Here is a 57671-nt window from a genome sequence, read left to right on the forward strand (position 1 = left end):
CTGAATAGCTTTTATCTATCGATGTAGTAGGCATGACTACAATCCCTATAACGTCTACCTATTAAAACATAATTTAAGATGACTTCAAGAAATAATACAACCCTTAATTTTCCCCTCAACTATCGTCGTATACTGTACATAGCCATTACAATCTATAAATGCAGTAATTAAATTTTTAACATTTAGCACACTTATAAAATTATTATGTGTCTACTCATTTCTATCCTAAAACGCAAAAAAGCACTTGTTGCCTTTAATTGACGATCAAGCGCTTTAAGTTCATATGTTTTTAACTATCGTTAATTTTGTTAGTTTTGTAGTAACAGTTTGACACCTTTTATATATCGTGACAAACAATACGTTAAAACTTACGAGTTTGTACGAGTTCGTTAGTTTTATGTCCATTCCATGTGTTTATATTCATCATCCAGTAAAATGTTATCTCGCCTAAGCTCGTACTTCTTTTTCTATTCTATCATTGCACACAGTACTCCATGATGGTACAACCATCATGGAGTATATATTTTCAAACACCCTTTTATTTTTTCTATCTACTTCACATATACTTTATTTTTTATTCATATATACTTGTGCGTATTTAAATTTAGCACCACGAACTTTATCATATCCGTACATAAAATATAATTTAGTATAGTAAGCTTTATAAAATCACTATAACCAAACTCATTTATTTACTGTAATGAGTTTTTAATGTTTATTTATATTTTAGGAATATCAATTATATTTCCTGGTGACTCATTAATTAGAATATCTGAAATACTTGGGTTGCTTTTTTTTAACTTGAATATTTGAATTTTTGTTAATTCAGGGCTAAATGATATATTTTGTGTTTTAAACTCCAAATTCATAATTTTATTTTGAAGTTTTAATATAAAAATCTTCCATTCTTGTAATGGAGAATTCGAAACTTCCTCCGGACTTTCTAATAGTCGATATCCATCCGCATAATGAAACATTAGTAATCCCGTTCCTAGGTCACAATCTTTATTTTCAAGAATTGCATTTGGTATATCAAATCCACTCTTCCAATTATAATTTGCTGCAAAACAATGAAGGATTATTGGATTATCTATATTCTTTATCCGGCTAATTGTATCCTCTTTATTTGTATTATAAAGTAATTCTTCAAGCAAACTAATATCTTTATTTTCCATTACACCTTACCACCTTACTGATATTTACTTATTTTATATTTCCAATTGTTTTAACTTTCTTTCCCAAAGTTCCACTGTTGCACCTTGGCTTGGGTACAATGGTAAACCATTCCCCTTTAATTTTCTTAGATTTTTTTGCAAATCATATACCTGCTTTTGTAAACTATCAATACTTTGGTTAATATCCATTTTATTTAATGCTCTTGCAACTACTTCATTGTAAACAGAATGATATCCTCTGTGTCTAGCCATTGTACTTATATTATCATCTGGTACTCTTAGAAAAATACCATTTGATGAGTCATCAAAGTTCATACCTATCTTTTTAATTACAGGATTATCTGCCATTTCAGAAGGAATAATATGCTGTGCTTAATATCCACTCCAGTTAGTTGAACGTTTAAGCCCCATTTCTGTCATCATATTTTTTCCTAATTTAGTAGAATTTCCTCCTGTTACAATACCCGGAGTGCCAGGAATAATCCTACTACCTTTACCCGTACCCTTAACACCCTTGCTTGTCATATACTGATAAGCATCTTTCAGAGAATGCTGTCCTCTCTCTGATACCATTCCTACTCTAGGCATGACGTAGGCTTTTCCCAAACCCGGAATCCATTTGTACTCCAGTAATGTTTTTACTGCGTGCTGGATTTGTTGATTTCCTTGTAGGAAGGTTGTTTTTACGGTTGTGGCACCTTTGTTCCATAGGCTTCCGATTTTGTCGGCAAAGCCTTTTTCTGTGGAGGCTACAAAGTTTACACCCTCTTTTACTTTGTGGGTGGCTGTTTTTTATGCCATCGACAGCTGCTTTTTAGTGGATACTTTTTATTTTCTCAATCTAACAAAATATTAACTTTTTTATTATATCTTATTTCTATACTGAGGCGAAAAAAGCACTTGTTGCCTTTCATAGACAATCAAGTGCTTTAAGTTCATATGTTTTTAAGTAGCATGTATTTGTAAGTTTTGTAGTAACAGTATGACCCCTTTTGTATATCACGACAACTACTACGTTAAAACTTACGAATTTGTACGAGTTCGTTAGTTTAGCATACATTCCATGCGTTTATATTCATCGCCCGGTAAAATGTCATCTCGCCTAAGCTCATACCTCGTTTTCTGTTCTATCATTGAGTATGTACTTTTAAACAACCTATTCTTTTTCTTTCCACTTCAAAAATAAGTTCTTTTTTGTTCATTTGTCTTATATGCCTGTTTATATTTATTTTAACACCACGAGCTTTTTCATTCTTTTGTGTAAAATATAAATTAAAAACTTAATTACATTAAACCCATCTATACTTACAATTCTATATTATTCATCATCGTCTTCATATAAATTATCCAAGAATTCATCAATATCATTTGCTAGAAAATACATATTACTCATATCATCAGGATCTTCTGGCTCTTGCTCATGATCCCAAAAATAAATTTTTTCATAATAGGACTCTTCAGTACCTAAGCATATAACATTACCTGCTGAATCATCTGCTATTGGAATAAAGCCCTTAGCAAGCCTAAACTCATATATATCTATAACTTTTTCTAAATTATCATACATATCACCAATTCCATTAAATACATTCAAAACACTTTTCCCAAATTCATCAGAAATATTAAATATACTACGTTCTGGGTATCCGCCATTCCATTGAAGTAAAAACCCCTTATATTTTTCCGTTAATTTCACTCCATTTTCTATTTCAAACTTCTCAATCTCTTCTATAGAAAGTTTCTTATGTGAGCTTTCGATTTTCACCATATTAATATCCTCCCCTTAATTTATTTTCCATTAACAGTTGATACTCCGCCGGCATGAGTAAATTCCCTATGAATATCTTTATCCACAAGAATCATTGTTTTTCCATCTTGATGGTGATGCCATATATATCCTACAGGTGGCTTATCTAGTGCTGGTACCGATGGATCAGAATTTTTATTCAAACCCGCCTCTATATTAGCATTTTTATAATCCGATGGACGATTCGTTGGGCTTGCAATTTCAATTTCTACCTGCTTAACAGTTGGATGCGCATATTCAGTGAAATCCGGATAACCATCAGGATACCTTACAGTCTGTCCTTTTTTATTTGTATATACCCAAGTTCCATCCTCATCTACTTTCACAGTCCCACCTTTTTTCATCCACTTATCTGGAACAGGTGAATATGATGGTTTAGTAGCAAGCTGTTCCTTTGTGAACTTCACTTCTAGAGTATCCTTACCCGTACCCTTAACACCCTTGCTTGTCATATACTGATAAGCATCTTTCAGAGAATGCTGTCCTCTCTCTGATACCATTCCTACTTCAGGCATGACGTAGGCTTTTCCCACACCCGGAATCCATTTGTACTCCAGTAATGTTTTTACTGCGTGCTGGATTTGTTGATTTCCTTGTAGAAAGGTTGTTTTTACGGTTGTAGCACCTTTGTTCCATAAGCTTCCGATTTTGTCGGCAAAGCCTTTTTCTGTGGAGGCTACAAAGTTTACGCCCTCTTTTACTTTGTGGGTGGCTGTTTTTTAGTCCCTATTTTTTACTTTTTATGATCTCAATCTAACAAAATATTTACTTTTTCTTTATTATATCTCATTTCTATACTGAGACGAAAAAAGCACTTGTTGCCTTTTAGTCGGCAAGCAAGTGCTTTAAGTTCATTTGTTTTTAAGTAACATAAATTTGTAAGTTTTATTGTGACAGTATGACACCTTTTGTACATCATGACAAATACTATGTTAAAACTTACGAGTTTGTACGAGTTCGTTAGTTTAATATACATTCCATGTGTTTATATTTATCGCCCGGTAAAATGTCATCTCGCCTAAGCTCGTACTTTGTTTTCTATTCTATCATTGCACATTGTACTCCATGATGGTATAACCATCATGGAGTACTTACTTTCTAACAGCCTATTCTTTTTCTTTTCACTGTAAATATACTATATCCGCATTAATCTATATATTCTACCGTACCAATAAAGTCCAACTTGTAGGTAGTCTTATCTACGAAGTTTACAATTTTACCTTCTTTATTATAATCATAATTATAAATTAAAATGATGGTATTGTATTTAGACTTTAACTTAATGTTATTGTACTGTTGTATTAATTGATTATCATATGAAAAATCTACTAAAAGCTTTTCTATTTCACCTTCAGCATCAGGAATCCAATCTTTTTCAACTAAGTCCCTATCATAATAACCTAATTTAAAATCTTTCCCAAAAATAGAGGGAATACTATCTCCATCTTCATTATATTTTATTTCAGTGTACGTTTCGAGTTCATTAAAATCACTAAAGCATCCTAACCATAAAGAAACATCGTTTTTCATTTTTTACCTCCTCAAACCTTCTGGTAAATCCATAATGCCATTTTTCATTCTATTTTCAGCCCACTCATTAAGCCCTTTAACAAAACTTTCATAGTCAGAAGCAGAATCAATAATCTTTAACATTTCATTATGTGCTTTTGTCGAACCTCTTCTTCCATGACGACCAGGTGGATTTACAAATTCAACATCTTTAGTCAGAGACCTCATTTCTTTAATATCATCCATACTAATTCCCCACTGCTTAAATTTAGGAGTTCTTGCTACAAGATGCCACTCATGGTATCCTCCTGGGCGTCTAATCCTATCTTCTATTTTACTTCTCAACTGAGGATTACTCCACATTTCCTCAAATTCTTTTGCTGATAGATTATCAAACCATTTATTAAACTCATTGTTTCTTACTGATGGAATTTTCACATCACTTAAATGCTTAATATTCCCACTAGTACTCTTACTACCTTCTCCCGTACCCTTAACACCCTTCTCTCCAACACTTTTCATATACTGATAAGCATCTTTCAGAGAATGCTGTCCCATCTCTCGGACCATTCCTACTCCAGGCATGACGTATGCTTTTCCCACACCCGGAATCCATTTGTACTCCAGTAATGTTTTTACTGCGTGCTGGATTTGTTGATTTCCTTGTAGGAAGGTTGTTTTTACGGTTGTGGCACCTTTGTTCCATAAGCTCCCGATTTTGTCGGCAAATCCTTTTGCTGTGGAGGCTACAAAATTTACACTCTCTTTTACTTTGTGGCTGGCTGTTTTTATGCCATCCACAGCTGCTTTTTAGTGGATACTTTTTATTTTCTCAATCTAACAAAATATTAACTTTTTTATTATATCTTATTTCTATACTGAGACGAAAAAAGCACTTGTTGCCTTTCATAGACAATCAAGTGCTTTAAGTTCATATGTTTTTAAGTAGCATGTATTTGTAAGTTTTGTAGTAACAGTATGACACCTTTTGTATATCACGACAACTACTACGTTAAAACTTACGAGTTTGTTAGTTTTATGTCTATTTCATGTGTTTATATTAATGACTCAGTAAAATGTCATCTCGCCTAAGCTCGTACTTCGTTTTCTGTTCTATCATTGCACATAACACTCTATGATGGTACAACTATCATGGGGTATATGCTTTTTAACAGCCTATTCTTTTTCTGTCCACTTCAAAAATAAGTGCTTTTTCGTTTGCTTGTCTTATGTGCCAGTGTATATTTAACTTTAATAACATCACGAGCTTTGTCATTCTCGTGTGTAAAGTATACATTGAGTAGTAAGGTGACTATAATACTTATAAAGTGACTATAACCAATCTCGTTTGTTTACTTATTACTGAAGACTTTTAATCTATACTAGAATATTAATCAACCATATCCACAAAATATTCAGCATCCTGATTAATTTTTCGTATAAATTCCTCCAATGAATCAGCTATTTGGGTCTCAAAAAAATATACAGGAGTTTGTTGAGGAGTATTCAAATCAAGTGTTAAATATACACCCTCGTTTACTTCATAAAAAACCAATTTATCTTCTTCCTCGTATATTCCCTCTAAATCTGGATCAAACTCGTAAATACCTTCTCTCAATGTAATATCTGCTATAGTATCTGGATCCATTATTCTATTTATTGCATCCACATTATTTCCTTTTATAAAACCATAGCCAACTTCTAAGTAAAAATTTCTAAGTTCATTAGGAAATGCAAATCCAAGTCTCTCTTCTGCCACTATAAGTTCATTTTCTTGTAATTTAAAAAACTTATGATGACTATTTTTTATAAAATCAAATGTAGCCATTAAAACTACCTCCTTGGAAATAATTTATTTGATGGTGACCCTTTACCATGAATTCCTGCCTGATGTTCATCAGGAAATTTAGCTGGATGTATATTCCACCATTCATGAGGCCCACCAAAATTATTCTCTATAATATGATGCGCATCATAGGGTTGCCCAATATCCCTTGCTACTCTACCTTTTTTATCATAAACTTCCTCAGTATATCTTGGCCATGTTTGCCCTGTTTTTTCTTCCCATTCACTTATCAATTTGTTTTTCACACTGTTAAATTTATTTCTGTGTTTTAACGTTTCCAATGGCGTCATTTTTTCATACTTATGTTCCCTTAGAGCAGCCTTTAATTGTTCTATTTGGTTTTTATGAAGCTTCAATCCTGTTCTTGACTCTACATCTCTAATATAAACTTTAGCTAAATCGTAATCAATTTTAACTGTACCCTTAACACCCCTATTTGTCATATACTGATAAGCATCTTTCAGAGAATGCTGTCCCGTTTCTCGGACCATTCCTACTCCAGGCATGACGTAGGCTTTTCCCACACCCGGAATCCATTTGTACTCCAGTAATGTTTTTACTGCGTGCTGGATTTGTTGATTTCCTTGTAGGAAGGTTGTTTTTACGGTTGTAGCACCTTTGTTCCATAAGCTTCCGATTTTGTCGGCAAAGCCTTTTGCTGTGGAGGCTACAAAGTTTACACCCTCTTTTACTTTGTGGGTGGCTGTTTTTATGCCATCGACAGCTGCTTTTCCAGCTTTTCCAGCCACCATTGTTATGCCTTCGCCTAGTCCTTTTCCTGCTTTTACAATTGTCTTCCCGAAGCTAGAGGCGACATACTTTATTCCTTTTCCAGCAAGACTCGCGACTTTTCCGATAGGAACAAAGTTTAGGAGTGTCCATCCTGCAGCAATGAGTCTTTCTTTTGTTGATAATTCTTTTCCTGTAATAGGGTCTTTACCGGTAACTGCACGAATTGCATCATTCACTCCGATGAATTCAGCTGCTCCTTCTATTCCTTTTTCCCACCATGATTTTTCATGTTTCTTTTCTTTTGTATGGGTTTCTTTCAATTTTTCGGTTTGTTTCTTTTGATATTCTTCATCTGCTTGGCGAAACTTTTGAGCAATACGCCGTAATTCTTTTTCTGTAACTTGTAAGTTACGTATGTAAGATTCCATGAGTCTCATTGATCTCATATATTCCCCGTAAAAATGTTGACTCGTCGCTCCTTGCCATTGCATTTGAATACTAAACATAGATTGATTGAGATTTTGTTGTATATTCTGGCTGTGTGTTTGCATCTCTGATATGTTTTTGGCAATTTGTTCGAGCTGTTCAGGTTTGACCTTGATCTCCAAACCTTCTCCCACCTTCCTCTATTTTATACCAAAAAGAAATAGAACTGCATCAATTTTTACTTATTCTTTTTAGTGAAAACATCAAAAATACTGTTATCACAAATCGCTTCAATTTCTTCCTTTACAAATAATTTTTGAAATTTTGTTCCTGGGTTCAATATGACATTTGCCTCTAAATCTATCGTTTTTAATAATTCAACTGCATTCATAGAAACATACGGACATTCTTCTGGAATAACCATTTCTAAATGTTTCAAATCAGAATACAGTGGTAACATTAATCCTTCTTCCATTTCAAAATAATGAATTTGTAATTGTGTATTATTAGCTGAAATCAAATTCCCTTCTTCATCTACATTTGTATCTCCCTCGACAGAAGCTACAACGTATAAATTTGATTTCTGTAACATCTCATAAAAACGAACTCTTTTTTCTTCATTCTGTAAAGCTTCCACTAATGCCTCATCTAATGGGCAAATTTCTAGTAAACTCATTAAACTTCACTCCTTATTTGGAATAATTTCGCCATCTTACTAAAAGTAAGATGGCGAAATTTAAATCTAATTATTTTTGAACGTTCATAGCTTTAATTTTTTCTACATTCTCTTTTGCTTGTTTAGTTATTTCCCCATTAATAGCATTTGCATATTTTTCACGAGTTAAAAATTCAAAACATTTATATGCATTATTTGTATCATTTGAAGACATGTATCCTGCACCTTTATTAAACATTTTTACAGCTACCGTATTCATCCATTCTTTTGCATCTGCTTCTGGATATCCTAGTTCCATAGAATGATAAGTTAATTCAATTGCTGAAGCTAAATCTTCAATCGTATCTTTATTCCCGCTTACCTTTGCAGCTTCAAATGTACTCAAATACTCAATTGCCGCTTTTATCCCATCTTTAATTCCCAATTCTTCAATTCCTGGTGTTTTATATAAAATTTGATAGTTGTTTAAAGCTGATTTATATTGCGTTTTTTCTAACTGTTTTGCTTCTGTAATTACAAGACCAGCAACCTTAGAAAATCCTGTTTTTTCAACAACACCACGTGAAGCTGCTTGACCATAATAATGTAAAGCATTATAACGGCTCGTTTGTCCTTCTTTATTTGCTTCATCACCTGCTAATTGTACAAGTTGAATTCCCTCCATTTTTCTTGATGCATTATCAATCATATTCATACCACTAATTTGGCCAATTGTTTTATCAATATCTTTTAACTGTGCAAGTAATGTATATGATGGTAATAAGGTTTTACCTACTTCACTTTGCCATCCTGTCGTTCCATTCATTTTATCCCATTCATTTTCTGTATCTGCCCATAATTTGTTCGCATAGTTAACCATTTCTTCTCTTGAACGTTCCAATGGGTGTTTTGTACGAATTGCATTTGCAATATTTAATACCGCTGTATAGTATTCTCCATTATTTGCAGCTTCGTTTGCTTTTCTTTCAAACATTAGCGCCATTAATAACTTATGAGATTCATCTTTAACAGATTTTTCTACCCTTTCCGTATTTGCTAATAAATTCGCTTTCTTTATAGCATCTTCCGCTGTAAAATTAGGATCTTTTATTTGTCCACGAAGTCCCTCTACAGCCGCACCAAATTGCTTTTCTAATTTTTCTTTTTGTTCTCCAGTTGCTCCGTCAATATACTGATTCGCTAATAGTAAAGCATTTTCATAATGTGGATTCGCTGGATTTAAATACGTTTCTATTTGATCAATCTCCTGATTAAATGGTTCAGATTTTACTTGTGCTTTTTGAGTACTTAAATCTATATTATTTGTTTTATCGTTATTTTTGACATCTTCAGTAATCGAATCTTTTAGATTTTCCTCACTTGATGTACCTGTTGCCTCATTTCCATTTACCTTTCCTTCTGTAACTGCTTTCCCTTCATTACTGCCATTATCTTCTTTTACTTGGCTTGCTTTTTCTTTTGTTTCAGTTGTAGACATCACTACTGATGTTTGGATATTAAGGTTCTTTAATTCTTCTTGTAATAGCTCGTTGAAAATATCTTCTACATGTTGATTCGCTTTTTCTACTAATGTAGGATCTACACTTTCAAATACTGATGTAACTAAATAAAATTTACTTAATGCTTGTTCTAAAGATGCTACATCCCCTGTATTTGACCACTCTCTTTTTTCTTCTATTGCTGTTTGATAAACTTTTTCTGCTACAGATTTAATGTAATCTTTTTTATTTTCACTTAAATACTTTTGTAACTCTTCTTGTGTGGTAACCGATTCATTTAGCACATTGATTTGATTACGTAAATAGAATAATGCTCTCTCATTTGAATATTCACCACTTGTAAGAATTTGTTCTAAATTATCTAATGCTAACTTATGTTCAGCTATCGATTTCGATTTTGATGGTGTATTCAATTGGCTAACAAGCGACCAATCTTCCTTTTTGCTATAGTAATTTGTTAAATTATTTAATGCATTTTGATCCAGTTCTTTTTGACTCGTATAAAAATCATTAAAGAAAACAGATGAGTAGTATTTTCCATTTCCAGCGTACCACTCAACTAAAATATCACCCGTTTTTGGTGATACTGTAATTGTGGGTTGTGTTGGTTCTGGTGGCTTTGGATCCACTACTGGTGGCTTTGGATCTAACACTGGTGGCTTTGGATCCACCACTGGTGGCTTTGGATCCACCACTGGTGGCTTTGGATCCACTGGTGTATTTGGATCTACTGGTGGCTTTGGATTCACTGGTGTATTTGGATCTACTGGTGACTTTGGATCCACTGGTGTATTTGGATCTACTGGTGGCTTAGGACCCACTGGCGTATTCAAATCTACTGACGGCTTAGCATTCGGATCTACTTGTAACTTAGGATCCACTGGTGTATTCGAATCCGCTGGTGACTTTGGATTATCCACCACAGGTCCTCCCATATTAGTTGGCAACTCTAGCTTTTGTGGAGTTGGTGCATCTGATAATTTGATTTGTGGATCTTTCTTTTCTACCGACACCTCATCTGGTTTATACGTTACTGGCGTAATTGGTGATTTATTATTTCCAATTAAGTCTGCTAAATTAATAGTTGGCTTTTCGCCAGATTTTTCATCTTTTTTTGCAGGATCAGCAACTAAATTTGGGAACATAGACTGTAAATTCCCCCCTGTAATACGGTCATCTTTTTTCTCTTCTGTATTACTTGCTAATTTCACTTGTTCTTTTCCTACTGTATTAAAGCCTTTATCGTAGACAAGATACCCTGACGTTCCAAATAAAGCCACTGACATTACAGATATAGCAACTTTTTTTCCTAGATTATTATTGTTTTCTTCCATGTTCTTTTCCCCTTTTTCTATCTTTATTGAATCCAGCCGTTTGTTTTCATTTCTGTTAGTTTTTCTTGCGCCGCTCTTACTTCAGATTCATTTTCATTTGCTTGTACCGTTTTTCTTAAGAAGCGGCTCGCCTCTTCATATTTTTTCTGTTTGATTTTAAACATTCCAAATGCAAAATTCACATGCGCATTTTCATCATTTTGTGAATATGCTTCTGTGAAAAATTTCTCTGCTTCATTTCCTTGTCCCACTTTATCGTATAAAATCCCTATATTCACAAGCGTATTTATGTCGCGTGTCCCACTGCTGACAACTCTATTGTAAGCTTCTAACGCTTGTTGATATGCAGCATTACTCTTTGCACCATCTCGCGTTTCGTAAAATTGACCCGCTTCATAATACACAATTCCTAGCTGATTTAATAACTCTATATTTTTCATATCTTTTTGAATCGCTGCTTGTAATATGTGAGATGCTTGTTGATAATTCATTTCTTTTTTCGCACTATCAATTAGGTTTGTTTTATTCCAAAGCACATATAAATTCGAAAGTTCAATTGTATATATAGCATTCTTTGAATCTTGCATAATAGCTTCTTTAAAGAAAGATTCTGCTTTGTCTAACTGCACAGTTGCGGTTGATAGTTGACCTTTTAAATACGAAACAATTGCCTTATCCTCATTTGTTTTCGTGCTCATTTTGAGAATAACATCTTCTGCCTTTTCAAATTCTTTCATTTTCATATGACTTACAGCTAAATCTCGCATCGCATCTTTTTTGTATAGTTCAATGCCTTTTGCATTATTAGCTAGCGCTTGTTCAAAATTTTGCACTGCTTCTTGATATTTTCCGATACGGAAATTCGCTGAAGCTAATAGATAAGCAGCTTCATTATTTTCTTTATCTATTTCCCTATCTTTTATTAGTTTTGTAATATAATCGATTGCAATTTTATTTTTCCCTTCAGCAACGTAAATCGTTGCTAATTGGAGATATGCCTCGTCTTTGCCCTTCACAGCAATTGCATGACCAACAGCTTCTTCTGCTTTTGTATATTTTTTATCATCATAAGCTTGTCGTGCTTGTTCCATAAACTTTTGATATTTAGCGTTTGTTGTGTAGAAATAAAATAACGTTGAACCACCTATAACAACAACTACAGTTGAGCCAATAATCAAAATCCGTTTTTTATTCTTTTTCCACCATTTAGAAAAAGAAGACGGTTCACTTTGTTCATGAGTTAATGTAAGTGGTTGATTCGATGCTTTTGCATTTAAAATCTCATCATCTATATCATATTCCACTTGTTTTTTCGTTTGTTTCCGGCTCTGTAGAATGCTATTTGGAACTGTAATTGTAGCTGCTACTTCTTGCTGTGACTGTGTTCCTTGCTCTTCTTTTATCTCTTCAATAATGCTTTCAATTTCCTGTTTTAACGCCTGATCAATGTTTGGAAATTGTACGATTCGTGAATAGACGAAACAAGCAAATGCTGCATTGTTTTCTCGTTCCAATTCAGTAGCTAATTCCAAATAATTTTGTAGGACCATTTTTTTATTTATTTCAGGCTCTCGACTCTCCATAGTTTGAATGATGTATGCGAGTTCTTTTTGCAGAGCTGTTGATGGATTGAGTGAATTGAAAATTATTTTATATTCATATAATGCCGCTTGTTTAAAGCCTCTCTCTTCTAACAATCTTGCAATTTCCAAACATTTTGATACAAAAAGAGAGTGTTCTTCTGCTGACTGCCTTTCCGCATCAATTTTTATTATTTCTCTTGCGCTATTAAATGCATCGTACCACTGTGCAAAGCTTGGACATTCTGCGAAAGAGTTACTACTCCATGCCTGCTTAAATAGGTTTGCAATTTCCCCATTCCATTGATTATGTAATACTTGCTGAAGTAACGTATATCTTTCACATTCGGTCTGCATTTCTTCCGTTTTAAAGTAACTTGCATCCGTCCATTTTTTATTCCGAGCTTCTTCACTACACCAACTTAATATTTCTCCTAATAAAATGGCGCCTGCAAATCGATCGACTTCTTTTTGCCATACCCCGCTTTTTAAATACATTGGTGCGTAGCCCGCTGAACCAGCTGGCAATAACGAAGGTCTTTTCGTTTTTGGGCCATACATTTGCTCAACATCAACAAGTTCGATATAGTGTTGTCCTTCAATTGGATTCTCACTCAAGAAAGGTATGAGTACGTTGCTAGACGATAAATCATTATGAGCAACTTCATTTTCCTCCATCATTTTAAGTGTTGTAAGAAATGCTTCTGCAATAAAGAAACATTGTTCTTTTGATAACACTCGTTGTTCTTGTAAAATATCAGCCCAAGTTGGACCTTCAATCCAAGGCATTACAATACTATTAGCAAGATCTTCTGATTTTTCGATAGCAGATGTATGTTCTTCTGTAGTAACGATATAACGTGAACATACTTTAAGACCCGCTAAAGAAGAAAGTGGTTTCAGAAATGCTAGTTGATGTTTTTCCTCACGATAGCGTTCCTTAAAAACCTTTAATGCAATTCGGTCCACACCATTTTCTTGTTGTAATTGATATACTGTTCCTTGTCTTCCTTCTTGACCATAGGGCATTTCAATACCAATTACAGCTGGGTGTTTCTCAAAACGATACACATCTTTATTAAGGTTAATTTTTTCTCCTACTTCTGGTCGGAATCCCATTTTATCCCCTTACTCTCGTATAGCAATTTTTCAAAAAAAGACCAGGAACAATAGCTCCCGGTCTTTTGCGATTGTTCTATTCTTAGTATGCGTTATCTGTGTTACGGAATTTATCAGCAATACGTTTTAAATCTGTAGAAATCCCCTCTAAAATTGGAATATATTGTTGCATTGCTTGTTTAGATTGAATAAATTCTCCACGGAATTTCGCTTGTGTTGCCCCAGCCCATTGACCTTCTAAACTATTAATGTCGCCCTCAAGTCTATTAATTTGGCTTTGAGCTTCTCCTGCTGCGTTTTTAAAATTTCCTGAGATTCTTTCAAGTTCTTCTGGTGTGATTTTAATTTCTGCCATCGTAATAATTTCCCCTTTCAAATCATAAATGATACAACAATTAGATTATAAACTATATTCATACAATTTTTAAAGGGTTAAATTACAAAAATATTCTATTTTCTAGTAATTTAACCCTATTTTAATATTATTTCACTTTTAATTCTGACCATTTTACACTAATTTTATCTGTCATGGTGCGAAGTAAATGTAATGGTGTATATGCACATTTTATTTTTATTGGCTTTCTACGTATGCAATATCCATCCCCACTTAATAATTCTTGATCCATTTCAGTATGAGGCAGTTTCATATTAAAGAAATACACATCGTTATTTTGTGTCGTCCCCAATAAATAACCAATACTTCTCTTTCTAATTTCTGCAAACCATTTTTCATGAGAATAGCTATTTAGACTAGACGTTGTAGCGGCTGTCATAAAGTGAATCCCTTTATTTTTACAGTTTTGGACTATTAGTTCCATTTTATTTTTTGCCTCATAATCAGTAGATAATATAGTTAACAATTGATCGATATCATCAATTGCAATGATTATTCTCTTATATGGAAACTCCACTGTTGTGTTTGGATCTATTGAAGGCATTACTGGTTCTCTATTATTTATTAGCTCTAACAATTCATCTAACATTTCTTTTAATTGCATACCATCTGTAACTTTCTTTTTCACATGAGGTAAGTCTCCAAGAGCTAATATACCTGTTGGTCTTTCACCAAGGTCTACTAAGTATAGTTCAACCTTTTCTGGAGAGTATTGATAAGTAGTGGTGAACAGAATCGTTTGTAATAGCGATGTTTTCCCGCCTTCTATTCTTCCACCGACAAATATATGGCTCATTTCGTCTAATGAGAAACTTTGCAAACGAATATCCTCTGTTTCGATACCTGCCGAAATTTGGGCAGTTTCTAATTGCTCAACCATATGCTCTACAAATATCTCTTTAGGTACCATTGGAATATCTTTTGCTTTTTCACCATTCCATTCCCTATTCATTTTTTGAATAATCGTTTTTAATTGCTGGGAGTACTCTAGTTCACTTTCACCAATAAACGGCAGTGCTGCTTGGAACAATTCCGGTGGTTGGCCTTTCATTAATCCGCGGCCAATAGGAACTTCAAGTAATGGGAAATTAGGTCTGCCAACTAAGTTATGATATTCAGTTCTATCTTGCAATTCAAATGTAATTGCCATCGGTATATTATTACGAATACGATCGAACATATCAATTGTTTGATTAAGGGAGAAGTAGAAATATACTCCGTATGTACTTGATTCACGCAATAATAATTCTAATACTTCATTTTCTTTCTCAAATTCATTTTTGAATCTTATATAACCATCTACCATTATAACTATAGCTGGTATTTTCTTTTCTACCATTCGATTATACATAGAGAATGACTTTGCACCGATATTAGAAAAACTCTCTTTTCTATCCGTGATTTCCTTCTTCAAAAATCCGAATAGACGTTTCATTTTTTCATTTTCGCCTTCTTGCACAATCCCACCTATATGAGGTAAATCTCTAAAATCTAAGAACATACGGCCAAAATCAATAACATAAAAATTCACTTCTTCTGGTGTATGAGATACCGATAGGGACATAATAATGGTTTGCAACATCGTCGTTTTCCCTGTACCTGGCATACCATAAATATTTAAATGTCCATCTTGTAAATTTAACGCTAGGGGAAATTGTGCTTGATTTGCAACATCATCAATTAATCCTACTGTTACTTGTAAGTTTTCTTTCTGTTTATTCCACTCGTCAATTGTCCAATCTTCCATTGCATAAAATTCTTTTAACAATAACTTTTCTGGTAAAGGATCCAGCCAAGGTCCTGGTAATGCTTTAATATTTTCTTTTTCTGATACGCTCTGTACATATTGAATAAAAGCTTGTAATTGCTTTGGACTATTTGTCATTGGTTTTGGACGCTTCTTCACTTTTATTCTTTCACCTGAAAGCTTAACTTCTGTAAAGTCAACAACATCAAGAACTTTTTCTTCATCTGGATTATAAGGTGCTCCGCTCCATGCAGATTGAAATAACTCCAATACTTCATTGCTGCCAACTTGTAGATATCCTCGTCCCGGTACATTGATTTTAGATGCATCTGGAATCTTTAGCATTTCACGACTATCCGCATCATCTTGTACACGTAAACAAATTCGAAAACGCGAGTTACTCCAAATCTTGTCATTTACAACCCCTGAAGGTTTTTGAGTTGCTAATAATAAGTGAACTCCTAATGTCCTTCCTATTGCAGCGACACTAATTAGCTCGTCCATAAATTCTGGCTGTTCCTTTTTCATTTGAGCAAACTCATCAATGACAATAAACAAATGCGGTAAAGGTTCTTTTTCACGCCAGCTTGTTTCATAATATTCATCTAAATGTTGGACATTTCCAGCCTGAATAAATAATTTTTGTCTCCGCTCTAATTCTGCCTTTAATGAAATTCTGGCACGCTCAATTAAGTTTGGATCTTCTAAGTTTGTAATAGATGCAATAATATGCGGTAAACCAGCAAAGGTGTTTGACATTCCGCCACCCTTATAATCGATAAGCATAAATGCCATCTCATGAGGATGATAGGTTGCTGCTAACGCTGCAATTATAGACTGAATGACTTCACTTTTTCCTGATCCTGTTGTACCAGCCATTAAGCCATGCGGACCATGCCCTTTTTTCTCTATTTTATCGTGAATATTTAGAAAAACAGGCTTACTTCCTTCTCTTACACCAATTGGAACCGGTAATGAAGTCGGATATCGATTTTCTTTCCATCTCTCTTGCACCTGTAACTCTTCCATTTTCTTAGCTTGAAACAAGTCTAAAAATGTTAATACTTTTGGAATGTTGGCTGCTGTAGAACTTTTCATCCTAATCGGTGCAATGCTTCGCGCTCCTAATTCACATCGTTCGAATGAAAGTCGATCTACTTTAAAACTAGCACGGGTTGTCCCACTGTTTTCAGCTGAATTTGAAAACGTTTCTACTAACTCACCTTTTTCCCCATTTAAGCTAATAACAAGATCACATTCCATAGGTAAGCGTTCCCTTTGTTCTGCAAAAATAAATGTAGAAGCTCCGACACTTTCCCCTTCTCTAAGTAACATTGGAGTTAACGGATCATCCTCTAAAAATTCTCTCGCTGATAAGAAAAAGACATACATTGGAATTAAAGGAACTTTCGCATCCGCTTGTGCAGAGGAATTATAGATTCTACGCATATTAAGTGGTGTAAACAGCACTTCAGCTAATTTCTGTGCATCTTGTTGATTTTCAGATAGAAAACGCATACTTCTCTGTTCATCCCATACGTGAGGAAGCCATCTCATCCAATCCCACTGTTTTTTCTCCTTCTCATGATAAAAGGCTGCTATTTTCACTTCATTTGGAGCATGATGTGTCATAATTTGCGTCGTTACAATTCGAATAAAGTTTAATCTATCTTCTTTATTCCCAACTACACCAATTACATCGTTTTTTTTCAAAGAAATTGAAATATGTCCATTAGGTATCGTATTAAAATCCCTTTTCACATTTTGTGCTTCTGTAACTAATGGATTTTCTTCATAACCTTTCTGCTCAGGCACCTTCAACTCTACAAGGAAGGGTCTTTCTCCTGTTCCGATACGGATATCCAAGAAATCTGGGCTTTCAGGTGTTCGCTCCCATAAATTACTTTCTTGATTTTCAATTCTTTGTACGCTTTTTAATGGACTTGGATTTTGTGTAATTAAATATTTTGCTTGTTCAACCTTTAACGTATCTAATTCCACTCGATGCTTTTGAATTTGCTCTAAGTATCTTGTTTGTAATTGTTCAACCATTTGACGATGTTCTTTCTTTTTACGGAAATGCCCCATCGTTGTAATTACATATGATCCTAACATTGGAATACTTGAAACCATCATTAATGGCATATAACTTGAATTCATCTTCATAAATTTCATCATTACAAAATATAATATCAATGTTAAAATCGTCATCATTGCTGGCAGTAACATTGTTTCGATTGAAAACTTCGGCTCCTCCGGTATATTCGGTGGATCATGAATAATAACATCCCCTGTTGGTATATCTACTTTCACACGCGGAGAGCGTTGAAAATATGGTGATTTTTGCACAAAACATTTCTCCTTCCCCACTTAAAAACTATTACTCAATGATTTTCCATACATAATCTTCTTCATTAGAAGGTATATCTGATTTAATAGGTTCGGTATGAGTTTCTTCTGCAGGTAGCATTTCAAAAGAAGAAATAAGCGCTCCTTTTTTATGCAACATTACATATTGCCCATCCCAAACATCACTATCTCTCAAAGTTTCATCATCCCGAATAGATTGCCATTCTTCTTTATCTTTTGTCACTCTAATTTCATAGATATCGCTTAACGCTTCATCTATTTTTTCATGATGTAAAATCGCTTCAATAATTTGTACTACTTTTACATCATTAGGAATCGCAATATCTATTTCTTCATTTGATTGCTTTATGTAAGTCACAATAATCTCTTCCACGTTTATTCACCTTTTTCCATCGTGTTGTTACCAAGAAATATCTAAGAATGAAATATCATCGCTTGTCGGTGAGCACTGCGCCCTTTCAATTTCTTTTAGGACTTCCTCAAAGTTATACTGCATAAGTGACATTAGTCCGTCTGAATGAATAACAATCCGATTTACTTCTTCTCTGGATAATGTCTTCGAAAAAACCTCCAATTCGCCACCAATAATGCCACCCTGTGTAGACCATCTTTTCTCTATATTTCTCTCAAACTTCATTACATTCAAACAATCCTTCTTCTCTTGAAACAATTGTACAAATGAATCACCATGTGTAACCATCGTTACTTGTACTTTGTCTTGATTTGGAATGAGCTCTATTTTCCCACCAATAAACATAGCTTCACTACCTTGTTTTCTCTTTTCTTCCAATACATCGCGAAGTAGCCACGGTGTTTCTTCTGGCAATTGAAATGCACTCACTTCCACTGAAGCTTCTTCTGTCCAATTTTTTAACTTTTTATTTAATAAGGTAGAAATATCCTGTCCCTTTTCCTGACATGTTTCAAATAAGTTTAATAATTTCATACCAAGAAATTCCGCAGCGATTTCACCATGAAAAGACATTCCTACACCATCACATAATACAAATATGAAACTAGTTCCATTATCTTGAAATACCAGAAAGTCTTGCCCACTCTCATTTAATTCCTGTGTTTCTTTAGCTCTTACGTAACTATATCGATAAGTAAAATGTTTACTATTCTTTTCTTGTAATACCGTTTCTTTCTCTTGCGACAGGATATATTTCACCATACTTATCCCTCCTATCGAACTGGCGTTGCAGCAGACATTTGAAATCCAAGTGATACTAAATCCGCATTTGTACCAGGAAACATCATCACCGCACCATCTGCAATATGAAAACCATGTTCAGTCATCATCTCACGATAGCTTTGAGGGATAGGCGATGAAAGTCTTTGCAACTTTGCACCATACTCATCTGTAATTTCTGTATTTGGCATAATCCCTTGCCACTTCTTTATGCTAGTAATTTGGTCTTGCATAATTTCATCTGAAATAAAAATGTTTTCAATTAGTACATTTCCATCAGGTACGGACATATCCATAATTCTTCGCACAATTAATTCTGGATCTTCACCAGTTGAAGCCCCGTCTGTCATATGACAGACAACAGGAGCTGGTCCATCATGTAAATTTGGTAATTCCTTTTGTAATAACTTCTCCACTACAGAGAAAGCTTTTGCTGTATCAGTTAAGCGATGCGTTTGGATTTTTTCTAGCGGACGCAGTCTTGCTACTTCGTCGATTGTTTTCACCCCACCCAATAAATCAAAAACATGATCACTATAGGCTAAAATAGACAATTTATACCTCGGGAGCAAACGACTACCTTTCGTTGAACGGAATACCATTTGGCGAATTGCTAAAGAAAGAGCATCCGTTACAATATCAATTCTTCTTTTTTCTTCTCCCCCTGCATCCATCATTTGATTCATTGATGCGCTTACATCAAGAAGATAAATTATATACGCTGGTGTTTGTTGTGTTGCTTGTGTTTGATATAGCATGTTTCATACCCTTCCATACATTATTATATGAACTATTTTTATATTCATATTTTATTATAACTTATGAATTTTCTTTTTCTCAATTCATTATAAAATTTTCTTGATATAATTTACATATTTTCACAAAAAACCATTGTTATTCCCTTTAACATATGTTGAAATGCACAAAACCCTTCTATATTATAGAAGGGTTTTAATGTTATGGTATAAGACGTGTACAATCTCTCGGAAAAGCACTCGCCTCTCGTACATTTGTTAATTCTAATAGTTTGTATACAACTCTCTCTAATCCAATTCCAAAACCACCATGCGGGGGACAACCGTATCGGAATGTATTTAAATAAGATTGAAATGTATCTGGATGTAATCCTTTTTCTTTAAAAGATGCGAGTAACATTTCATGATTATGAATACGCTGTGCACCTGACGTTATTTCTAATCCTTTATATAATAGGTCAAATGAATCCGTTTCGGCTTCGTTCTCCTTATTCGGCATTGTATACATCGGTCGCGCTTCTTTCGGATAATGTGTAATAAAGACAAATTCACTATTATATGTTTCCTTCACATATTTACCTAATAGCTTTTCACCTTCTGTATCTAAATCCCCAATCGGCGATTCTTTCCGGTATTTATTTTTCAAAATATCTTGTGCTTCTAACAATGTGATTTTAGGTATTTCTGTAATAACAGGTACTTCTATTTGTAATAGTTGTAGTTCTTTTTCACAGATTTTTGCTACTTGTTGAAACATATATCGTAAAACATCCGTTTCTAATTGCATCACTTCATAAAAATCATGAATAAATCCAAGTTCTACGTCTAACGATATATATTCATTCAAATGACGGGAAGAATTATGGTGTTCCGCTCTGTAAACAGGTGCAACTTCAAAAACACGTTCTAACCCTCCAGCTACCATCATTTGTTTATAAAACTGTGGTGATTGCGCTAAATATGCTTCTTTTTGGAAGTATGGAAGCTTAAAAACATTCGCTCCTCCTTCTGCCCCTTGCGAAACAATTTTTGGAGTAAATATACGTGTGAAATCGTTCTCTATAAGAAATTCACTAAAGCTCTGAACAAGTGTAGATTTCACTTTAAATATCGCCGCGATTCGCTCATGTCTTAATGATAATACCCGCTCATTCAGTAGTTGATCTAAGCCAACTTGTAACTTCTTTTTATTTATTTCAAATGGAAGTGGTTCTGCGCCATTTAATATTTTCACTTCGTGTGCAAGCACTTCAACCCCTAATTCTGTTTTCGAAGTCTCTACTATTTGACCAACTATTTGAACGACACTTTCCACATCTACTTTATATCCAGCTAACCCGTTTTCTAATACACATTGAATAACTCCCGTTCGGTCCCGTAATAATAAAAAACTAACATTACCTAGATGACGAACCTTTTTTACCCATCCTTGAAGTAATACAACCTTTCCGCTTTGTTCCTTACATTCTTTTGTGAGTGAACGCTTCATTATTGCATCCATTACATTTCCCTCCATTAATTTTATTTTTATTTACGTTATTGTTGTTGTCATCGTCATCATCCACGGTCACTCACCTCCTTTCAAAGAATACAAAAATCCGCCCCTATAAATAGGGACGGATTTTTCCGCGGTACCACCCAAATTGTCATAATGACCATCTTAGCCCTGATAACGGTAGGTACCGTTTGCTTTTACTAATTATCACGTTCAAAGCAACACTCACAGGTGTCTTTCCATCATGCGGTATCGCAATCTTCTCAGCAACCGATTGCTCTCTGTAGACCTTTGCACCATGTACTTTTCCTAATCATCACTTTTTATATTTACAGAGTATTCTATCTCTTTACTTTATAAAACGCAAGCCCTTTTAGAAAAATATTGCAATTTCTCACTAAACAAACCCCTTCTAAAGATATGTAATATGAACATTGAACTCTATACAATTATCATTTGACAGCTTAGAAATATGTCACTTTACCTATAAGTTAGCCGCAGTTCGAAGCATAACTTGGTCAAATTGATACTAATAACCTTAATAAAAGAGAAAGTGGAACTGACGCTTCCGTTAGTTAATAGGTCACTGTGCTCTCTTGATATGCTTTCTTTACCCGTTCAATTTGAGCGAGGTGTCCTTGTATATGTTGAAGATCTTTCAAATGAAAATAACCTTAATCTCGGATACATAAATTATTTATTAACAAAGGTGTTCTTTGGAAGGTTTTTCCAAATATATATATAGAAATGTGAAAAAGTAAATTTTAATCTGACCAAAGGAGATGAAGAAATTGTTTAAAAAATTCGGTATAGGAGTATTTTCTACAGCAATTGTATTAAGTGCCAGTATAGGTTTTTCAGGTATTGTATCAGCAAATAGTCCATCTGCAAATGAACAAGTTAGGAATGGAGATTTTGAGGATGGGCTAAATAACTGGATTTTATCTAATCCTAATTCTTCTACCGAGAATATCGGCACTTCTGAACCAGGCAATCATTATCTCAAATTAATCCATGCAGACACAGCCTATCAGCTTGTTACTGTAAAGCCGAATACAGAATACACATTAACATTTGATATAGCGGGAAGTATAGTTTCTCCATCAGAAGTAACAGTAGGTAATCTAAATGCCAATCAAGAAATCGTTCCATTAACAAAGAAGCAGTATACAGGATTTAAGCCGGAACATCATGAAATAAAGTTTAAAACAGGGAAAGATGTGTTAAACTTTGCAGTCAAACTTGCTTCTACAGAAAATGGGAGGGTTAAGTTTGATAATGTACAATTGAAGGAAAAGGAGAAATCTTATATTTTAAATGTTGATTTTGACCACAATTCAAGTTTAGAACCTCTTAAATCATTTGGCGATACAAAATCCACTATTGAAGAGCATGTAGGAGTAAATAACTCTAAAGGACTTCATTTAAAGGGATTATACGGTGGGCTTAGGGGACACGTAGCTTTGAAGCCTAATACTACATACATACTTTCCGTATCTGGAAAAGTAACTTATCCTGATGAAAGTATACACGTATATATAGATGGTAAAGTAATAGGTCAACGGTTTTTGGAACTTAGGTCCTCACAGTATGAACAAAAATCGTTCGAATTTACTACTCTAAATGATAGTTCTCCAATTGAATTGATAATTAATCTTCCTGCCGTATTACCAAGAATTGATGTCTCTCTTGATGACAATATTGACACTATTAATGCCTATCTTGATGATATCGTACTAGTTGAAAAGTAGCCATATGCCTATCGACTTGAGACTTTGAAATGTATCCAAAACGAAGTTTGTTCTTGCTACATTTATTTATGGGAATTCAGCTCGTTTTTTCATTTTGAGGAACAATTAATTTCTTAAATTGATGGCAATGTGATGCTATCCCTAAAAGTCGCGACTTTATTTAAAGGCGACATTAAAAATATTCTTCAAATCATGGAAGCATAAGTTGGCCAAAACGTTAACTATACTAAAATGATAATAGGATAGGATGTTCAATATAGAACATCCTATCCTATTTTTTATACAAAACAGACGGAATAATCAGATATTCAAAATATTGTCTACTATGTATATAATGTCATTAATGAAATGTGTTTTTATTAGTTAGGGGACAAAGCCCACAGCGGGAGGCGTAGCGTGGTCGATAGACCGAGTGTAAATAGGATTTAGGAGGTAAAGGTCTATGCGTGTACAAGAGGTGATCCTAGAGAATGGAAAGAGATACATATTAGTAGATAATGAAGGCATTCCTGTGATTCCTGTGCTCAAGTACCTCAAGTATTTGGATGTTACAGGAAAAAGCAACAATACACAGAAGACGTATTGTTATGCACTAAAACAGTATTTCCTGTACTTACAAGAAACAGAGAAAGATTACAAGGGTATAAGATTAGAGGATTTGGTGGAGTTTGTGGGGTGGCTTCGGAATCCGTATGAGAGCACCAAAGTAACGTCCCTCCGACCTGTGCAGGCAAAGAAAACAGAGAGAACGGTAAATCTTACGATCACCGCTGTCACAAACTTCTATGACTATTTGTACCGAAATGAAGGGTTACCGCGTGATATGGAAGAGAAATTGATGCGTCAGGTCTTTACAGGCGGGAGGACACGGTATAAGAGTTTCCTTCATCACGTCAATAAGGACAAGCCATCTATGCAAAATGTGTTGAAGATAAAAGAACCTCGCAAGAGGGTACAAACGCTCACAAAGGAACAGGTGCATCAGGTCTTGGCGGCTACCACAAATATACGGGACACCTTCCTGGTTCAACTCCTGTTCGAGACGGGATTGCGGATCGGAGAGGCTCTTTCTTTATTCTTGGAAGATTTCCAATTCGATCACGGAAAAGGTCATCGCATTCGTCTAACAGACCGTGGGGAATTGGAGAACGGTGCAAAACTGAAAACAGGCGAACGAGAGATTTTTGTGTCGCAAGCTCTCATGGATTTGTACGATGACTACCTGTATGAAGTGATCGATGAATTGGACGTCGAAACCAACTTTGTGTTCATCAAGCTGCGCGGTGGGAGCGCGGGTAAACCCATGACATACAGCAATGTGGAAGCCTTGTTCAAGCGGTTGCGGCAGAAAACAGGGATAGAGGTTCATCCTCATCTGTTTCGTCATACACACGCGACCATGTACTACCAGGAGACAAAGGACATCAAACAGGTGCAGGAACGCTTGGGTCATTCCCAAATCCAAACGACGATGAACCTTTACCTTCATCCTTCGGACGAAGAGATCCGTAAGGATTGGGAAAAGGCGCAGGGTGCATTCCAGATACGAAAATAGTACTGAAAGGTGGGAGAGAATGAAACAGAAACAACAAGTGTATACAGAAGAATTAGGGTTTCACGAACAATTGCAGCGCGAGCTGTTGAGTTATCCTGTGAAGAACATACATGAAGACGGCGTTGTTACCATCCAGCATATGAAGGACTCCTACTTCTTGGTCAACGACATTTGGAATGTTGACTTTTTCGAGGACATTCCGCAATTTAGGGAAATGGTGGAGAATTACACAGGCACTAATCGGAATGTGTATTTTCAAATCAACAGCCCGACTGTCAACCTGGAAGTGAAATATGTGTGGTATCAGAAACTGTTCAACGACGAATGGGCGCTGAGCAGCGCTTTTGTTCCAAAGATAACACACTTGCGCAGGTTGACAACTTTCCTTAACGAAAAACACCCTGCCCTCTCCACTCTCCTTGAACTAGACATCGAGAAGGCGGAACAGGAATGGTTGTTTTGGTTACAGCAGCAAGGAATTTCCACACAGCGAACAACGCAGCACATAATGTACGGCGAACACAAGTTTAAAACGAACACAGCAACCTTTCTACGGCACATCCATTCCAATCTCTTTGCGTTGACAGATACTCGCGAAGAATGGGACAAAGATCGATGGGATATACGGATACTGCATGAACAATATGGGATTGATTATGTTAAGAGCATTACCAATTATTACCTCGATTTCACCAAAATTGAACAGGTAAAGATGCGTCAGCACATCAAAAAATATATCAAACAACGCTTATTTAGTAAGAACCAATTCTCGTGGAGTTCAGCGAAACTATATTTAGCGCATTTGCCCAAGTTTCTGTCTTTTGTGTTTTCACAGGAACCAACCTGGAATGATTTGAAAGGTTTGAAACGTCACCATATAGAACGGTACATCCAATGGCTGCATGAGTACACCAAAAGCAACTTAAAACGTAAAGACGCACATCCTGAAAATTATATCTTTAAAGCGCTAAAAATCACGGGGAAATTTTTGGAAGACATCCAGCGATATGAATATGACATTGCACCTAAAACCCCTGTGCGATTACTACTCTTTCCCGAAGATAAACCGAAACTAAGAAAGAAGTCCATTGACCAAATTGACTATATTCCTGACTGTGTGTTAGAGCAACTCTTCACGCACATCAATGATTTACACAAAGATATCATTCCTGTCGTGTGGACCGCCTTTAAAACAGGGCTGCGGATTTCAAGCGTTTTAGGATTGACCTCTGATTGCTTGGAGCGGTTAAACGGCAAATACTCCATTGTCACAGATATTGAGAAAACGTACGTCAAAGGACATCGAATCCCAATTGATGACGAACTGGCAAATATCTTGGCGGTTCTCATTCAACAATCCCAAGAGAACAGCAATCGAGATAATAACCCGGAAGGGTTCATCTTCGTTCGTTATCGCGGGTCCCGGAAAGGAAAGCCTTATGATCGAGGTTGGATTCAGCAACAACTGAATATCTTAGCGAAGAGGAAAAACATTGTAGATGAGAGCGGAAAACTCTTTTATTTTAAAACTCATCAATTCCGACACACCTATGCCATCAAAATGTTGAACGGAGGTGCGGACATTCTGACTGTACAGGAATTGTTAGCCCATGCTTCCCCAGAGATGACCTTGCGGTATGCCAAACTATTGGATGACACAAAGCGAAAGGCGTTTGAATCGGTCATCAGCCAAGGAGTGTTCAGTTTTTCTTGGAACGGCGAGGTGCAAGAAATCAAGGTAGGCGAAGACATTCCGCAGGACATTCTGCAAGCTCTCTGGCAGGATCATAAACTGAATGCGATGGAAAACAACTATGGAACGTGTCACGCTCGTTTAAACGGCAGTTGTCCTTATATGGAGGAAGCACCTTGTTTAACGTGTAACGGAGGCAGTCCCTGTAAGGATTTAGCCATCGGATTTTCCGATTTCGATATAGGGAAATATGAAGATCACATCAAAAGAACCTCCAGAAATATGGAATTGGCAACACAGTATGGACGTGAAGACATTGTGGAAAAGGGTTCTAGAAATTTGAAGCGTTATGAAGAGATTTTAAACAAGCTACAGGAAGGGAACGTTATCTTCGGCAGAATGGAACGAATGAAGCGAAAGCAAGGTGTAGAAAATGGCTAACTATGATCGTAAAGAACATTTAAAAGCAATTCATGCATCGCGGAAGGCTGCCACTTATCAAAAGGTGGATAAAGCCATCCAAAGGCTCGTGCGAGCCAATGAGAACATCAATTTTAACAGCGTAGCGAACGAGGCTGGCGTGGCAAAAGCGACGCTATACAACAACCATGAACTGCGTGATCGGATTGAATCATTACGCCAGAAACAAGCTCAAGGTCCCACTCCAAAACAGGTGAAGCGGGAGATAGATGGACACAATAAAGATGCAATTATAGCATCTTTAAAACGGAAAATTAAAAAATTGGATGAAGAAAATAAAGGACTACGTGAGCAGCTAAAATTTGCATATGCAGAGGTTTATAAAAAAATCTAATAGCACTCCGTTCCCTGCATGTTCAACAATCGGTCCATATTCTGGAATATGTGATTGTATAAATAATTAAATTTTGAGATAATTATTTTAAAGGGAAAGGGAGTTAAATGGAATAAGATCGCTCAATAAAAGAAGTGATAAAAATATGACTTACAAGGGGAAGAGTTATGAAGCATAAAACATCAGAAAGATTATTTAAAATAGATTGCGGAGATATCTATCTTCAAGAGTTTTCCATTAAAGATGCAGATAGTATATACAGAATTTCAAATCAACCCGAAATATTTAATTTCTTGCCAGACTGGAAATCAACAAAAGAACAAAGGGTAGATTGGGTTACCAATTATGAAATACCAGCAAATAAAGCATTTCTTGATGCCGCTATAAATACATCAAACATAGATGATCATTTTTTAAAACTAGGGGTATTTATTAAGGAAACGGATGAATTTATTGGTTGGTGCTGTACAGGTATTAAAGATGAGCTACCTTCACCTAATAGAGAAATTATGTATGCCATTTCAAGTGAATATCAAAAGAAAGGATACGCTACTAAAGCGTCTACAGGATTGATTAACTATTTGTTTACAAATACAAATTTAGATGTCATTAACGCAGTAGCTTTAATTAACAACGTTTCATCAAATAAAGTGATTGAAAAATGTGGATTTACTTATCTGAGTCAACAGACAATAGAAAATGAATTATATAATCACTATGTACTGAATAAAACAGAGTGGATGAAAAATCATTAATAGAAAATGTTGTTGTTCCAGAAAAGGGCGCTTTAATGGAATGAAAGGAGAGAATATATTAGTCATGTCTAATATGTGCTCTCCTTTATTTTTAGGGATTTTTATAATTTAGGTCTTGATAACGTTCTGGCCAGCTTATGCTTCTTTTTACAAAATATTTTATCTTTCTCAAATCCATTCAATTGCACTTTTTTCCATTTTATTACATAAAATCCACATTTCCCACGCATATTATTATTAAAGTTTTATCGGAGGTGTACATATGAAAAAAACAATTAGTTTCTTTCTCCTATTATTATGCTTAGTTGTAGTTAATGAAACATACGCCTATTCACCAAAATCTTTACCAATCTCTCAAAACTCTGATCAATGGCAAGTGAATATTGATGAACCGAAAAAAACAAGTAAAAATATGCTTCAAGCTAAAAAAGATAAATTTCAAACATATCAATTTTCAGTAAAGAATGTTGGAGAAAACGAAGTATATAACGTACAAGTTGAAGTCTTCCGTAATGAACCAAATATGAAAACAAAATACGAACTCTTTTCCCTAAAAGAAGGTCGTCTAGCAAGTGGAAAAACTGGATTTAGACATGCTAACTTCCCTGTTTCTACAGAATCAGATGCGGTTGACGTTATAATCACTTGGCAAGAACACCCTTTCCGATCTATGCGAAACGGCCAAAAAGTTGAGTCTAGAAAATTTAAAGAGCATTTTGTTTTTAAAGAAGCAGTAAAATAAACTTATTGGTATATGTACATTATTACCGATACCAATAAGTTTTCCAGTACCAGTTCTTAAGCAAATTAAAAAGTCGTGGCTTATAAACGCCACGACTTTTTATATTAATTCGTGCTAATTCCTCTCGCTGCCCAAATGCGATCAATTTCAGCCGCATGTTGTCCGCCATATAAAAGAGCATCCGCTTGCTTAATTGCTTTTGCCCCGTCACGGAATTTAGCATTTGGCGTTAATGACCAATGTGATTGTAAAATAATTTTTGTTGCTACATCACGTCCAAAAGATTGCGCCATTTCGTATTGACCTTGAGCCCAAATTTCCCCATCATTATGAACTTCATTCGTTATATCTTTCGGATATACTTTATTCGTATCTAATCGGCGTAAGCACGTCGGATCTGAGCTAGAATAAGCAGTCGCATCCCATTCTCCAATACATGCTTTTCCATAACCTGTTGTCGATACTGCATCTTCATACGTAGCACCTAAGAAGTCTCCAAATCCTTCTCCCATCGCTCCACCTTCTGGTGAACTTCCGAAGCCTGGTACTTGATTATCTTGAATAGAATGACCATATTCATGCGCGATAATGCCCGCATCTTCTGCGTCATCTACACCGCCAGTACCAAAAGTTAAAGCTTTCGTTGATGGAGAATAGAATGAATTATCGTCAGTCGTACCATTTACATTTACTTTAATCGAACGATTATTAATATTTTTAAAGCCTAAACCTTGAATGTAACGTTGCAATGTGTCGATATGATAATACGACATCACATCTTCAAAGCTATCATTTGCACGTGTAAAGTTAAATTGTAAGTTTGTAGATTTTGTTTTTGCTTTTGAAGAAATCGTTACATACTCTCCAATTAAAAATCCTGTTCCATCTAAACCTTTTAACGTAACAGTCTTCAATTGGTTCGTTAGCGCTGTTGAATCTGCATCGTTATTATCTTTTAACCCTACTAAACTTCCACTAGATACGACAGGATTAGGTAAAAATACTTTCCCTGTTCCCTCTGCTTTTCGGTTTATATCAACCTTTTTAATTAACTTTCCATTTTCTGCATCAATAAATGTTTCCCATGCACCAAATGGATTATTAGAATGGACTACAACTTTGTATACTGGACGAGCAATTCCCTCTTCAACAATATATCCGAATTCTTTCTCTGTAGGAGCCCATAAGTTTTGCTCACTTGCTTCTCCAACATACGCCATTGATTTTTGTATTGCATCTTTTTCACTAATTTTTGTCGTTACTTCCTTCACACCTTTGACAGATTGATAATCAGAAACAGCAAGTACTCCCTTTCCCTCTCCGTTAAGAGTAACTGTAATTTGTTTTGAAAATACAGGTGCACCATTAACAACTTGTTGGAACCTAACATATGAAGCTACTGATGTTTCTGTTGTAGAAATATATTGCAAGTCTGAAAGGTCTGGCTTTAATCCATACTGATCAGCATTCCCTTTTAAATATTCAATTGCTTTTTTCTGTGGTGAATAAGCTTCTAGCTTTACTTGCTGCTGTTTTTCCAATGCCGAAACAGTAGAAATCGTCCCCATTACTAATGGCACAGTCATTGCCATTGCCACCATTTTTTTGTTTAACATAAAACCACTCCCCCTAATAAATTGAAACCTTTACCCCATTCCCAGTGGGCTATTACTGTCCACAAGTAGCCGGATAAAAATTGAATCTACGAGTAATTCTATACAAACAATTCTATTACCTTTACATTTTGGGTAAGTGAAATTTTCTCAATATTTATGTGTAAAACGAGAAAAATACTGTAGAAATATATTTCTTTATTCATTTCCTAAACCCTATACTTTTTAATAGAACATCAAACACTATTATTTGTTTTACTATTTGCTACTGGATTTTTCATTTTCAGTGTATTTATTTAGCGTTTTATGGAGAAAGAAATTTTCTAGAGGCCCTATCGAATGGAATATGAGGAAATTGGCCGGATAAAGTAAAGCTTTAATCAGTGGGGGATTGTCCATCCCCCGCTGATTATTAGCCCTCCCCAATCGGGCTTTTACGGGAAGCCCGGCTCCCACAAATAGCGGGATAATTTCCCAATCATACAAAAAGGAAGTTGGAATCATTCCAACTTCCTTTTTTCTTTAATGAGCCGCGCTTAATTTAATTCGAACTTTCGCTTCACCTAAAAATAGTTCATCATCTTCATTCGTTAAGTGATCAAATGTAAATTGCTTAACGAGTAAGTTTTCTTCCAACAACTCTTTATGGTTCGTTAATGTTCGCTTTAGTTCTTCCTCTGTATCAAGAATAACATCGACTCGTAAATTAACCGGTAAATTCAACTGCTTACGATATTCTTGAACCGCTCGAATGAATTCGCGCGCTACTCCTTCTTGTAACAATTCTTCCGTTACATTCGTATCTAACATAACTGTATATTGTCCGTTAGTCGTATTAGAGAATCCTGATTTTGCAACTTTCTCTACTAATACATCTTCAGCTGTTACCACTACTTCTTCTCCTGGTGCTACTTCGTAAACTGCTCTTTCTGTAGATACAAAGTGTTGTACTTCGTCTTTTGATAATTGTTTTAGCCAGCCATTTACTGCATTCACACTTTTACCAAACTTCGGCCCAGCTGTTTTAAAATTCAGCTTTAATTGATAGGACGTGTATTTCGTTTCATCGAGTTCAACATGGAACGCTTTTACATTTAGCTCATCCATTACAATATCACGATAAGATTCCCAATCCATATCATTTTCATTATGCGCTAGTAATACAAGTTCTGCTAACGGCTGTTTTACTTTTAATGAATGCTGATTACGATTACTTCTTCCAAGTTCAACAACTTGTAAAACAGCATCCATTTCCGCTTCTAATTTCGGCTGAAGTAGTGATTCATTTACAACTGGATAATCCTCTAAATGAACGCTACTTCCAGTTAAATTCAAATGAATATCTTCAGCGACAAACGGTGTAAATGGTGCAATTAATTTACTAATTGTCACAAGTACTTCATGAAGTGTCTCATACGCAGCTGCTTTTTCAGCATTCATACCAGACTCCCAGAAACGATTACGTGATCGTCTTACGTACCAGTTACTTACTTCATCTACAAGCGCCGCGATTTCACGAGCTGCATTCGTAAATTGATAATCATCAAGTGCTGTTCTTACTTTTTTCGTTGTGCTATGCAATCTTGATAATACCCATTCATCCAATTTCGTTCGCTTTACATCATACGTTTCATTCGGATTATACTCATCTAAATTTGCATATAAAACATAGAAGCTATACACATTGACTAACGTATCCACAAATTTAGATTTCGCTTCTTGTACTGTTCTTTCAGAAAATCGTTTCGCATTCCATGGGGCACTGTCAACGAGTAGAGCCCATCTTAGAGCGTCGGCACCAAACTGATTTACTAAATCGACTGGATCTAGTGCATTTCCTTTACTTTTAGACATTTTCTGTCCTTCCTCGTCTAGAACATGCCCTAGTGATAACACTCGTTTATAAGGTACTTTTCCTGTATATAGTGCTGATACTGCTAATAAACTATAAAACCATCCGCGTGTTTGATCAATGCCTTCTGCAATAACATCTGCTGGAAACTGTTCTTCAAATAACTCTTTATTTTCAAACGGGTAATGATATTGTGCAAACGGCATGGAGCCACTATCAAACCAAACATCGATTACTTCTGGTGTACGATTCATTGTACTTCCGCATTTTTCGCAGCAAACTTGCACTTCATCTACATACGGCTTATGCAATTCTAAATCTTCAGGTGTTTCTTCCGTACTATGCTTTCTTAATTCGGCAATGCTTTTCGGTGCGAATTGATGATCGCAGCTTTCACATTCCCATACGTTTAAAGGTGTTCCCCAATATCTATTCCGGCTAATATTCCAGTCCACCATGTTTTCTAAAAACTTACCAAACCGGCCATGTTTCATATGGTCTGGATACCACGTAACAGAATCATTATTTCGTAAAAATGTTTCTTTAATCTCAGTTGTTCGGATTAACCAGCTTTCTCCTGCATAATAAAGTAATGGTGAATCACAGCGCCAGCAATGCGGATAGCTATGTTCATATTTTTCTTTATGATATAGTAACCCTTCTTTCGCTAAATAACGAACGATATCCACGTCACAATCTTTTACAAACTTACCTTTAAGAAATGGTACTGCATCCGTATATTCACCTTTCTCATCTACAACATGCAAGAATGACAATCCTTCACTTTGAACGACTCTATAATCGTCCTCCCCATATGCTGGAGCGATATGAACAAGTCCTGTACCACTATCTGCCGTGACAAAATCTGCTGCGATAACGTGGTAGCCATTTGTAACTTCTTTCATTGGAAACGGTGCTGTATAAGATGTGTTAACTAATTCTTCGCCTTTATGAACAGATAATACTTCATAGTTTTCTTTTAATACATCTTGTACACGTTCTTTCGCAACAATGTATACATGACCTTCTTGTTTCGCTTTCACGTATTCCATATTTGGATGTACAGCGAGCGCAACATTTGCTGGAAGTGTCCAAGGTGTCGTTGTCCAACCTAGGAAATACTCATTTTCACTATCTTTCACTTTAAACTTAACTGTTGCACTTAAATCTTTTACTGTTTTATACCCTTGTGCAACCTCATGTGAACTTAATGACGTTTGACAGCTTGGGCAGTATGGTGAAACTCTATGCCCCTTATACAATAATCCTTTTTCATGAATCGTTCCTAAAATATGCCATACACTTTCGATATATGGATTCTCTAACGTAACGTATGGATCATCCATATCTACCCAATAACCGATGCTTTCAGTGAATTCACGCCACTGCTTCTCATATGTGAATACACTTTCTTTACACTTCTTAATAAATGGCTCAATTCCATACTCTTCGATTTCATGTTTACCAGAAATACCGAGTTGCTTCTCAACACCTAATTCTACAGGTAAACCGTGTGTATCCCATCCCGCTTTTCGTAACACTTTATATCCAGCCATCGTTTTATATCTTGCTACTACATCTTTAATTGTCCGTCCAAGCGCATGACCTACATGCGGTAATCCATTCGCCGTTGGTGGTCCTTCATAAAATACAAAAGACTGTGCGCCTTCTCGATTCTGAATTGATTGCTCGAAAATACTTTGCTCGTTCCACTGCTTACGAATACGTGTTTCTCTCCCTACAGCTGACTCTTTTACATCTACTTTCTTCATCTACAATCACTCCTTTGAATGTTTTAAAGCACACAAAAAACCCGTCCCTATGAAGTAGGGACGGGTTTAACCGCGTTACCACCCTAATTCTATTAGCTCTTCGCTAATAGCACTTAGCAACGTACTAACATACGCGTTCTTTGTAACGGTAGACATCCGTCCGAGCTTACTTTATTCAGCCACGGCTCCTCGGAGATGATTTTCAAATAACGTCTGCACACCGGCTTTCAGCAATACACCGGCTCTCTGGAGAACAGCTCACTATTATACTCTTTCTCGTCTTCAGATTTGTATACTTTATTAAAAGTTATTTTATGCCATTGGGCAATTAATTGTCAACTAATTCAAAATATATTTTTATTTATATCCTTTTTATCTATTTCTATACAATTAATTTTCAAATTCTCGTAATCCCGCTAAATCTTCATCTTCCTCTGCAAGTTCAGCAAAGAATCCCGTCTCATCTTCACGAAGCACAATTTCAAGTTCTTCTTTCGCCTCTTCATTTCTGTTTAATAACGCTAAGTAGCAAGCGTGGTCGTATCTTGCTAACAAGTGTGTAGCATCAATTTCTAATATATCATTTGTTATTTTTTCTGCTTTGACAGTTCGCCCAGCTCTATGATACGAAGATGCTAAAGCAATAAGAATTGCCGTTTCATTTGGATGATCTACAGCAGCATCTTCTAATAAATGAATCGCATCCTCAAACCTCTCTTGACTTTGGTATATTTCTGCTAAAGTAAGGAATCCTCTACTTACAAACGGTGTTTTTCCCGTTAATTGTAAACATATTTTTTCTGCTTTTCTTTCTTCCCCAGCTTTCAAGAATACTTGTGCTTGCAAAAGAAGCGTATCATAATCATCCGGTAGTTCTCGAACCATTTGCTTCGTTAATTCCAAAGCATCTCGTAACATGCCTTCTTCTTCACACTCAATGAAAAGATTTACAAGTTGCTTCGCTACATCATAATCCCATTTATTTTCTAGCGATGTTTGCAATACTTCTATTGCTTCTTTATTCATTGCCGCATTCTCGTAAAATAGTGCAAATCGCTGCGCTGCCATACTATTTTTCGGATTTAATTTTAACGAGATTTCATATAAATCAATGATTGTAGTAATCATTGAAATTTCTTTCGCGCGATTTTTCATACGATAAAAAGCTCTCGTAAATATAGATTTTTTCGGCTGTTCATTTTGTTGACGTTCAATCCATCTTTCTGTAACCGCAGCCGCTGTATACATAAATGCCATACTTCTTTCTGCTTTTTTCACCTTTAACGTATGAAGTGCTTCTCGTATTTGAGATATTTTTTTATGTTGTTCTACTGCTTTTACATATACATCAAATATACGTTCATTATTTAATTCTTTATGCATTACTTTCATTGCAACTTCAATTGCACTCGCATCTCTTTTTTTCACTAATACTTTCGCATAATGATATAGAACTTCTGTATGTCCCTCATCTAATTGTAGCGCTTCTTCAATTCGCGCCTGTTCTTTATCTATTTCATTCATCGCACCATATACATATGCAATAGCATCTAAACGCCATATTTCGGGTACTTCTCCTGCTAATTGTTCTAGTTCAGTCAGCAAATCTTCATGAAGATTCAAATCTACTGAAAGCTGTGCCAAATATTCCATATTAATATGCAAAGGCTCTTCTTTCATCCCCTGGACCATATGACTTTGTTCTTTAGAACGATTTTCTTCTTTTTCGTATATTTCTGCTAGTTGCAAATGTACACCTGCGAAGTTTTCATCCAGCTCTAAACATATTTCATACGCTTGCTTTGCTTCTGTCAATTGTCCTAATGCCATATATGTTTCGCCGATTCGATAATATGGCAAAGCAATTCTCTTTTGTTCGATTGCCTTATTGTATCTCTTCATTGCCTGATCATACTGTCCAATAGATTCATATAAAATACCAGCATAACAACCGTATTCAATTACTTCCGTTTTTTCTTTTTGTAACGTTCTTAAAAATGCTATACCTCGTTGCACGAAAGCTGTTCCTTTTATTCTATTTACATACTCTTCTAACACGTTCTCTATATTACTGTATAACTTTCGTATACCGTCCTCTAATTTAGAAAGTGCCGTTTTCAACTCAGCTTCATTCCCGCCTAACGCAATTTCAGCATCCCACAGCACCATACCAGCATTCATAAGGAAATCTTGATTGTCCTCAAATTGCTTATTGATACTAACAATATAATTTTTTGCATCTTCATATTGTTCCTTTGCCATGTATACTTGAATTAAACCAAAATGAGAATATACATCTTCATTATTTTCTTCTAAAGAGCGCTTATATATAGTTTCCGCTTCTTCAAGTTCATCATTTTGAAAATAAAAATCTCCTAAACGAACATATAAAGACGCCTGATCTTCACAATTTCGAATTCCTTGTAATAAAATTTCCTTCGTACTTTTCTCATCATCCAAATCTGATTCATAGATTTCCGAAAGCTTCGTATATAAATAGGCTGCTGTTTTATCTAATTGAATTGCTACTTTAAGGCCTTTTACCGCCAAATACACTTTTCCTAAATGTTGAGCACATCTTGCACGTTCATACCAAATGTGCGCTTCATACTTATATTCTTTTAATAAATCATTAAAGAATCCATATGCTTCTTCATATCGTTCTAAATCTATTAAAATTAATCCGTGATTTACAAGTGTAAACCTTTCTGGGCTACGTTCTATAGCTGTTAGAGAATACTCTATCCCCTTTTCGGATTGATCCATATACATGTAAGATAATGCTAAGAAACTCCACGCGACTGGTTGGTCTGCATCCAGTTGTAATGATGAACGAAAACTAGAAATCGCTTCTGCATAATTATCTTGCTCAAAAGAATACCGCCCATTTATAAAATGATATAACGCTTGATTGCTTTTCTTCTCCACACTTTGAAGCATATGTCCTGCTTTCTCCATATCTTGCAGACGAATAAAACACTGTGCACTATGCAATTTCACAAAGTCAGAGCTCGGAAACTTTTCCATTAATTTTTCTATACAAAACTGAATAAACTCTTTATCTACTTCCGCATCTAAATGTTTAATCGTATATAACCAAGTGTTTGGATTTTCACTTGTTTCTTTTAAAAATAGTACTAACTTTTCAATTCCCCCTTTATCTTGCTCAGCTAAATGATCAGTAAGAGAAAAAATTGATTTATAATAATTATGTTCTTCCTCATCTAAAAATGAAAGTTGTTCTATTCTATCTTTTGGTGTAAACGTAATAGCTAAACAATCTGTATAACGATATTTTTCTTGCAACTTATCATATTCCACAAGAATCGGTTCTAAGAAATTCGGATCTTGAATATAAAAAGCTTGCAGCACGTCGTCATAACCAGAAAGTACTTGTACATGGGAAGCGTGCTCAATATCTATACTTAATAAAACGGGAATACCTTGATCAAGTAATCTCTTATAATTTTCCACATTCCCTTGAAAATAACGATATTCGTAACCTTGCTCCTCTATATATGTAACTGTATCTGAAAACTTAGAACCTGTTACATCAAAAATATGTTGTGCTATTTCATCTTGCGTACGTTTTTCTCCCCATACCCCTAACATCATTTCTAAACTTGTCGGAACGCAATAGTTATCCTTTTGTACAACCGGAACTATTGGTAAACGAATCTTTTTTCCATCAGGATTTTTTTCTATATGATGATATAGAGAATTTTTCAAACTCTTTTCACTTTTCAATAGTGCTTGCAAATCATGAATATTATTTATTTTATAAAATGCTTCTGCACGTAAATGTATAAAATAAGTTGTATATGCATGATGCGGGAGCATGTAATTAATTTTATCTATTACCGCTAACATTTCTTCATAGCGCTCTAAATCTAATAAATATTTTACTTTTTCAAAATAGAAATATGGTACTTGAGGGAACTTTGCAATCGCATCATTTATGAGTTGTAATGCTCGCTGCTGTTCACCTTTATATGCATATAATTGTGCCAATAGGTACGTAGCTAACTCTTCACCATCTTTATGCTGCTGACCGGCTAAAAGTTGTTCCTCTGCCTTTTCCCACTCACCAGTCTGTATATATAAGTAACCCCATTTATCAAAAACTGCACGTGTACTATACTTTTCCGCCTTTTGCATATAGGCATAGGCCTCTTCATTCCGCTTCATATCTAACAAACATCTAACTAACGTAAAATATGCTTTCGTTAAAACGTCCGCATCAGATTCCTCTTCATTTACCTCTTCCAAAGAATCTTTTAATAATTGTTCTGCATCAAGGATTTTACGCTCATCAATTAACTCATCACAATATAAAGAGAGCGTTCTCATATTTGGGAATTTTTTATAAGTATAACGAATTAAAAAGGAGCTATATTGATGCATCAAACCTTCATCAGCAAGGCGAATTAATGTATCAAACTCCGCAAATGATGAAACGTTAGAAAGCCAGTTCTTCACGTATGATAACTTATTCGTTTCTTTTATATGTGCAATTTCATTATTTATCTCATGTAATCCATCTACAAATCTCTTTTCTTTCAAACAAACTTCTAATTGCTTAAAATCTAGCATGTATTCACCTCAAATAATTATTTATACTGCCATTTGCAAGCAGTATTCTAACCTACTTGCTTAGATTTTACACATCATATAGTATGCATTCAACTAAAACCTCATATAATGAACGATATTATTTAATATTATTCAAGTTTTTAACTAAATATCTTAAAAACGATACTTTTTCTCGTTATTTTGTTTAATTTGATGAAATAACATGTATTATTCGAAGATGAGTTTTATCTTCTTTTTTGAGGCTTCATTGAGTGGATGAAATTATATTAACGATTTCCTGAATATATCTATCGTAACTTACAATAGATCAACGATTTGATAAGATATATCGATTTACCGACAAGCCTTGATAATAATGGTAACCTATCCATATTAGAAATGTAGCAATTCTCCTTCTCCCTTACTGTTCTAATATGATATTTACTTCTTTATTTCACCAAATGTAATTTTCATATTCGGAGCATACACTAAAGATGCATGTATATGAAACACTTCAAAAAATCGTAGTTCTGCTTCATATTGAGCGAGCGCTTCAGCAAATGTTAAGCCCCGACTCATTAAACGGTCTATAAATTGTTGTTTTTCACCTGGATTACTAGCAATCCCCTCTTCTGTTAGAGAATTATATAATCCTTGCTTATCATTTTGATTTAAATTAGAGTCTAAAAAATTCACTTTATCACTTACTCTACATTCAATATTTTTAACACCTAATTCACTTAAATACATAGGTATTTTCATGCCGATATTTCCATCTTTACCGTTTCTCTGTGTATCTCTTTCAAATAATCTCTGCAAAACACCTAGCTGGATAATTTCCGATTGATTCTCTCCATCTAATACGTATGAAGACATATTTGACATCCAATGTGGTTCAAAACAGATTATTTTACCACCTTGTCTAATTGAATGTATCATCTTCTCTAGCATCGTTTTTGGGGAACTCATATGTAATAAGAAAGCCTGACAGATTGCTATATCATATTTATTTTCCAATTCAATTTCTGTAGCATCTCCTACAATAAATTCTGATTCATATGGAAGCGAACGAAACAACTCTCTCGCTTCAGCTATTAATGCTTCCCCGCTATCAATACCTGTATACTTTGATCCATTTGGAAGTAACGGCAACAAAACTAAACCTAAATAACCATATCCACAACCATAATCAACAATATGTACCGGTTCAGTAATCTTCCAAACTGTATTCACTAAAAAACTTAAATAATCATCGTTATAATATAAATCTCTCGTATTTCTTAAATACGCTAGCTTACTATTCCAATCATATTTTTCCAAAACCCACGCCTCCTTTTATATACAAAACTATAGTTCTCCATTTAATAAATGTATTCCTATGTTTCTAAAAATTTTAGAGATGTTTAATTTTAATTAAAACGTTAAATTGTACATGTTCTTTACTCTCCACCTATTTGACAAACTAATTTTTAAAAAAATAAAAAGGATTACATACCTGAAACGATATATAATCCTTTTCATAATAATATTAAAATAAACAGAAGTTTAGTTAGTACAATCACAATCTGAGCAATCGGTACAATCTATTACGTCACAATCTAAATTTCTCTTTTCTTTGCTTCTTTTTAAATAAAAATATAGTAGCACCATAAATAATACGCAAATAACAAAAGCTATTGTTGCTTCTAAATATTTTTCATGAATGATAAAACCAATTCCACTTCCACCTGATATAAAAATTAGAATTATGTAAATCCAAAACATGTAAGTAGCTACCTCCGTTGATATGTGGTTTAAGATGTAATCCATATAATACTAGATGCAATAAATAGTCCCATACCATTACCGCTTAATAAGCCGGTAGTTACTCTTAGCAAATTTGTGCTGCTTCGCCATTTCCATTTTTGGGTGAATCCATCAATTAATAATGGAATTTGAGCAAAAAAGGATAGCATTAATGAGAGACTAAACGAAGGTGTTATTAAAAAGTAAATTGGAAACATACAGAAACCAATTAACATACCTGTGCATCGCGCACATAAAGGCATGTATTTTTGTAGTTTAAGAAAACTCCTTTCCGGTAGTCTATGACAAGGAATATGTAAAATGAAACCTCGAATCAATACGGACCATCCTCTCTACAAATATTTTAATTGATTTCGCAACAAGATTATAGAGTTCTTACACTTCGCAGCATATAACTCTTTATAAATAAGAGTTTATTTAAGAAAATACAAAAAGACAAAACAGGCTAATAATCGCCTGTTTTGTCTTTTTGTTACTCTATATTACACTTTAATTTGATTTGCAGTTTATTAGTAAAGTAATATGAATATTTCTCACGGCGCATAAGCACTAAATTATGATTTTACATCTCCTCAGGTGCCCCTACCCCAAGTAAACGTAATCCCTCTTTTAATACAACCGTCACAGCGTAAGCTAATGCGAGTCTACTCTCTTTCTCTTCGCTCTCTTCCAATATACGAACATTTCCATAATATTTATTGAACGATTGTGCTACATCTAATACGTATTTCGAAATGATTGATGGCTCATTTTTGTTGAAGGCTGCTTCAATTACTTGTGGGAATTTATTAAGTAATTTTACGACACTCCAGCTATAATCATCTTTTAATGCAAACGTACACGTTTCAAATTCTACACTTTCTTTTCTTAAAATAGAGCAAGCACGCGCATGTGTGTATTGTACATACGGTCCTGTTTCCCCTTCAAATTTCAACATATTTTCTAATGAGAATTCAATATTATGCATACGCTCATTTTTCAAATCGTGGAAGATAACTGCTCCAACACCTACTTGCTTTGCCACTTCTTCTTTTTGTTTTAAATTCGGATTTTTCTCTTCAATATTTTGTTCCGCAAGTGCAACAGCTTCTTCTAGCACTTCTTCTAATAAAATAATTCTGCCCTTACGTGTCGACATTTTCTTACCGTCTTTTAATATGAATCCAAACGGTACATGTTCCATTCCATCAACCCAAGTATAGCCTAGCTTTTTTAATACAGTGAAAAATTGATTAAAATGTAAACTTTGTTCTGGTCCAACTACATAAAGTGCTTTATCAAATCCATATGTGTTTTGACGATATAAAGCCGCCGTTAAATCACGTGTTGCATAAATAGTCGCACCATCTGATTTTCTAATTAAGCATGGCGGCATACCTTCTTCTTCTAAATTAACGACTAATGCACCTTCTGATTCTTCAAGCAAATCATGTTCTTCTAAAATTCCAATAAAATCTTCCATTAAATTATTATAGAAAGCTTCTCCTTGAAAATTTGTAAATTCCACACCGAGAAGTTCATAAATACGTGAAAATTCTTTTAAAGATTCGTAACGGAACCAGTTCCAGAGCTCGACTGCTTCTTCATCACCTTCTTCTAATTTTTTAAACCAAGCGCGTCCCTCTTCTTCTAGTTCTTCGTCTTCTTTTACTTCTTCATGGAATTGAACATATAACTTAAATAACTCACGTATCGGATCCTCTTTAACTACTGCTTCATTTCCCCATTTTTTATATGCGGTAATTAATTTTCCAAACTGTGTTCCCCAATCGCCAATATAATTAATTCCTACAACTTCATAGCCACATTTTTCGGCGATATGTTTCAACGAATTACCAATCATTGTAGAACGTAAATGCCCCATTGAAAAGGGTTTTGCAATATTTGGAGATGAGTAATCAATAACTACCGTTTTTTCACACCCCAAGTGGTTTTGACCGTACTCTTCTTTCTTAGCTAAAATCGTTTTTAATACTGCATCACTTACAGTTTCACGATCGAAAAATACATTTACATAAGGACCAACGGCCTCTACTTTCGTAAAGAACGGATCATTTAATTTCTCTGCAACTTCCTTTGCAATAATAGCTGGTGATTTTTTATATTGTTTCGCTAGTGAAAAGCATGGGAACGCTGCATCTCCGAATTCATCTTGTTTTGGTGTTTCAATTAAATCTAAAATTTGATTTTGCGTTAATCCATTCGTAAAAATATTCGATAAACTTTTTGCAAACTGCGTTTTATAATCCATAATACAACCTCCTTATTTTTTGAATACAAAAAACTCGTCTCTAAAAAAAGAGACGAGTTTTAACCCGTGGTACCACCCTTGTTGTTCATTACGAACCACTTTCCCGTTTATAACGAGGACAGGGGGCCTCGGCTTACTCTACTATTCGTTCAAGAAGCATCTCCGAAGTGCGCTTCATCTTTCTCTTCCGCACTAGGCTCACACCATCCCTAGTTCGCTTTCCTTCTGAAAAAGACTACTCTCTTCATCACCGACAGTATATTTAATTAATTATTGCTTATTATACATCTTTTCAAACAATTAGCAAGGGTCAATTACACCAAAGTGAAACTTAGCACTTTTTCTTTTGTATACATGAAAATTATGTTTTTCAAATCTAGAACTACGAAAATGATCTTTCAGAACGACACGTTTTCTCGCCACACGCTTCGCTTCCGCAATTGTTTCGTCAGTAATATCATGATACAAAGCGAAGTGTTTTAATCCTTTTATTCCATCTGATTCTATGACAGTTTCTTCAAACATCGGATCAAGGTAAACAACATCGTAACTATTGTCTTCACATTGCGTTAAAAATGCGAAATGCTCTGTTTGCTTTACATCGATTCTTTGCATTGCCTCATCGATTTCAGAAACGGATGAAGACCACGTTTGCAAGCCTTTTCCCATGATATAAGCCATATATTCATTTCCTTCAAGTCCTGTTACTCTTCCGCCTTCACCAACAATATAACTAGCTACAATACTATCTGATGCCATACCGAGCGTACAATCTAATACTGTCATTCCGCGCTCTAATTTAGCAGCTTGTACAAACGGATCGTGCTCTCCGCGCATTAACCTTTTCACACGAAACATCGCTGAGTTTGGATGAAAGAAAAACGACTCTTCCGTACCTTTCGGATAAATAGCTAATCGATTTTTCCCTACAACAAGCACATCTTGTTCATGCTGTTCATGCAATTTATGTACAGGTATATCATTACGTATAACGAAAGAACTATTTAATTCTGCTGCTACCTTATTTGCATAAGCTGTCATTTCTTTATTTGTTCTTCCTGCTGTTGTTACTATCATTTTTTCACCTCTATATAAAGAAAAGAGGGAGATTCACTCTCCCCCTACTTTAGCAATTCTTTTCGAAAGCTTGTTCTAAGTTCGTAATAATTTCGTCCATAGTTGCACCTTCAATTTCATGACGATGAATGAAATGAACAACTTCTTTTCCTTTTAGTAATGCCATAGATGGTGAAGATGGAGGAATTTCTCCGAAGTATTCACGCATTTTTGCAGTAGCATCTTTATCTTGACCTGCAAATACAGTTACAAGATGGTCAGGTTGTTTTTCAGCACGTACAACCGCTTGACCTGCTGATGGGCGTGCTAATCCAGCTGCACAGCCACAAACAGAGTTTACAACTACTAAAGTTGTACCTGATGCATTCTCCATAAATTCTGTTACAGCTTCTTCTGTAGTTAACTCTTCAAATCCAGAACGCACTAACTCTTGACGCATTGGAATTACCATTTGACGCATGTATTCTTCATAAGCATTTGACATCTTGTAATCTCTCCTTCAACTTTCATTCCAAATTCATCATATCACGCTCTATTAATAGGTGCAAAAGAAAGATAACGATGATTTCATTTTTTTATAGGGATTTCACAAACCCCTTCACGACAGTGTCCAACTGGGACAAGTTTTCTATTGTTAGCGATATAATCGTATACTTTACTTCCAAATCCAAGTACGATAGATAACTTTATAAAAGGTACTGCAAACCAATAAGATGGAACGGCCTTTGCTAATACGTTAATGCTATGAATTCCGTCATACCACTTATTATTTTTTAAAATATACAATCTTTGTTCCATCTTACTTTGTAATTCTTGAGAAAGTTCATACTTCTCAGCTACATCTTTATCTCGAAATGAAACAAATTTCATCTTACCCTTTTTATCTAATCTTTTCGTACGCTCTGCAACTGCTGTACACATCAGACACCAACTATCATAGAAAACAATCATAAACTATTCCCCTTTACGAGACTCCGTCATTTGCTTCCATACTGATCCTTTTGCTTCTTCGCCGCCTTCAATACGTTCTAAAGCTAAACGCGCTTGCATCGCCACTTCAAACTCCGGATCATCTTCTGCTACTTTTAGTGCCGGAATTGCACTTTCATCACCAAGTTCAAATAAGAACATTGCTGCACGCCAGCGTACTAATTTACTTGAATCTTTCAGAGATTTAATCATAACGAACATCGCTGCTGGATCACCCACGTCTGATAAGCAATCTCCTGCTGTACGACGAACACTTACAGAACGATCTAATAACGCTTTATATAATAACGGCAATACTCCATCACCTTTTACCATACCTAAATAAGCTGTTGCTAAACGGCGGATAGATACTTTCTCATCATCTAATGCCATTTTCAATACCGGCATATCTTCTTCAGTAGGATCCATTTGTTCTAAAGCCGCAAAACGGTTTTTCCAATCAGAATCTTTCATCATCTCTTCTGTTACTTTATATGGCTCACGCTTTTGAATCGTTACTTCAACAGCACCCGCTTGATTCAATAGTTCTTTAACCGTTTCATTTACACGTTCTTCTGAATAAGCAGCAACAATTTCTTCTACTACTTCTTTCCCGATTTCTTCAAAATTACCGTAACGTGTACTTTGCTCTACCCATTTGCGCTCTTTCACAACGTTAGGTGCAGACATTTGCACTTTCATAATAGATTCTTTAAAACGATCAGGTAAGCCCACACGCTCTTCCGATGTTCCATCTGTTAACTTCACTTGCATTGGAATTGTAAAGAACATTTGAACAAACACTTTCACTTCCCCAAAATGAGTAAGTTGTTGTTCTTCGCTCTCTTCCACTACTTCTTCGCCGAAAACAGCACGAACTTGTTGTAATAAAACTTTCCAGTCATACTTTGCATTTCGCTCCACTGCTAAAAAGTCGGCTACATGATATACACCTTTAATGCCTTCAATTTTCAAAATCTCTTGCACTTGTACCGGTGCTTGTTCTTTATTTTCATTTGTATAATTATTACGCGCTCCTGAAGGTAATACTTCATTCAAAATAACTTTCATTGTATTTGGACTTGGCGTCGGTTCAATTGCTTTAATCTTCACGTAAAAAACTCTCCTTTATTGCGTGTTCTTAGCTGTATTGTAACATGTTACCCCTTTATACTCCTACTCGGATGCTTAATTTTGCTGATTTCTTCCCATCATCATAATTTTTCATTCTTTCTCTTTCCACCTAATTAATCCGAAACTTCAGTTAAAAGTCTAATATTATTGCGATGTACTCTCCTGCCTTCTCTCTAAAAATGTAATGCTCTCAATCACAACTTCAGTTCTATATATTCTCTTTCCTTGTTCATCATCATAATTACTCGTATGAATACGCCCTGTAATCCCAACAAGTGAGCCCTTCGTACAATATTCTGTTACATTTTCAGCCGACCTTCTCCATATGACACAATTAATAAAATCTACTTGTTGTTCACCTAGACTATTTCGAAAACCTCTATTCACCGCAACACATACTCGTGCATAAGCGACACCTTGTTTTGTGTAGTATAATTCTGGCTCCTTTGTCAATCTACCGATTAATACAACTCGATTCATCATAAGTTATACCACCTCACATATTTTTCTTCATTGTAAAGAAAAATGTTGGAAGGGTAAAAAACGCAAAATGATATATTTGTAAGTAAAAATTATTACTTTATATATTACAAATCAAAAAAAGAAACCCTACATAGTTTAAACATGTAAGGTTTCCAAAAATATTATACTTCACTGCAAGATATGTAATATCCTCGGCGAGCCATCTTTATTTCAGCGCGGTACATTACATTTTCTAAGTAAAAAGTAATCGGTTTAACTTTACTCTCAAATTTCAATTGTTCATTACATTCTGTCGCATATCCTTCAATAGCTGAACGAATGACTTCTGCTGACGGATATGTTAAAGCGTTATCTAGTTCTATGAAAAAACTTTTAGAAAATAGTTTTTTCATAATCCCTTTTTTCTCTTTCATCATATTCCATCCCCTTCAATTCAAGTCACAAACATCCATATTATACCATATATGCGATTTATCTTTAAAAATAAAAAATCCTGCACATTTCGTGCAGGATTTTTTATTAGTCATTTTTCGTAAAGTAAGAAACAAAACGAAGAATTTCTAAGTATAACCATACTAGAGTCATCATTAGACCCATTGCACTGTACCATTCCATATATTTTGGAGCTTGGCTACGTGCACCGCTTTCGATTAAATCGAAATCTAGTAATAAATTTAATGCAGCAACTACAATAACAACCGCACTAATGATAATACCTATAGTTCCACCTTGGTGAATATATGGAACAGTTACACCGAACATATTTAATAAGAATACGATTAAATACATAACCATAATTCCCATTGTAGCCGCAATTACACCCGTACGGAATTTATCAGTTACTTTTACAATACGTGTTGCATATAAAACTAACATTGCAAATAGAATTGAAATTGTAAGTAATACAGCGTTTAAAACGATAGAATCGCCAAATTTCATTGTATAAACTGCTGAAATACTTCCTAATACAACTCCCTCTACCGCCGCATAAATTGGCGCCCCAATTGGTGCCATTCGCGGGAAGAAGATAGATGCAAATGCGATGATTGCCGCAATTACTAATGCACCAATTAACACTGGCATTTTCATCGTACCCTGCATCATCTGTATGTATGAATAGACAGACGTTGCAAGTAGCAAGATAAGCATTATAAACGCTTTGCCTACTGTTCCGCCAATAGTCATCGCAGAAGCGCTTGCTCCCTCTTTACGAAATGCCTCTTTTTTCAACATTGGATTAGATGTTCTCATTTTTTCCCTCCTAAAATAGGTTCTACCAATAGTGTAAAGTTTTTCTCTTTACTTTTCAATATATGCAGCTTGTTTTTATTTTAATCCTTCAACGATGTCTGATAGTTCACTCCATCTTTCCATCGTTTTTTCTAGCTCTTCTTCTGTTTTCTGCTGTGCTTCAGATAATTCTTGTGCCTTTGTGAAGTCAGATCCAACTTTCGCAAGTTCTTCTCCAATTGACTCAATTTTCTCTTCTAGTTCGGCAATTGTGTCTTCAATTGTTTCCCATTCACGCTGCTCATTGTATGAAAGTTTACGTTTACGTTGTTGTTTTGGAGCTTCTTCTACTACTTTTTTCTCTTTTTGAACTTCCGCTTTCTCAATAAGTTCTTTCGTTTTTTCCATTTCTAAATAATCTGTATAACTACCTAGGAATTCACGCACTTCGCCCTCGCCACTAAAGATGAACAGTTCATCTACTACTTTATCTAAGAAGTAACGGTCATGCGATACAGTTAAAACGACACCTGGGAAATCTTCTAAATAATCTTCTAGTACTGTTAATGTTTGTGTATCTAGATCATTCGTGGGCTCATCAAGTAATAGTACATTTGGTTCTCCCATTAAAATACGTAATAAATATAAACGTCTTCTTTCACCACCAGATAATTTACCAAGCGGTGTACCATGTGAATGCGTCGGGAATAAGAAACGTTCTAACATTTGGGATGCACCAATGACTTTTCCATCTGTTGTATGAATAACTTCTGCAATTTCTTTAATGTATTCAATCATACGCTGATTTAAATTCATCTCTTCATTTTCTTGCGTATAATAAGCAACTTTTACAGTTTGTCCTACTTCAACTTCACCACTATCAGGAGATAACTTGCCTGCAAGCATATTTAATAGAGAAGATTTCCCGCTTCCATTCGCCCCAATAATTCCGATACGATCGCCTGGTTTCACAATATGATTAAAATTATGTAATACCGTCTTATCACCAAATTTTTTCGTTACATCTTTTAACTCAAGTACTTTCTTTCCTAGACGACTTCCACTTAGTGCAATATCAACTGACTGTTTTGCAGCTGGTCCTTCTTGCCCCTTTAGCTCATCAAAACGCTGAATACGTGCCTTTTGTTTCGTAGAACGGGCTTTTGCACCACGACGAATCCATGCTAATTCACGACGATATAAATTTTGGCGTTTTGATTCTTGTGCCGATTCTTGCTCTTCACGAAGTGCTTTCGCTTCTAAAAATGTACTATAGTTTCCTTCGTAGCTATATAGTTTACCATTATCTAATTCAAAAATACGGTTTGTCACACGATCTAAGAAATAACGATCATGGGTTACAAGTAATACCGCACCTGTATATCTTGCTAAATATTCTTCTAACCATTCAACTGTCTCATGGTCAAGATGATTCGTAGGCTCGTCTAAAATTAATAGATCAGGTGTTTCAATAAAACATTGCGCCATTGCAATACGCTTTTTTTGTCCACCAGATAGGTTTCCAACAGTTGCTGTAAAATCAGTAATTCCTAATTTCGTTAATAACGATTTCGCATTTGCATTTGCTTCCCATGCACTCATTGCATCCATACGTTGCTGCACTGCAAATAATTGTTCCTGTACTTTTTCATTACTTGGATCTTTTTCGATATTTAATAGTGCTTTTTCATAATCACGAAGAAGACGAATTAAAGGTGTATCACCATGGAACACTTGCTCTAATACTGTTAGTTTTTCATCAAACTCTGGTTGCTGTGATAAATAACTAATTGTATACCCACGTGAATGCGTCATATCACCTGTATCAGGAGTTTCTAACCCTGCAATAATTTTTAATAATGTCGATTTACCAGTACCGTTTACACCAATAATTCCGACACGTTGTCCTTCTGTAATACTACATGATAATCCATCAAATAACGGTTTTTCTCCGTATGATTTCGATAAGTTCTCCACAGTTAACATTTTCATATTTGTGCATTCCACTCTTTCATAAATTGTTCAATAAACTGTTCCATATAACGATGACGAACTTCAGCCTCTTGTTTTGCCACGTTCGTATTCATTAAGTCTTTTAATTTTAAAAGTTTTTCATAAAAATGGTTTAAAGATGGATCGTTATTTTTTCTATACTCTTCTTTCGTCATTACTTCACGCGGCGGAATAGTAGGATCATACATTAATCTCCCTTTTGCTCCGCCATATGCAAATGTACGAGCTATTCCAATTGCACCAAGAGCATCTAAGCGATCCGCATCTTGAACAATTTTTCCTTCAAGTGACTCAACTGTGCCACCGTGACCACCCTTATAAGACATATTGGCGATAATATGAAGAACATGCTTACTTTCCTCTTCTTCAACATGTAAACCTTCTAACCAATCAGAAACTTTTTTCATTCCTGCTTCTTCACTTTCATTTAACTTCTCATCTGCCACATCGTGAAGTAATGCTGCCATTTCAATTATAAAACGATTTCCTCCTTCTTGCTCGGATAAAGAAATCGCCAATTTATGTACGCGTTCAATATGATACCAATCATGCCCACTCGCATCTTTTTCTAAAATATGCTTTACGAAAGTTATTGTCTTTTTTATTTTTTCTTGTTTTATCATTTTATCTTCACCCAGTTACTTATTGTAACACGCCTACATTTTTTCATCACATATTTTCTTGTCCGCCCATACACTAGGTGGTAGGCATCATTATGAAGGAGGAATCAAAATGTTCTATAATAATCAACCACCTTATCCACAACAACCATTTTACCCTCAACAACAGGAACAAAGACACACAGAACAATATGAGGAACAAGAGCTTCAACAGCAAGAACAACAATACGAACAAAATCCATACGCAACACCGCAAAATCAAGAACAACAATATCAGCGAAATCCATATGCAGCACCGCAAAATCAAGAACAACAATATCCTCAAAATCCATATACAGCACCGCAAAATCAAGAACAACAATATCAGCGAAATCCATATACAGAACCGCAAAATCAAGAACAACAATATCAGCGAAATCCATATACAGAACCGCAAAATCAAGAACAACAATATCAGCGAAATCCATATACAGAACCGCAAAATCAAGAACAACAAAATCCATATCCAACTCAGCCACAACAACCACAATACCAACAACAAATGTATCAACCCAACTACGACGCACGTGTCTCACCACCAAAACCACCAACAATTGATCCGGCACAACCACAAATCTTACCTCCTGGACCGACACTCGATATTACACAGCCTCAAATTTTGCCACCTGGACCCATTACAGAACCAACGCAACAACAAATCCAACAAGTTGTCGGTACACAGTTTTTACCTTTAAAGAAACCTGTACTAGATTTCGTAAAACCTTGGGTAGATTACGGTTTAAATGAAGCAAAATATACATCACATCAACACGCTTTAACTGAGGTTGCTGCGATTATGTTCTTAGTTGGTAAAGGATTCAACCCAACGATTGCTCATTATATTGTAGAATCTTGGGAGAAGAATGAGCAGTTTTAGAATTGTTTATTTATTAATATATTAAAACTAAGAAAGTGCCACAAACGCCTGTTTCACAAGCATTTTCGGCACTTTCATTTGTTATATTATATTCTATCTCAAAAGGAAATTTCATATTTTTTCACGTGTTTTTATATTATTTGTGAGCAAATAATATCCTTAAGTAAATTTTAAATACTATAATTTAAAAAGTCTGACTCAAAATGAACTACTCCCAAACTACTAAACTAGCCCTAACAATTAGAGAGTAGCTCAATAAAGAAACGGCATTTTCAATTACTCCATAATATACATAGATAGGCTTCCCTTTTATAGTATGATGTACTTCATTTTTCTCTGCTTTATGTATTTACATTTTTTCTTCTTTCCTCATAATTTTAATCGGGAGAGTGAGGAAGAAAATGGTTCAAATAAAAATTACGCCTGAAGAACTAGAACAAGTTGCAAAGCGGGCTAATGATACAAAGCATGCGCTAGAATCCATACATAATAATTTATGCAATCAAATTGATTACATGTGTTTCCAATGGACTGGTGCATCGAATCAAAATTTCGTTCAAATGTTTAACAATGCAAGACCATCTGCATTCACAGCTATTAATGCACTTTTGCATGTTGAAGAAGAATTAAAGAGAATTGCTGAGAAATTCCGCGTTACAGATAGTCAAGATGTAACGGCTCAAAAAAGTACTACACATAGTAAAGCACCTGAAAAATCTATCCTTGAAAAAGTTTGGGATGGTATAGTAGATGGTGCAGGAGATGCTGTTGGAGATACAATTGACGGTATAAATGCACTAGGAGACTGGGAAACTTGGAAAGGCATGGGCTATACTGTCACCCATTTAAATGAAGCTTTGCCTGCTATGTGGGATGCATTATCAGATTCTTTTAATAAAGATGTTATAAATGGTGATGCAGAAACCCGCGCAAGATGGGGATCATATGCTTTAACACAAATTGGATTAGGGTTCATTGGAGATAAAGGTGTCAGCAAAGCCGCTAAACTAGCTCAAGGTGCTAAATTCTCTCAAGGTATATCAAAAGCTGGACAATTATTTAATAAAGGCGACAACTTGGCTTTTGCAGGTAGTAGTAATGGTATCAAATCTGGATTTGACAGTGCTTTATTTAGACAAGCTGAGGAGGAACTATCAACCTATCAGTTTGCTAAAGGTGATAGGTCCAAACCTGTCACAAGTGTAGGTGAAGCACAAGTAAAACGTTATTTAGAGGATACTGGCGGAACAATGGCTGAGGTCCAACCGAAATACACACGGAACCAAATCGAACATCTAACTGAAAATAACTTTAATAATCAATTAGATTCTGTTTTGCGAGATGTAGATATGTCACGTGAAAAGTTTGATGAGTTAAAAACAAAGATGTATCATGAACTTAGTCCTGAAGAAGTGGTGGCCATGAAACAGATTAGAGACAGTGTTCCAACACCAACTTCTACTACCATGATGCAAAAGGCGATTCCATTAGAAGATATTAAACATTATTTAACCAATCCGAATTGGAATATGGTTCGTGGATGCGTTGCGAAGTTTGAAGATGTGGCAGATATTCAATCATCACGTGATTTATATCATTCGTTACGATTGGATTATCATAAAACTAAATTTACTACAGAAAGTGACTTTGGTGTTATTCGCTTTAAATCAAATGATGTGGAAAGTCTATATATACCATATGGCGAAAATTTTGGTGACGCAGTTAACAAAAAGCCTAGTGAATATCTTAATCACCCTCAAACAGGAAATGGATTTATCATGGCAGAAAATGGAAAAGTCATCCCCGAATACGAGTCACCTTATGGAAAAGGATTGCAACCGAATGATGGGGATGAAATATATGAAGTTGTAAATGGAAAAGAACGACTGGTAGGAATATTTGATAGTGATCTAGCAAAATTCGTACCTGCCTCAGAAAAATAGTTTTTGAAAGGAAGCTTTTGTTATGATTAAACAAGGGAAATACGGTATTTATCAAAGAAAAACATATCGTTTAGGGAAAGCGGATGAAGAATATGTCAATATAGTTTCAAGAGATGTTACAGAACTAGAAAATGGCTTCCTGCCCCATGCCCGAGATAAAAATTTTTTTATAAAACAAGTTAAAAGGTCTGATTTAGAAACAGCCTATAACGTTACTCCTTTTGCTGTATATAAAGGAATTGAGTTTGTATTAATAGGATTAAACGAAGAAAGAAGAACTGTAGATATATATGGTATTGATCCAAAAGTGGCTCGTGAGCTAGGGATGTCTACAGCTGGCCGTGGCGAATTTTCAAAAACTGTACCACTTGATGATGTAGAGTTAATTGAAAAAATAGAACCTATCTGGGGATTTACACTAGATAAGGACAATTAATCACAACAAATAAAAGCAGAACCTTTATATGAAGTGAACCCCGAAAACGGGACACATATCAAAACTGAACTGACCCACGAATTTGGGACATGAAAAAAACACCTATGCTACCTGTTTCTTGTATTCTATAGGAGACAGGTAGTTTAACTTTTCTTGAATACGTTCCGTATTATAATACTCAATATAATCGTGAATGAGTTTTTTGAGAGTAGAAGTTGAATGTAGTTGTTTTTCTTGTGAATAAAATAATTCAGATTTCAATGAGGGATGAAAAGATTCTATTACGGCATTATCATGACAGTTTCCTTTACGGGACATGCTTGTGGTAATGCCATTTTCTTTAGATAATGTTTGGAAAGCATATGAGGTATATACGGCCCCTTGATCACTATGTAGTATAACTTCAGCCTTTTTTTGTGATTTTATCGCCTTCTCAACTGTTTTTAAGACGAGTGTTACGTCTTGTCTGTTACTTATTTCATACGCAATGATTTCATTGTTATATAAATCCATAATACTTGATAAATACAACATCTCTGTACCAAATGGCAAATATGTAATATCTGTAACCCATTTTTCATTTGGTTTGGTAGCTTGAAAGTTTCGATTTAAGAGATTCTCTACAACAATCCTACTTTCTCCATTGATCCAGGTTCTTCTCTTTCTTTTAACCCTACATTGTAAACTATTCTTTTGCATTATTTTTTGTACAGTTTTTCGATTTAAGTGATAATTATATTTTCGTTTCAATAAAGCAGTAACTTTTCGATGTCCATATCGAAAGTGATTTGTCATACAAATTGTCAAAATAGCCTGTTCTAATTTTGCTTCCTTTATATCTTTCGCTTTATTTTTCCATCGATAATAAGTAGAACGAGGTATACCAATTAATATACATATCTCTTTAATGGAGTACTCATTTTTCATCAACTCCACTAATTCTACAACTACTTCTTTAACCAACTCCTCCCGATTTCGTGGTACTTTTTTAAAATGTCTATTTGCATTTTTAATTTTCGATTCTCTATCTGAAGTTTCTCTACTTCAGTTATGCCTTCTTCACTAGCCTTTTGTAGCGTACTTTGTTTTCCTACAGGGCGACTAAAACGATACGTTTCACCTTTACGATGCCACTTCATCCAAGTTTTAATCTGTTCTTTATTTTTAATTCCTAATTGATCCATAATTTCTTTGTTTGTGTACCCTTGTTTTTTCAGCTCGATTGTTTTCCATTTAATTTCTTCTGAATAAGATTTTCTCGTTCCCATAAAAGAAACACCTCCGTATATTCGTATTTAAATTAAATACGGTATAAGAGGTGTTTTTTCCTTGTCTTATTTCATTGGGTCACTTCACTTAGTATGCGAATTCAGGAGGTGTTTTTCTCATGTACCACTATTCGGATTCACTTCAAAAGTGAGAGTGGTCTTTTTATTACTTTATCTAGCGACCTTTTCAAATCCCCTTATATTAGTGCTCGCTATTAAGACCTTTTTCTTCTAGGACCTACAATTAATTTGATTGCTGTTCTTTCTTGATTATCGATAGTAACCTCTTGAAACGCTGGAACAAGAACCAAGTCAATTCCACTTGGAGCGACAAAACCTCTTGCAATCGCAATCGCTTTAATCGCTTGATTTAAAGAACCAGCTCCAATTACTTGGATTTCTACATTGCCACTTGCTCTTAGTACACCTGCTATGGCACCTGCCACTGAATTCGGACTTGATTTTGAGGATACCTTTAATATATTTTCCATGTAAGTTGCTCCCTCTATTATTTAATCTCTCTTTTCTTACTGTTTGAAATATAACTAACGTATCTTTAACTACTATTCACACTAAATACAAACAATTCTGTATAATTATATTCATTCGATATTTTTTGCCTTCTTCCTGCACAACTACATAAATAAAAAGCGACGACTAGGTTAAAAACTTAATCATCGCTTTATCCATTTCTCTGTTTCACTAAAATGCTGTCCTTTAAATACATCTCTTCTTTACTTTGGCGATATACTATCTTAAAGTTTAAATACTTCAACATTTTAAAACCTTAGATAGAGTTATCTGCTAAATATTCATCCTTTTTCTTCTCCAAAGTTCATTACATAGAATATTCTAACTCCATTTTTTTGAAAACTATATCTCCTCATTAGAGCACTTTATGTTATGCCAGCTTTTTATCCCAAATCTATTACCCTATATATGGACAAGTATACACGCCAATTGCTTTTCGATTGCATAAACTACTATGTGTTATACATTTATTAATAATAGGAGGTAATATATTGGGTTCATACTACCATTCTTCAAGTTCATATAAAAGATGTTCATGCCATCAATCTTCCAGTTCGTATAAAAAATGTTCATGCGACCATTCACATAAATCATCTAAGCCTGCTTACGGCACTTTTTGGCAAACTGAGTTTATCACGGTTCCTTTTGGCGGTTCTTTTCCGTTTAATCACGTTGGCCCTTTGGCAGGAGGAGTTTCCTTACTAAATCCGACTACTATACAATTTAGTAAAGCTGGTGATTATAGAATTTCTTTCATTTCAAGTATTAACACTACGTTAAATCCTGTATTTCCCCATATTCCAGTTATAACTATATTTTTAAATAACAATCCACTTGCTAATAGTCAAGGTGATTTCGCTTTTCAAATGAATACTTCATCAAATAACGAATGCCTTCAACTAGTTGGCGAAACTATTGTTACGGTACCTGCTAATTCAACTCTTCAACTTAGAAATAATAGTGGTTTCAATCATCAAAGTATTGTAACTTGTGATAATGGTATAAATTCAGTTGAATTAACAGTTACAAAACTAAGTTAATACTATTCCCTCACATTCAGATACTAATTTAGTATCTTTTTTTATTGCATAACGTTTTTTTGATTCCTATCGTCCCCTTATACAACATAAACTCCCATTTCACTTTTCTATTCATTTACTAAATATGAAAAAGTGCCGAAATCCTTCTCCCACAAGAATTCGGCACTTTTTTTATTAAAACCTATTCATTCTTTCCTACTTCTCCACATAAACCGACTTAACTATCGTACGATTATAAGGTTGTCCTTCCTTATTCATCCCTTTTATATCAATTGTAACGTTATATACACCCGGCTGTTCTATATTTTTCAAAGCACCTGTAAATGTATTTGTATTAATATTTTGCGATTCATTTGATTCAGAAACTAACTTTCCATCTTTATTAATTACTCTTACTGTTACTGAAAGATCGCCTTTCATTTCTGGAGCTACAGGTGATTTTTTGAGTTTATACTCTGCTTTATTTACTTTAACTTTTGCCGGCATTTGAAGGACGAACGGAGCATCTTTTTTGTAATCGGTTACGATTAAATATGCATCATTCGGCTGCTTCGCCATCATTTTAACTTGCCATTCTCCTGCTTCCATTTTATCAAATTTAAATGTTCTTATAGTCGCTCCTTTAAAGAAAGATTCACCTTCACCAGTAGATACAGCACTATCTTTATTTGTATAAACTTTTCCTTTTGGAGAAATTAGTTGTATTTCTACATCCGAAGAAGCTGTTAAAACAGAAACTACCCCTTCTGCCTTTTTATCAACTGCGACAGTTTGTCCTACCCACTGATTTTGTGACAACTCTCCTCCTAAAATAGCTTGATTAGAAGTTGTGTTTAATTGTTCTACCTTTTCCTCTGAACTATTACTTGGGGCTAATAAAACCGGTACTGGTACATTCGCTGTCCGTAAATATGGTTCAATTCGTGCGAAAACAGCTGAACCTTTTCGGATATTATCATGATCAAACCGTGAATCTGTAAATAAATGTGTTCCATATGGTAACTTAGCACTCCATTCGTTCACTAACCCATCATTAGAACCGTATGATGACAAATACAACCCACCCGTAGATAATGCTGAAAAAACAGGTCCCCAGCTTGTCCCAGTAGCCGTATAGTAACGGTTTAATTTAGCTGCAGGATTATTATCTATTGTAGAACGAAACTTTGCCATTTCACC

General features: G+C 35.1%; 45 protein-coding genes, 4 pseudogenes and 3 other annotated features (1 of these 52 running past the window's edge). Of the genes and pseudogenes, 11 read left to right on the plus strand and 38 right to left on the minus strand.

Features of this window, described 5'->3' with window-relative positions:
- Positions 1–719: 719 nt before the first annotated feature.
- From SJY24_RS19585 to aspS, 19 genes and pseudogenes are all read right to left on the minus strand, one after another.
- Positions 720–1175 (minus strand): DUF4274 domain-containing protein, encoded by a 456-nt coding sequence (locus SJY24_RS19585; protein WP_377865870.1) that lies wholly within the window; start codon positions 1173–1175, stop codon positions 720–722.
- A 33-nt stretch (positions 1176–1208) separates the two neighbouring features.
- Positions 1209–1523 carry an AHH domain-containing protein gene (locus SJY24_RS19590; protein WP_377865871.1) on the minus strand — a complete coding sequence of 105 codons (315 nt, stop codon included), beginning with the start codon at positions 1521–1523 and terminating at the stop codon, positions 1209–1211.
- A gap of 144 nt (positions 1524–1667) precedes the next feature.
- A pseudogene (locus tag SJY24_RS19595) lies at positions 1668–1989 on the minus strand (WXG100 family type VII secretion target); the annotation flags it as partial.
- 504 nt (positions 1990–2493) lie between these two features.
- The gene (locus SJY24_RS19600; protein ID WP_377865872.1) at positions 2494–2943 is read right to left on the minus strand and encodes an SMI1/KNR4 family protein; all 450 of its coding nucleotides are present in this window, start codon (positions 2941–2943) and stop codon (positions 2494–2496) included.
- 20 nt (positions 2944–2963) lie between these two features.
- Positions 2964–3701 (minus strand): annotated as a pseudogene (locus tag SJY24_RS32090) (HNH endonuclease); the annotation flags it as partial.
- Between the two features lie 29 nt (positions 3702–3730).
- Positions 3731–3952: a hypothetical protein gene (locus SJY24_RS19615; RefSeq protein WP_238536147.1), complete on the minus strand. Its 222-nt coding sequence runs from the start codon at positions 3950–3952 to the stop codon at positions 3731–3733.
- A 176-nt stretch (positions 3953–4128) separates the two neighbouring features.
- Positions 4129–4512, minus strand: a complete 384-nt coding sequence (locus SJY24_RS19620) for an immunity 22 family protein (protein ID WP_377865873.1) — start codon at positions 4510–4512, stop codon at positions 4129–4131.
- 3 nt (positions 4513–4515) lie between these two features.
- Positions 4516–5301: pseudogene (locus SJY24_RS19625) on the minus strand (WXG100 family type VII secretion target); the annotation flags it as partial.
- A 580-nt stretch (positions 5302–5881) separates the two neighbouring features.
- On the minus strand, positions 5882–6319 hold the full coding sequence (locus tag SJY24_RS19630) for an SMI1/KNR4 family protein (protein ID WP_063219629.1): 438 nt from the start codon (positions 6317–6319) through the stop codon (positions 5882–5884).
- Positions 6320–6324: 5 nt separating this feature from the next.
- The gene (locus tag SJY24_RS19635; RefSeq protein ID WP_377865874.1) at positions 6325–7677 is read right to left on the minus strand and encodes a WXG100 family type VII secretion target; all 1353 of its coding nucleotides are present in this window, start codon (positions 7675–7677) and stop codon (positions 6325–6327) included.
- Positions 7678–7733: 56 nt separating this feature from the next.
- Complete coding sequence (locus SJY24_RS19640) at positions 7734–8171, minus strand: SseB family protein (protein ID WP_377865875.1); 438 nt, start codon at positions 8169–8171, stop codon at positions 7734–7736.
- 70 nt (positions 8172–8241) lie between these two features.
- Positions 8242–11004, minus strand: coding sequence for a ring-infected erythrocyte surface antigen domain-containing protein (locus tag SJY24_RS19645; protein ID WP_377865876.1), 2763 nt, complete (start codon positions 11002–11004; stop codon positions 8242–8244).
- Positions 11005–11027: 23 nt separating this feature from the next.
- On the minus strand, positions 11028–13703 hold the full coding sequence (locus SJY24_RS19650) for a tetratricopeptide repeat protein (protein ID WP_377865877.1): 2676 nt from the start codon (positions 13701–13703) through the stop codon (positions 11028–11030).
- A gap of 82 nt (positions 13704–13785) precedes the next feature.
- On the minus strand, positions 13786–14058 hold the full coding sequence (locus SJY24_RS19655; protein WP_002141592.1) for a WXG100 family type VII secretion target: 273 nt from the start codon (positions 14056–14058) through the stop codon (positions 13786–13788).
- A 127-nt stretch (positions 14059–14185) separates the two neighbouring features.
- Complete coding sequence (gene essC / locus SJY24_RS19660) at positions 14186–18193, minus strand: type VII secretion protein EssC (protein WP_377865878.1); 4008 nt, start codon at positions 18191–18193, stop codon at positions 14186–14188.
- 31 nt (positions 18194–18224) lie between these two features.
- Positions 18225–18587 carry an EsaB/YukD family protein gene (locus SJY24_RS19665; RefSeq protein ID WP_377865879.1) on the minus strand — a complete coding sequence of 121 codons (363 nt, stop codon included), beginning with the start codon at positions 18585–18587 and terminating at the stop codon, positions 18225–18227.
- Positions 18588–18614: 27 nt separating this feature from the next.
- Entirely contained in the window at positions 18615–19388 is a 774-nt protein-coding gene (locus tag SJY24_RS19670) for a hypothetical protein (protein ID WP_377865880.1), read from the minus strand.
- An 11-nt stretch (positions 19389–19399) separates the two neighbouring features.
- Entirely contained in the window at positions 19400–20164 is a 765-nt protein-coding gene (locus SJY24_RS19675) for a vWA domain-containing protein (RefSeq protein ID WP_242400022.1), read from the minus strand.
- A gap of 199 nt (positions 20165–20363) precedes the next feature.
- A complete protein-coding gene (gene aspS / locus SJY24_RS19680; protein ID WP_377865881.1) occupies positions 20364–21662 on the minus strand; it encodes an aspartate--tRNA(Asn) ligase in 1299 nt (432 codons plus the stop codon).
- 108 nt (positions 21663–21770) lie between these two features.
- Positions 21771–21982: a binding site (T-box leader), on the minus strand.
- Positions 21983–22447: 465 nt separating this feature from the next.
- Here aspS and SJY24_RS19685 point away from each other — a divergent pair.
- From SJY24_RS19685 to SJY24_RS19710, 6 genes are all read left to right on the plus strand, one after another.
- Positions 22448–23407 (plus strand): carbohydrate binding domain-containing protein, encoded by a 960-nt coding sequence (locus SJY24_RS19685; protein ID WP_088007971.1) that lies wholly within the window; start codon positions 22448–22450, stop codon positions 23405–23407.
- A gap of 442 nt (positions 23408–23849) precedes the next feature.
- Entirely contained in the window at positions 23850–24962 is a 1113-nt protein-coding gene (locus SJY24_RS19690) for a tyrosine-type recombinase/integrase (protein ID WP_377863447.1), read from the plus strand.
- 19 nt (positions 24963–24981) lie between these two features.
- On the plus strand, positions 24982–27096 hold the full coding sequence (locus tag SJY24_RS19695) for a tyrosine-type recombinase/integrase (protein ID WP_098888415.1): 2115 nt from the start codon (positions 24982–24984) through the stop codon (positions 27094–27096).
- The gene (locus tag SJY24_RS19700; RefSeq protein ID WP_098888416.1) at positions 27089–27469 is read left to right on the plus strand and encodes a DUF6262 family protein; all 381 of its coding nucleotides are present in this window, start codon (positions 27089–27091) and stop codon (positions 27467–27469) included. Before SJY24_RS19695 ends, SJY24_RS19700 begins: the two co-directional genes overlap by 8 nt.
- Positions 27470–27636: 167 nt before the next feature.
- A complete protein-coding gene (locus tag SJY24_RS19705) occupies positions 27637–28224 on the plus strand; it encodes a GNAT family N-acetyltransferase (RefSeq protein WP_098888417.1) in 588 nt (195 codons plus the stop codon).
- 262 nt (positions 28225–28486) lie between these two features.
- Positions 28487–28966, plus strand: a complete 480-nt coding sequence (locus SJY24_RS19710) for a hypothetical protein (RefSeq protein ID WP_377865882.1) — start codon at positions 28487–28489, stop codon at positions 28964–28966.
- Between the two features lie 104 nt (positions 28967–29070).
- On the opposite strand, the gene SJY24_RS19715 is transcribed toward SJY24_RS19710, so the two are convergent.
- Positions 29071–30582: a M36 family metallopeptidase gene (locus SJY24_RS19715; RefSeq protein ID WP_377865883.1), complete on the minus strand. Its 1512-nt coding sequence runs from the start codon at positions 30580–30582 to the stop codon at positions 29071–29073.
- A gap of 225 nt (positions 30583–30807) precedes the next feature.
- Here SJY24_RS19715 and SJY24_RS19720 point away from each other — a divergent pair.
- Positions 30808–30946, plus strand: a pseudogene (locus tag SJY24_RS19720) (DUF418 domain-containing protein); the annotation flags it as partial.
- A gap of 155 nt (positions 30947–31101) precedes the next feature.
- Here the strand turns inward: SJY24_RS19720 and ileS are convergent.
- The 15 genes from ileS to SJY24_RS19795 all read right to left on the minus strand — a co-directional run bounded on the left by ileS (position 31102) and on the right by SJY24_RS19795 (position 50361).
- Positions 31102–34203, minus strand: coding sequence for an isoleucine--tRNA ligase (gene ileS / locus SJY24_RS19725; protein WP_377865884.1), 3102 nt, complete (start codon positions 34201–34203; stop codon positions 31102–31104).
- 53 nt (positions 34204–34256) lie between these two features.
- Positions 34257–34495 (minus strand) — a binding site (T-box leader).
- 98 nt (positions 34496–34593) lie between these two features.
- Positions 34594–38796 (minus strand): tetratricopeptide repeat protein, encoded by a 4203-nt coding sequence (locus SJY24_RS19730; RefSeq protein WP_377865885.1) that lies wholly within the window; start codon positions 38794–38796, stop codon positions 34594–34596.
- 420 nt (positions 38797–39216) lie between these two features.
- Positions 39217–40095, minus strand: a complete 879-nt coding sequence (locus SJY24_RS19735) for a class I SAM-dependent methyltransferase (protein ID WP_377865886.1) — start codon at positions 40093–40095, stop codon at positions 39217–39219.
- A 225-nt stretch (positions 40096–40320) separates the two neighbouring features.
- A complete protein-coding gene (locus SJY24_RS19740) occupies positions 40321–40539 on the minus strand; it encodes a hypothetical protein (protein WP_377865887.1) in 219 nt (72 codons plus the stop codon).
- Positions 40540–40568: 29 nt separating this feature from the next.
- On the minus strand, positions 40569–40898 hold the full coding sequence (locus SJY24_RS19745; protein WP_128854840.1) for a DUF2085 domain-containing protein: 330 nt from the start codon (positions 40896–40898) through the stop codon (positions 40569–40571).
- Positions 40899–41143: 245 nt separating this feature from the next.
- Positions 41144–42832: an arginine--tRNA ligase gene (gene argS, locus SJY24_RS19750; RefSeq protein ID WP_377865888.1), complete on the minus strand. Its 1689-nt coding sequence runs from the start codon at positions 42830–42832 to the stop codon at positions 41144–41146.
- 45 nt (positions 42833–42877) lie between these two features.
- Positions 42878–43092, minus strand: a binding site (T-box leader).
- A 40-nt stretch (positions 43093–43132) separates the two neighbouring features.
- Positions 43133–43909 carry a class I SAM-dependent methyltransferase gene (locus SJY24_RS19755; RefSeq protein WP_377865889.1) on the minus strand — a complete coding sequence of 259 codons (777 nt, stop codon included), beginning with the start codon at positions 43907–43909 and terminating at the stop codon, positions 43133–43135.
- A gap of 49 nt (positions 43910–43958) precedes the next feature.
- Positions 43959–44393 (minus strand): BrxA/BrxB family bacilliredoxin, encoded by a 435-nt coding sequence (locus SJY24_RS19760; RefSeq protein ID WP_000063703.1) that lies wholly within the window; start codon positions 44391–44393, stop codon positions 43959–43961.
- A gap of 83 nt (positions 44394–44476) precedes the next feature.
- The gene (locus tag SJY24_RS19765) at positions 44477–44860 is read right to left on the minus strand and encodes a thiol-disulfide oxidoreductase DCC family protein (protein ID WP_377865890.1); all 384 of its coding nucleotides are present in this window, start codon (positions 44858–44860) and stop codon (positions 44477–44479) included.
- A gap of 3 nt (positions 44861–44863) precedes the next feature.
- Positions 44864–45991, minus strand: a complete 1128-nt coding sequence (locus tag SJY24_RS19770; protein WP_377865891.1) for a conserved virulence factor C family protein — start codon at positions 45989–45991, stop codon at positions 44864–44866.
- Between the two features lie 165 nt (positions 45992–46156).
- Complete coding sequence (locus SJY24_RS19775; protein ID WP_377865892.1) at positions 46157–46495, minus strand: single-stranded DNA-binding protein; 339 nt, start codon at positions 46493–46495, stop codon at positions 46157–46159.
- 161 nt (positions 46496–46656) lie between these two features.
- A complete protein-coding gene (locus SJY24_RS19780; RefSeq protein WP_377865893.1) occupies positions 46657–46911 on the minus strand; it encodes a DUF4318 domain-containing protein in 255 nt (84 codons plus the stop codon).
- 103 nt (positions 46912–47014) lie between these two features.
- The gene (locus SJY24_RS19785; protein ID WP_377865894.1) at positions 47015–47746 is read right to left on the minus strand and encodes a Bax inhibitor-1/YccA family protein; all 732 of its coding nucleotides are present in this window, start codon (positions 47744–47746) and stop codon (positions 47015–47017) included.
- A 75-nt stretch (positions 47747–47821) separates the two neighbouring features.
- Complete coding sequence (locus SJY24_RS19790; RefSeq protein WP_128279870.1) at positions 47822–49717, minus strand: ABC-F family ATP-binding cassette domain-containing protein; 1896 nt, start codon at positions 49715–49717, stop codon at positions 47822–47824.
- The gene (locus SJY24_RS19795; RefSeq protein WP_377865895.1) at positions 49714–50361 is read right to left on the minus strand and encodes an HD domain-containing protein; all 648 of its coding nucleotides are present in this window, start codon (positions 50359–50361) and stop codon (positions 49714–49716) included. Before SJY24_RS19795 ends, SJY24_RS19790 begins: the two co-directional genes overlap by 4 nt.
- Before the next feature lie 109 nt (positions 50362–50470).
- On the opposite strand from SJY24_RS19795, the gene SJY24_RS19800 reads away from it, so the two are divergent.
- From SJY24_RS19800 to SJY24_RS19810, 3 genes are all read left to right on the plus strand, one after another.
- The gene (locus SJY24_RS19800) at positions 50471–51274 is read left to right on the plus strand and encodes a hypothetical protein (RefSeq protein ID WP_377865896.1); all 804 of its coding nucleotides are present in this window, start codon (positions 50471–50473) and stop codon (positions 51272–51274) included.
- 401 nt (positions 51275–51675) lie between these two features.
- The gene (locus SJY24_RS19805; RefSeq protein ID WP_377865897.1) at positions 51676–53217 is read left to right on the plus strand and encodes a WXG100 family type VII secretion target; all 1542 of its coding nucleotides are present in this window, start codon (positions 51676–51678) and stop codon (positions 53215–53217) included.
- A 22-nt stretch (positions 53218–53239) separates the two neighbouring features.
- Entirely contained in the window at positions 53240–53653 is a 414-nt protein-coding gene (locus SJY24_RS19810; RefSeq protein ID WP_098561431.1) for a hypothetical protein, read from the plus strand.
- Positions 53654–53755: 102 nt separating this feature from the next.
- Here SJY24_RS19810 and SJY24_RS19815 read toward each other — a convergent pair.
- Together SJY24_RS19815 and SJY24_RS19820 are read right to left on the minus strand one after the other, a co-directional pair.
- Positions 53756–54921 (minus strand): IS3 family transposase gene (locus SJY24_RS19815; protein WP_377865898.1). Its coding sequence is split into 2 segments (ribosomal slippage): positions 53756–54642 and positions 54642–54921, totalling 1167 coding nucleotides; the frame shifts between segments, so codons are not numbered across the junction.
- A 215-nt stretch (positions 54922–55136) separates the two neighbouring features.
- Positions 55137–55412 (minus strand): stage V sporulation protein S, encoded by a 276-nt coding sequence (locus SJY24_RS19820; protein WP_000427797.1) that lies wholly within the window; start codon positions 55410–55412, stop codon positions 55137–55139.
- Between the two features lie 531 nt (positions 55413–55943).
- Between SJY24_RS19820 and SJY24_RS19825 the strand changes: the two genes are divergently transcribed.
- A complete protein-coding gene (locus SJY24_RS19825) occupies positions 55944–56492 on the plus strand; it encodes a preprotein translocase (RefSeq protein ID WP_071733999.1) in 549 nt (182 codons plus the stop codon).
- 195 nt (positions 56493–56687) lie between these two features.
- Here SJY24_RS19825 and SJY24_RS19830 read toward each other — a convergent pair whose 3' ends face one another.
- Positions 56688–57671, minus strand: partial view of a lipase family alpha/beta hydrolase gene (locus SJY24_RS19830; protein WP_377865899.1) — the 3' portion only. 621 nt of this gene lie beyond the right edge of the window; only the last 984 of its 1605 coding nucleotides appear in the window; the start codon falls outside the window, past its right edge — the gene reads right to left on this strand; its stop codon occupies positions 56688–56690.

The organism is Bacillus sp. R86525 (genome assembly GCF_042466195.1).
GTDB lineage: Bacteria > Bacillota > Bacilli > Bacillales > Bacillaceae_G > Bacillus_A > Bacillus_A nitratireducens.

Excerpts from the sequence above, each read along its gene's own strand:
- SJY24_RS19585 (WP_377865870.1), bottom strand. The coding sequence starts at position 1,175 with ATGGAAAATAAAGATATTAGTTTGCTTGAAGAATTACTTTATAATACA.
- SJY24_RS19590 (WP_377865871.1), bottom strand. The coding sequence starts at position 1,523 with ATGGCAGATAATCCTGTAATTAAAAAGATAGGTATGAACTTTGATGAC.
- SJY24_RS19600 (WP_377865872.1), bottom strand. The coding sequence starts at position 2,943 with ATGGTGAAAATCGAAAGCTCACATAAGAAACTTTCTATAGAAGAGATT.
- SJY24_RS19620 (WP_377865873.1), bottom strand. The coding sequence starts at position 4,512 with ATGAAAAACGATGTTTCTTTATGGTTAGGATGCTTTAGTGATTTTAAT.
- SJY24_RS19630 (WP_063219629.1), bottom strand. The coding sequence starts at position 6,319 with ATGGCTACATTTGATTTTATAAAAAATAGTCATCATAAGTTTTTTAAA.
- SJY24_RS19640 (WP_377865875.1), bottom strand. The coding sequence starts at position 8,171 with ATGAGTTTACTAGAAATTTGCCCATTAGATGAGGCATTAGTGGAAGCT.
- SJY24_RS19645 (WP_377865876.1), bottom strand. The coding sequence starts at position 11,004 with ATGGAAGAAAACAATAATAATCTAGGAAAAAAAGTTGCTATATCTGTA.
- SJY24_RS19650 (WP_377865877.1), bottom strand. The coding sequence starts at position 13,703 with ATGGGATTCCGACCAGAAGTAGGAGAAAAAATTAACCTTAATAAAGAT.
- SJY24_RS19655 (WP_002141592.1), bottom strand. The coding sequence starts at position 14,058 with ATGGCAGAAATTAAAATCACACCAGAAGAACTTGAAAGAATCTCAGGA.
- SJY24_RS19670 (WP_377865880.1), bottom strand. The coding sequence starts at position 19,388 with ATGGTGAAATATATCCTGTCGCAAGAGAAAGAAACGGTATTACAAGAA.
- SJY24_RS19675 (WP_242400022.1), bottom strand. The coding sequence starts at position 20,164 with ATGCTATATCAAACACAAGCAACACAACAAACACCAGCGTATATAATT.
- aspS (WP_377865881.1), bottom strand. The coding sequence starts at position 21,662 with ATGGATGCAATAATGAAGCGTTCACTCACAAAAGAATGTAAGGAACAA.
- SJY24_RS19690 (WP_377863447.1), top strand. The coding sequence starts at position 23,850 with ATGCGTGTACAAGAGGTGATCCTAGAGAATGGAAAGAGATACATATTA.
- SJY24_RS19695 (WP_098888415.1), top strand. The coding sequence starts at position 24,982 with ATGAAACAGAAACAACAAGTGTATACAGAAGAATTAGGGTTTCACGAA.
- SJY24_RS19700 (WP_098888416.1), top strand. The coding sequence starts at position 27,089 with ATGGCTAACTATGATCGTAAAGAACATTTAAAAGCAATTCATGCATCG.
- SJY24_RS19705 (WP_098888417.1), top strand. The coding sequence starts at position 27,637 with ATGAAGCATAAAACATCAGAAAGATTATTTAAAATAGATTGCGGAGAT.
- SJY24_RS19710 (WP_377865882.1), top strand. The coding sequence starts at position 28,487 with ATGAAAAAAACAATTAGTTTCTTTCTCCTATTATTATGCTTAGTTGTA.
- SJY24_RS19715 (WP_377865883.1), bottom strand. The coding sequence starts at position 30,582 with ATGTTAAACAAAAAAATGGTGGCAATGGCAATGACTGTGCCATTAGTA.
- ileS (WP_377865884.1), bottom strand. The coding sequence starts at position 34,203 with ATGAAGAAAGTAGATGTAAAAGAGTCAGCTGTAGGGAGAGAAACACGT.
- SJY24_RS19730 (WP_377865885.1), bottom strand. The coding sequence starts at position 38,796 with ATGCTAGATTTTAAGCAATTAGAAGTTTGTTTGAAAGAAAAGAGATTT.
- SJY24_RS19740 (WP_377865887.1), bottom strand. The coding sequence starts at position 40,539 with ATGTTTTGGATTTACATAATTCTAATTTTTATATCAGGTGGAAGTGGA.
- argS (WP_377865888.1), bottom strand. The coding sequence starts at position 42,832 with ATGGATTATAAAACGCAGTTTGCAAAAAGTTTATCGAATATTTTTACG.
- SJY24_RS19755 (WP_377865889.1), bottom strand. The coding sequence starts at position 43,909 with ATGATAGTAACAACAGCAGGAAGAACAAATAAAGAAATGACAGCTTAT.
- SJY24_RS19760 (WP_000063703.1), bottom strand. The coding sequence starts at position 44,393 with ATGTCAAATGCTTATGAAGAATACATGCGTCAAATGGTAATTCCAATG.
- SJY24_RS19765 (WP_377865890.1), bottom strand. The coding sequence starts at position 44,860 with ATGATTGTTTTCTATGATAGTTGGTGTCTGATGTGTACAGCAGTTGCA.
- SJY24_RS19775 (WP_377865892.1), bottom strand. The coding sequence starts at position 46,495 with ATGATGAATCGAGTTGTATTAATCGGTAGATTGACAAAGGAGCCAGAA.
- SJY24_RS19780 (WP_377865893.1), bottom strand. The coding sequence starts at position 46,911 with ATGATGAAAGAGAAAAAAGGGATTATGAAAAAACTATTTTCTAAAAGT.
- SJY24_RS19785 (WP_377865894.1), bottom strand. The coding sequence starts at position 47,746 with ATGAGAACATCTAATCCAATGTTGAAAAAAGAGGCATTTCGTAAAGAG.
- SJY24_RS19790 (WP_128279870.1), bottom strand. The coding sequence starts at position 49,717 with ATGAAAATGTTAACTGTGGAGAACTTATCGAAATCATACGGAGAAAAA.
- SJY24_RS19795 (WP_377865895.1), bottom strand. The coding sequence starts at position 50,361 with ATGATAAAACAAGAAAAAATAAAAAAGACAATAACTTTCGTAAAGCAT.
- SJY24_RS19800 (WP_377865896.1), top strand. The coding sequence starts at position 50,471 with ATGTTCTATAATAATCAACCACCTTATCCACAACAACCATTTTACCCT.
- SJY24_RS19805 (WP_377865897.1), top strand. The coding sequence starts at position 51,676 with ATGGTTCAAATAAAAATTACGCCTGAAGAACTAGAACAAGTTGCAAAG.
- SJY24_RS19810 (WP_098561431.1), top strand. The coding sequence starts at position 53,240 with ATGATTAAACAAGGGAAATACGGTATTTATCAAAGAAAAACATATCGT.
- SJY24_RS19820 (WP_000427797.1), bottom strand. The coding sequence starts at position 55,412 with ATGGAAAATATATTAAAGGTATCCTCAAAATCAAGTCCGAATTCAGTG.